Origin of the sequence: Agreia sp. Leaf283 (assembly GCF_001422485.1) — a bacterium.
In the GTDB taxonomy this organism is placed as follows: domain Bacteria; phylum Actinomycetota; class Actinomycetes; order Actinomycetales; family Microbacteriaceae; genus Agreia.
Window position 1 is genome coordinate 55,679 of sequence record NZ_LMNF01000002.1, and the last position, 57,671, is coordinate 113,349.

The window sequence follows — 57,671 nt, forward strand, 5'->3', positions numbered from 1 at the left end:
ACTGGCAGGCGGCAGCCACCCGGGCGGGCAATGCCGTGCTCGCGGTCAATCCCGGCCTGCTCATCGTCGTCGAGGGCGTCGAGACGTCCTCCGACGGCTCGAGCACCTGGTGGGGCGGCGGGCTGGCCGACGTCGCCGGGGCGCCGGTGATTCTGGATGTCGGTGATCGCGTCGTGTACTCGCCGCACGATTATCCGGCGAGCGTCTTCCGGCAGACGTGGTTCGATGCCGCCGGCTATCCGGCGAACCTCGATGAGGTGTGGACGACGAACTGGGGCTACATCGCGCAGCGCGGCATCGCCCCCGTTCTCGTCGGCGAGTTCGGCACGAAGCTCGAGACGACGTCCGATTCCGACTGGCTCGCCGGGCTGGTCGACTACATCGACTCGAACGACCTGAGTTTCTCGTACTGGTCGTTCAACCCGAACAGCGGAGACACGGGCGGACTCGTGCAGGACGACTGGGTGACGCCGCAGGCCTCCAAGCTCGCCGCCTTGGCACCCCTCCTGCCGAATGCATCGGCGCTGCCCTCCACCCCGCCGACGCCGTCCACCCCGCCGTCGCCCTCGATCGCACCGTCTCCCTCCACCCCGCCAGCGCCCGCGCCCCCGAAGCCGCTGCCTGGATCGGGCTCGAACACCCTGACCGCCGATCTGACCGTGCAGAGCCAGTGGGCCGACGGCTATGTGGCCGACGTGGTGCTCCGCTCGTCGACGACGGCGGGCGCATGGACGATCAGCTGGAGCGATCCGTCAGCGGCAGGCATCGAGAACGCTTGGGGCATGTCGTGCGTCGTCGGCGACGGCCGCGTGACCTGCTCCGGCGTCGACTGGGCAGTGCCTGTCGGTGCCTCTTCCGATGTGCGCGTCGGAGTGCATGTCAGGGCCCATGGCGCCCCGGCCCTGCCCATCGCCGTCGACGTGCGGAGCTCGTAGGCCCGCGTCCCGAAGATAGGCAATTCGCCCGATGCCCGTGCCCCTCCTTAGAGAGGAATCTCGAGTCATAGAGAGATTCCGATCGACGAGGAGCAGCACCGTGAACATCAGCGACTATTCGTACTACCGCCTGTACCGCGAGGCCGAGGCTCGCATGGAGAGAGAGCTCGAGGCGCGGCGCATCTCGCTCGAGCGTGCCCAACCACGCGAGGCACGCCGACCCCTGCAGCGGATGGCGGCGTGGATCGCCGCGCGGTTCGAGCGGGCCCCGCGGCACATCGCACGCCGGGCAGGATCGCACTCCTGAGGCCTCCGGTCGATGCGGGCCCGGCGGGCGCGGCGGACTGGCACCATAGGACGGTGACCACCAGCGCAGCCCGGGCCGACATCGTCGGCAGGGAGATCGAACTCGAGGCGCTCGGGCGCGCGCTCGACGACGTGATCGCCGGGGCGTTCCGCATCGTCGTGCTGAGCGGCGAGGCAGGCATCGGAAAGTCACGCCTCGTCGACGAGTTCAGCGATGCCGCGCCGTCTGCTGTACGTGTGGTTCGCGGTCAATGCGTCGACCTCGACCGCGATGCGCCGCCGTACGGTCCGATCGTCTCGGTTCTGCGCGGCCTGGTCGCCGAACTCGGCGTCGATGAGATCCGGCAGGCATCCGGCTCGGCCTTCGGTTCGCTGGGGCTGCTCCTACCGGAGCTGGCTCCGTCGGACGAGCAGCCGCGCGCCACGGCCGGGGGCGTCGCCGGCCTGTTCGACAGCGTCGCGACGCTCCTCGGCACGGTGTCCAGCAGGCATCCGGTCGTGATGATCGTCGAGGACGTGCAGTGGGCCGATCCGGCCACCCTCGAACTTCTCCGCTTCCTCGCCCGGCTCGACCGCCACAGCCGTGTCCTGATGCTTCTGACCTTCCGCACCGAAGACGCCAGCGCCCGCTCCGCGCTGCGCGCCTGGCTGCCAGAGCTCGACCGCAGCAGGGCGGTCGAGCGCATCGAGTTGACGAGGCTCACCCGCCGGCAGGCCCGGGTGCTCGTGCGGCAGCTGTCGGTCGACAGGCGTGCGTCGATCGACTTCGCGCTCCTCTACGAGCGCTCCGATGGCATTCCGTTCTTCATCGAGGAGCTGCTGTCGTGGCAGCAGACGCACGATGCCGATCGGCTGCCCGACACCCTTCGGGATATTCTGCTCGCCCGCTACGACGCCGTGGGCGACGAGACGCAGCAGGTACTCCGCCTTCTCGCCTCCGGCGGCGTCGGCGTCGAACACGAACTCCTCCTCGCCGTGTCGTCGATCGACGAGGAACCGCTCGAGGCCGCTCTACGCGACGCGGTGCGGGCGCACATCCTCGTGGTCGACGCGACCTCCTATCGGTTCCGTCACGCACTGGTCCGAGACGCCGTGCACGAGCAGTTGCTTCCGGGCGAGCGCATGCGGTATCACTCGAGGTACGCCGAAGAGCTCGGCTCGCGCGCGGCCTCGCACACCGACGCATCCGAGATCGCGTACCACTGGATGGCGGCGCACAATCTTCCCCAGGCGTTCGCATCCGCTCTCGCGGCGATGGATGCCGCCCGCGGGTCGTACGCGTTCGCGATCGCCGCGAGCATGGGGGAGCGCGCGATCGACCTGTGGCAGCACGTGCCCGACGCCGAAACAGTCGCCGGTCGAACTCTTCCGCAGCTGATGGCTCAGACGGCCTACATCCTCCGCAACGCGGGCAGGAGCGACCGAGCGATCTCGCTCATCGACGAGGCGATCGCATCATCGTCGACCTCAGACCCGGAGTTCTTCGCGCGGATGCTCCGCGACAAGGCGTCGTTCCTGGCGAACATCGGCCGCGAAGGGTCGATCGAGCATCTGCGGCGGGCCCTCGAGGTGCTCGAGGGACAGCCCCGCAGCGTGCTGCGGGCCAACGTGCTCGGAGAGCTGGCCGCCCGTCTGATGCTCGCCGCACGGTTCTCCGATGCGATCCCGGTCGCCGACTCGGCCTACGCGGAGGCCGAGTCCGTGGGATCGAGGGCGCGCATGTCGGTCGCGGCGAACATCCGGGGCATGTCGGCGCTCAGCGTCGGAGATATCGACAGCGGCCTCGCCGACCTCGAGCATGCCGGTGAGCTCGCCGAAGACGACGACTCGGCCATGATGCGGTTCTGCGTGAACTACTCCGACGCCCTCGCCATGCTCGGACGGTTCGACCGGGCGATCGAGGTCGCCGGCGCCGGGGCTGCTCGGGCCACTGCGCGTGGGGTCGAGCGCACCAGCGGCATCATGTTCGCCTCGAACACCATCGGCCCCCTTCTCTCGCTCGGTCGTGTGGCTGAGGCCGACGAGCTGCTCGATCGAGCGCTCGAGCTCGACGCGCCGATCGGATTCAGCTCCGACATCCGTCTGCTGAAGCTGAGATCGCTCGTGCTGCACGGGGATGCCGTGCTCGCCGAGACGCTCCTCGAGGAGTGGGCTCCCGGTCTCGAGCAGCAGTCCCGCATCGACGCACGCCTCGAACGCACGTGGGCGGCCATCGCCGGCGAGGTGCTCGTCGAGAGGGGTCGTCCGCTGGAGGCATGGCAGCGGTGTCGCACGGTGCTCGACGACGGCCATCTCGACTTCGCGGCCCTCGACCTTCCCGTTCTCGCGGTCGCCGCGCGGGCGTTCACGTCGGTCGAGGGCCGGCTCCCGGCCGACGATGTCGTGGTGATCCGCCGGCGCTTCGAGGATGTCCTGTTCGGAATGTCGGAGTGGCCGACCGCCCCGCAGTACGCGTCGGTCGTGCAGGCCGAGCTCGAGGACTCGACCGCAGCGTGGCGGCGGGCGGCGGACTCCGTCTCCTCCTCCCACATGCCGAGCCACCTCGAGCCCTACGCCCTGGCGCGTCTGGCCGAGGCCCTCGCCCGGCAGGCCGACCAGCAGTCCGCACTGCAGGTGGTCGTGGATGCCCGCCGTCGGGCAGACGAGACATCGAGCGGATTCGTGCTTCTGCGCCTCGACGCGCTCGAACGTCGACTCGGTCGCCCGGCAACCCGAGACGAGGTGAAGGGCGCGGCCGATGAGGCCGCAGGGCTCACCGCGCGGGAACGCCAGGTGCTCGATTTGATCGCAGAGGGGCTCAGCAACAGGCAGATCTCCGAGCGACTCTTCATCAGCGCGAAGACCGCCAGCGTGCACGTCTCGAACATCCTGCGCAAGCTCGGGGCCGCGAGCCGAACCGAGGCCGTGTTCCTCGATCGCTCCCACGACGGCTGACCGTCGCTCTCCGCGTCAGGAGGAGCGCTGGGCCAGCAGGCTCTCCATGTAGTCGATCTCGCCCGACTGGGCGAAGACGATCGCGCGTGCCAGGGTCGTGACCAGTGGATGGGTGCTGCGATCGAGCACGGCGTCGGCCATGTCGACGCCGCCGCGATGGTGCGCGAGCATCAGGGTGAGGAAGAGCACCTCCGCGTCGGTCCCGCTGGCATTCCGGAGCCGCTCGAGATCGGCGTCGCTCGCCATGCCGGGCATCGCCACGGCGGCGGCGTCGTCCGACGACCCCGTGGTGGGAGATCCATGCTCGTGGCCCTGGCCCGCGGAGCCGTCGAGCGTCGGCGCCGACATCCACTCCATCGTCGCTCCGGGGCGAGCCTGAGGCAGACCCCAGTCGTTGAGCCAGGCGTACATCTGGCCCGACTGCTGCGCCTGGCTCGTCGCGATGTCGTACGCGAGGCTCCGGATCTCCGGGTCGTCCGTGCGGTCGCGCACGATGAGGGCCATCTCGACGGCCTGGTCGTGATGCACCTGCATGTCCCGGGCGAATCCCGCCTCGACGCTCGTCGTCGACGGGTCTGCGGATCGTGCCGCGAGCATCCAGCCCCCGGCGAGACCGACGGCGAGAACGAGAGCCCCCGCGATGACGCCGGCGACCACGAGTCGCCAGCGGCTCGCGCCGGACGGGCGGCCGGACTCGGTCTCGACGTCGGGGTCGGTCACGCCACGCGACCGGGCGCGTCGAGCCCACCGGTGCACGCGGCGCCGGGTTCGGGTGCATCGTTGGAGCGCCAGAAGCGGTCGAGGAACAGCCCCAGCCGCTCGTCGTCGGGATCGTCGAGGGCGACCTGAGCTCCCCAGGCGCTGGCCACGATCGGGGAATCGAGGCCGTCGACCGGCGAGACCACGATGTACGAGTCGGGAAGCTTCGAACGGAGCGCCTCGACCCCGGCCTCGTCGAGCTGCGCGGGATCGTAGGCCAGCCACACGGCGCCGTGCTCGAGTGCGTGAACCGCGTTCTCATTGGGCACGGACTCCGTGTAGACGCCGCAGTTCAGCCAGACTCCGGCATGATCGCCGCCCACGGGCGGGGTCTGCGGGTAGTCGACGGTCGTGGTCACGTGATTGGCCGTGAGCCCCGGGTAGGTCTGCAACCCTTCTATTGCGATACTCGAGGGATCGGGCTTGGGCGTGGCAGACGTGACGACGAAACCGATGAGCAGCCCGATGACCGCGACGGCCGCGACGGACCCGGTGACGATGCCGATCAGGCGGTTGCGCTTCTGCTTCGCCTGCGCCTGCCTGAAGGCGGCGAGCTTCGCCTCCCTGTCGGCGGCGCGCTGCTGTTTGACCGTGAGCTTGCCGGGTCGGTCTGTCGGTCGGGCGTCTTCGGGTGGCGGGGTCACGTCTCTCGATTCGGTCGGATCTCTCGGTTGTAGCTACAACTTCTCATGGACGGGCTGGAGAAAGACTGGGAATGGCGCTCACCGGCCCGAGCCGTCGGCGAGCCGGGTGACATCGGCCCACGTCGGCGACGCGAAGGTCGTGTTCTTCTCGATGAGGGCGTCGATGACCTCGATGGCGTAGTCGAGCCGTGTCTCGTGGGGGCCGCGCAGCAGCACCCAGGGCAGACCGCGGGTGGTGAGTCCGTCGACGATCCAGTTCGTCATCTCCGGGCGGATGTGCTCGCCGTCGCGCCAGCCGTCCTGGTCGAAGGGCACACCGACGTGATCGGTGACGAGGTACAGGTCTCGGCGAGGCAGCCCGGTGGTCGCCGCCTCGTGCGCCGCCCTGCTGTGCGCGCCGACGTAGCGACGCTCCCACAGAGACGTGGCGAACGCATCGGTGTCGGCGATCACGAGGCACGAGACGAGGGCCGCGGCCTGCTCCATGGCGGTCTGGGTGCGGGCGATGTGCGCGAAATGCTCGGGCAGCCAGACGAGGTCGTCGATGGCGGGCTCGGGCGAACCGGATGCGTGCGACTCGGCCATCGCGCGGGCGTGCAGTTCGTAGGTGAACCGGCGGCCGTACTCGTCGACGTCGGCGATCGCCTCGTATCCGGGCCGAGCACGGTAGTGCGCCCGCAGGGCCTCGGAGAGTGTCGTGGTGCCGGTCGACTCGGCGCCGATCACGACGATGCGCGTCGCGAGGTCGAGCCGGGCCGGTTCGGCCAGCCGGTCCCATCGTTCGGCAAGCCCCTCCCGGGCGGCTGTTCCGCTCATGGGAATGCGGCGGCGCTCGAGGTCGTCGAGCACGTGCACGGCGCCCAGCCGCTCGGCTAGCTCGGCTCCATAGTTCTCCGAACTGAAGACCACGTCGATGGTTCGGATTCCGCCGCTGCGGAGCGCCGCCAGCGTGACCTCGTGGTGGGCGACCCAGGCGATCTCGCTGTCGTAGTGCACCGGCGCGTCGTCGAGGATTCCGAGCACGGTGACCGAGCCGAGCTTCGCCGTCGCAGTGGTCACCCAGGCGACGCGCCGCTCCAGTGGAATGGTCTCGAGCTGTGTCGCCATCACCAGCACGACCAGTCGATCGACCTCGCGCGCGGCCCGCTCGATCAGCGACACGTGTCCGGCGTGCAAGGGATAGAACTTGCCGATGATGAGGCCGGTGCGCGCGGTCATCGGATGCCGACCCGGCTTTCGTGGGCCGGCTGAGTCTCGCGTCGGGCGCGCGTGTGCCGCAGCTCGATCGTCCAGCGACGCAGGCCGTCGATGCAGAGGACGAGAAAACCCGTGTAGAGAACGGCCGTGAGCCAGAGTCCCTTCGTCGCGTAGAGCGGAATGGAGACGACATCGACCGCGATCCAGACCCACCACTGCTCGATGATCTTGCGCGCCTGACCCCACGTGGCGAGCAGCGAGCCGGCCAGCACGAAGGCGTCGGGGAGGGGAACGGTCGAGTCGGTGGCGCTGTGCAGCAGCACGGCGGCGGCGGCGGTGAGCAGCGCGGCAGCGGCCAGCCCGCCGAGGAGCTCGCGCCTCGTGGCCCGGCGCACTTCGACGACCAGGCCGCGATTGGCCGTGCCACGCCTCGACCACAGGACCCAGCCGTACACGGCCACCGCGGCGAAGATCACCTGGAGGACGGCGTCGGCGTACAGGCCCGCTCCGATGAAGAGGATGAGGAACGCCACGTTGTTCGCGATTCCCACGGGCCAGTTCCAGATGAACTGCCGCGTCACGGCCCAGACGCAGAGAGCGCCGGTCACGAAACCGATCACCTCGATCACGGACACGCTCTCGCCGAGCAGGGAGAAGGCGGTGGACTGGAGGAAGCCGAGGAGATCGAACACGGATCGATAGGGCCTTTCGAAAGGCGAAGGGGTGGCGAGAGGTCAAGCCTAACGATGCGCGGCATCGATTCGATTTGGCCTGCATGCCGAGAAGGGCGAGCATGGAGGCGGCCTCACCGGCCTTGCTTCGAAAGAATCCGCCGCATCACCGACTCTGGGAGCGCGAATGCTTGCCGACATCCTCCAGTCCGAACTCGTCACGAGTGTGCTCGGCGCGCTCATCGCCGTCGCGGCGGCGGTGGTCGTGGTGCTCGTCGTGGCGCTGGTCTTCCGCATAGCGGCCAAGCGCCGACACTGGGCGGGCCAGCTCATCGACACGGCCCGTCGACCGTTCCGTGCCGCGCTCGTCGTGTGCTTCGTCTGGGCGTCGCTGGGTATCACCGTGACCGATCCGCAGGCCTCGTCGGCGATCGGGCTCGTGATGAGGATCCTGGCCATCGTCACCATCGCGTGGCTCGTCGGCGCGGTCATCGTCTTCCTCGAGAACCTCGGGCTCGCGCGCTATCGCATAGACACGCCCGACAACCGGGTCGCCCGACGCGTGCGCACGCAGGTGCTGATCCTGAAGCGACTGAGCATCGTGGTGGTCGTGGTGGTGGCGCTCGGCGCGGTACTGCTGTCGTTCCCCGGAGCGCAGACCTTCGGGGCCAGCCTGCTCGCCTCTGCCGGACTGCTGTCGATCATCGCCGGTCTGGCGGTCCAGTCCAGCCTCTCGAACGTCTTCTCCGGAATGCAGCTCGCCTTCAGCGACGCCATCCGAGTCGACGATGTGGTCATCGTCGAAGAGGAATGGGGGAGGGTGGAGGAGATCACCCTGACCTACGTGGTCGTGCACATCTGGGACGACCGGCGCATGATCCTCCCGTCGACCTACTTCACGTCGCGGCCGTACCAGAACTGGACCCGTCGCAATTCCGAGCTGCTCGGATCGGTCGAGTTCGATCTCGACTGGCGCGTGACGCCCCAGCACATGAGGGAGGAGCTCGACCGGGTGCTGTCACGCACCCCGTTGTGGGACAAGCGTGTGAGTGTGCTGCAGGTGACCGACGCTGTCGGCGGCTACGTGCGGATCCGCATCCTGGTCAGCGCGGTGGACGCGCCGGCCCTCTTCGACCTGCGCTGTTTCGTGCGGGAGGAGCTCGTGACCTGGCTCCACGAGCAGAGCCCTGTGTCGCTGCCCCGTGTGCGCGTTCAGGACACGGCGGCGGCCGACATGCGCCGGCCCTCGCTCGATCCCGAGCCCAATCCGGGAACGGGCGGCCTCTTCTCCGGAGACCCCGAGGCCGAGAACAGGAAGAGCCTGTTCACGGGGCGCATCGATGTCGTGCGTCCCGCCGAACCGGAGTGACCGTCAGAGAGTCGGGGTCGACGCATCCGGCTGCCCGAGCAGCGATGTCGCGCCGCGACGCAGCTGGATGGCCGCCACGATGAACATGACACCGAAGATGATCGCGTAGATCCCCACGATCCAGATGAGGCTCAGCACGGTGGCGCCCGGCGTCACCAGCGTGAGAATGCCGAGCAGGATGCCGAAGGCGAGCGTGAGCACACCGGAGACGATCCCGATGGTGCGGCTTCGCCCGTCGCTCAGACCCGCGGCGGAGCCGATGCCCAGCGCTCCGTGCATCACGGCGTAGATCACGATCGTCCACAGCGCGAACAGTCCGCCGATGACGCCCGCGAGCGCCGGGAACACCAGCGCGACGAAACCCGCGAGGATCGAGACGACGCCCTGGAAGAGCAGCCAGCCCCATCCGCTGCCGGCGGTTCGGATGCGCAGCGCATGGATGACAGCGGTGACGCCGTCGATGATCGCGTAGACGCCGAACACGATCACGATGCCCGTCAGGGCTGCACCCGGCGCGGCGAGGGCGATGATGCCGAAGATGACGGCGAAGATTCCGCGCAGCAGCACGGCCCACCAGATCCCCTTGGCGACGGCTGCGAGTGGATTATTGGTCATGCTGCATACGGTAGCTCTGATCGCCCTCCGCGCGGAAGAGACTTTCGTCCTAGGGAGTCAGCACGACCTTCACGCAGCCGTCCTCCTTCTTCTGGAACACCTCGTACATGGCCGGGGCCTCCTCGAGCGAGACGCGGTGGGTCGTCAGGTCGAGCACGCCGAGCGGATCGCTCGAGTCCTCGACGAGGGGCATCAGGTCGTCGATCCAGTTGCGCACATTGCACTGGCCCATTCGCAGCGAGACCTGCTTGTCGAACATCGACTTCATGGGCATCACGTCGGCCTCGCCTCCGTAGACACCGCTCAGCGACACCGTTCCGCCGCGGCGAACCAGATCGAGGGCGGTGTGCAGCGCCGCGAGCCGGTCGATGCCCGCCTTGTCCATGGCGGGTCGTGCCAACGCGTCCGGGAGGATTCCGACGACGGCCTGGGCGAATCCGGCTCCGGGGGAGCCGTGGGCCTCCATGCCGACCGCGTCGACAACGGAGTCGGGCCCGCGCCCGTCGGTCTGATCGCGGAGCGCCTCCACGATGTCGTCGTCGAGATCCCACACCTCGGCGCCGTGCCGGGCGGCCATCTCCCGGCGCTCCGCCACCGGATCGACCGCGAGCACACGATAGCCGAGGTGCACGCCGACTCGGGCCACGAACTGGCCGACGGGCCCCAGTCCGAGCACGCCCAGGGTGCCGCCATCCGGTACGTTCGCGTACTTCACGCCCTGCCAGGCCGTCGGCAGGATGTCGCTGAGGAAGAGATAGCGGTCGTCGGGTCCGTCGGAGGAGACGGGGATGGCGTTGTAGTCGGCGAACGGAACACGCAGCAGCTCGGCCTGGCCGCCGGGGACCTGGCCGTAGAGCTTGGTGTAGCCGAACAATGAAGCTCCGGAGCCCTGGTCTCTCACCTGGGTCGTCTCGCACTGCGACTGCAGACCGCGTCGGCACATGTAGCAGTGGCCGCAGGCGATGTTGAACGTCACGACGACGCGATCACCCACCCTCAGGTTGCGCACCTCGGAACCGATCTCCTCGACGATGCCCATCGGTTCGTGGCCCAGGATGTCGCCTCGATCGAGGAAAGGCCCGAAGAGCTCGTAGAGGTGAAGGTCGGATCCGCAGATCGCCGTCGACGTGATGCGGATGATCGCATCCGTCGGGTCGACGATCACCGGGTCGGGGGTGGTCTCCACCTGAACGTTGCGCTTTCCCTGCCATGTCAGTGCTCTCATATCTCCATGGTGCGCGGTCGCGGCCGACTTCGCCCGATGGGTCGACAGGGGAGGAACAACGGTGTAGCAACCCGGATGCCGAGGGGCGAGACCTCAGGATCGGCCGGTATTGTCGTGCACGGGACCTGTGGGTCACACGTTGAGCAGGAAGGTTCACGCGCGGTATGTCTGACAGTCCGACATCGGCCACGCCGTACGAGGTTCTGGGAATCGCCCCGTCGGCGAGCAACGACGAACTGCGGCGCGCCTATCGACGGAGGCTCCGCGAGACGCATCCGGATACGGGCGGCACATCCGCCCGGTTCCACGCCGTACAGGCGGCCTGGCTCGTGGTGGGCGACCCGGAATCCCGGTCGGCATACGACCGAGGATCGTCGTCGGCATCCAGCCGCGTCGGATCGGCCCGGCCCACGGGGTCGTCGTCGTGGGCTGCCCGCAGTGCGCCGCCGTCGACCGCATCGTCGTTGAAGGCGCGATCCTACGGGCACCCGGGCGGGCAGGCCAGGGAGCGGTTCCTCACCCTGATCCGCGAATGGGCCGGCCGTGGCGCCGCCTTGGAGGATCCGTACGACCCCGCCCTGGTGAGAAGCGCCCCCCGCGAGATCCGCTGGCTGCTGGGCAAGGCCCTGGCCGAGGAGCAGACGGCCCGCACCCTCTCCGACCTGGGCATGGGATTCACGGTCTGGAACGACGTGGCGAGCCCGACGGGCCACAAGATCGACCACATCGTGCTCGGGCCTGCAGGGCTGCTCGCCGTGCGGTCGGAGGACTGGGGCGATCCGGTGCGCCTGCATCGAGGAGAGCTGTCGGGCGAGGCGATCCCCGATGGCGAGCAGCCCGTGCGCGACCTCGTGCGTTCGGCGCGCAAGCTCGGCAGGTCGCTCGGCGTGAGGTTCGACGGACAGGTCATCGTGCTGCCCGACGAGGCCCTCGTCGACGCGTCGTCGGAGTCCGTGGATCGCGGCCGCAATGCGGGCACCCTCGTCATCGCGCGCTCGCGGTTGTCCTCCGTGATGCGTTCGGGCGTGTCCGAGGGCGATGCCCGGCGGCGAGGCGACGTCTTCGAGGTGCGAACCCGGCTGCAGCAGGGACTGCAGTTCGTCTGACGATGATGGTGGCGGCTGCTGATGCCGGCTGCCCTCGGTCGCTAGTGCCCGCGGAGCTTCTCGATGTCTCGCCGTTCGCGTTTGGTCGGACGGCCTGCGCCTCGGTCGCGGATGGGTACGAAGGGCACGTCTTCGCGGGCCGGCGGCGGGGGAGTGTTGTCGGTGAGGCTCTCCGCGGCGACGACGGCGCTCACCCGCTTCGCGAGGATCCGCCGCACCACCACGATGCGCTCCGCGTCGCTCGTGCGAACACGCACCTCGTCGCCGATCCGAACCGCCTGGGCGGCCTTCACTTTCTCGCCGTTCACGCGCACGTGGCCCGCCCGGCACGCCGCCGTGGCGAGCGAGCGCGTCTTCACGAGTCGCACAGCCCAGATCCAGCTGTCGACCCTGATCGATGAACCGGCTTCCATTGTTCGACTCTACGAGAGTGTCGAGGCAAAGAAGTCGACTAGAACATATGTTCGAATCCGGCTATCGTCGAAGCATGACTCTCGCATATCAGGCCTCGCTCTTCGACGAACAGGGTGCGGCTCCCGTCGTCGGGCCCCTCGGTGGCCGGATGCGCCGTATTCCGCTCGAATCCGGAGCGTGGATCGACCTGTGCCCGGGCTGGGTCGCCAACTCCGACACGCTGTTCGAAGAGCTGGTCGGCGCCGTCGACTGGCAGGCGGACCGACGCGAGATGTACGACCGTGTGGTCGAGGTGCCGCGCCTCGTGAGCCGGTTCGGGGCAGACGACCTGCTGCCCCACCCTGCCCTCGACGACGCGATGCGGCGGCTCAACACGCACTACGCGCGCGTCGACGACGAGAGATTCGCCACGGCCGGCCTCTGCTTCTACCGCACGGGCGACGACAGCGTTGCCTGGCACGGAGACCGGGTCGGCCGCTCGGTGCAGCGCGACACGAGGGTCGCCATCCTCTCGGTCGGAGCAGAGCGTGTGCTCTCCGTGCGGCCGGTCGCGGGCGGCGAGGTCTCCCGGTTTCCTGTGGGGCACGGCGACCTCATCGTGATGGGCGGCAGCTGCCAGCGCACCTACGAGCACGCCATCCTGAAGTCGGCCAAGGCGGTCGGGCCCCGCATCAGCGTGCAGTTCCGGCGGGCCTGAGCGGCGATTAGGCCGAGACGGCGAGGTTCGCCAGCTGCTGCGCGAAGGGGATCACGGTCTCCTCGGCGGGGCGGGCGGTCGGGCGCCCCTCGACCAGCTCCGCCAGCTCGCCCGCCGCGCGCGTGATCCGCACGGCCAGGTCGCCGTGCGCGCCTCCTGTGCTGCCCCAGTCCTCTGACGCGGCGAACACCGAGGTCGGAACGATCATCGACTGCAGGTACGCGAAGAGCGGGCGCACCGAGTATTCGAGGGCGAGCGAGTGCCTGGCCGTGCCGCCCGTCGCTGCAAGGAGCACGGGCTTGCCGGCCAGGGTGCGCGGCTCGAGGATGTCGAAGAACGACTTGAACAGCCCGCTGTACGACGACGAGAAGATCGGGGTCACCGCGATCACGGCGTCGGCGTTCGCGAGGGTCTCGATCGCGGTCTTCAGAGCGCCGGCCGCGAAGCCGGTCAGCATCATGTTCGTGATGTCGTGGGCGAGGTCGCGCAGCTCGATGACGGTGATCGTCGCCTCGGAGCCCGCGTCCTCGAGCGACCGCGACGTCGCCTCGGCGAGCCGATCGGCCAGCAACCTGGTCGACGAGGGCTGGCTGAGTCCGGCCGAGATGACTGCGATCGACTTGTCCATGATGATCTCCACTCCACATTTCAATGCGTTTGCATCTATGTTCGGTCGAACGTCACTGTCTCGATGAATATTCCCGCGCCGATTCGGCTGAGCCACACGGTCGGCCGATGAGGCAGAATCGGGTGATGGACACCTTGGAGCCCGGCCCGTATGTTCACTTCAAAGGCGGTCACTACGACCTCGTGGGCGAGGCGAGGCACAGCGAGACCGAGGAGAGGCTGGCCGTCTACCGATCGGCCGACGGCTCCCTCTGGGTGAGGCCTCTTGAGATGTTCCTCGGCGAGGCGATCGTCGACGGCGTCGCGGTTCCCCGCTTCGTGAGGCTGTGACAGGGCTCGATCCGGCGGGCCCGCCTCGGCGTCCGCACGGCAGCGGAGACGCCTGGGTGACAGCGCCGGACGGCCGGAAGTTCTGGGGAACCTTCGGCGCCGCCGGCCTGCTGGTGCACGACGACCGCGGCGTTCTGCTGCAGCATCGGGTCGAGTGGAGCCACTTCGGCGGAACGTGGGGCCTTCCCGGAGGCGCTCGCCACGAAACGGAGTCCGCGGTGCGCGGCGCCCTCCGCGAGGCGGAGGAGGAGGCAGGAGTGCCCGCCGACGCCGTGGTGCTCGAGTTCACGAGCGTGCTCGACCTGGGGATCTGGAGCTACACGACGGTCGGCGTGCGCGCGACGCGGCACTTCGACGCCGAGATCGGAGACGCCGAAAGCGTCGAGCTCCGCTGGATCCCCTTCGACGAGGTCGAATCGCTTCGCCTGCACCCCGGCTTCGCTGCCCGCTGGCCCGCTCTTCGGGCCGTGGTCGAGCATCCGATCGCGGTCGTCGTCGACGCGGCGAATGTCGTCGGCTCTCGTCCGAACGGGTGGTGGAAGGATCGTGCGGCCGCAGCGTCGGTTCTCCTCGATGAGCTCGCAACCGTGTCCGAGACAGGGATCGCGGGAGCACTTCTCGATGCCGACGTCGACCGGTGCTGGCCCTCGATCGTCGTTGTGCTCGAGGGCCAGGCGCGAGGTGCTCGACCCCCACGGGAGCCCGACCTGTCCCGTACCGCCGCCGACGGCATCCGGTCGCCCGGGCTCGAGATCGACCGAGCCGAGGGCGAGGGCGACGAGCTGATCGTCGACATCGCACGGGCGCACCGCGACTCCGGTGCCGCTGTGGTCGTCGTGACCGCGGATGCGGCGCTCCGCGACCGCGTCGAGGCGCTCGGGTGCGCGACCAGGGGGCCCCGCTGGATACGGGGCATCATCGACGGCACGGCGGGAACGGCCGCCTGACGCCCGGCGAGCTGTGGATGCGCGCAGAGCACGATCCATGCGGCGCAATCCCTGCTCGCGAGCCCACCCGCATCGGCTACGCTTGAAGCTCTAGGAGGTCACGAACTTGGCTGATGACACGAACGCACACGAGTCCGCGAACCGCGTACGCAACGAGACAGACACCACCCTGCATTTCACCGCAGAATTCGCAGCCCAGCTTGCGGCTCTCGAGGGCGGCGTCACGGCAGAAGAACTCGAGGCGATCGCGGCACTGCCGTCGGGCTCCGCGCTGCTCATCGTTCGCCGGGGACCGAACAACGGCGCGCGGTTCCTCCTCGACTCCGACAACACCGTGGCCGGTCGTCACCCGGAGGCGGACATCTTCCTCGACGACGTCACCGTGTCACGACGCCACGCATCCTTCACCCGACACGGCACCGCTTTCGAGGTGACCGACCTCGGTTCTCTCAACGGCACCTACTTCGACGGGGTGCGGGTCGACAGAGCCCTCCTCAGCGACGGTGCAGAGGTGCAGGTTGGCAAGTTCCGACTCACGTTCTACCCGTCGCGGCTCGACGTCGCCACCGCTGCCGGCGAGTAGATGGCGGCCACACCCGCATCGGCCCGCGGCCAGGCTTCGCCCCAGCTGTTGAGCATCGGCCAGGTCCTGGCCCGATTGACCCCCGAGTTCCCCGATCTCACCCCGTCGAAGCTCCGCTTCCTCGAAGAGCGTGGGCTCGTTCGGCCCGCTCGAACGGAGTCGGGGTACCGCAAGTTCTGCCAACAGGACCTCGATCGACTCCGCCTCATCCTCACGATGCAGCGCGATCGCTACCTGCCCCTCGTCGTCATCAAGTCGTACCTCGACGACGTCGACGCAGGCCTCGGACCCCTTCTGCCCGGATCGACGACCGACCACGGGCCGTCGATGCTGCCCAGCGGCCGCAGACTCAGTCGCGACGAGCTCATCCGTGAGGCCGGTGCCACGCCGATGCTGCTGCAAGACGCCGTGTCGGCCTCTGTCATCGTGCCGGGCGAGACCTTCGGCGACGACACCCTGGCGGTACTCAAGGCCCTGGTCGAACTGCAGAGATGCGGCATCGAGCCTCGGCACCTCCGGGGCTTCCGGGTCGCCGCCGAGCGCGAGCTCGGTCTGATCGAGAGTGCGCTCGTTCCCGTCTCCCGGCGCAACGACGCGTCATCCCGTGCGCGTGCGGCCGAACTCGCGGTCGAGATAGCGGGTCAACTCGAGATCGTGCGGGGGAGCCTCATCAGATCGGCGCTCGGGCGACTCGTTCCCTGACCACGTCGCGCCGTAGACTGGGTGACAAGACGACCCGTGCCGCCGATGATCCGTCGCCGTCACGATTCTGCGCGACACGCCGACCGCTTCGTGCGGATGTCATTGCCGCCGACCGGTCGCCTCGATAGCGTGGACTGAGTAGACATATCCGGCTTTTTCACAGCCGACAATTTCTGGAAGAGGCGCGTTTCTTGAGCGAGAACATCGGGACCGGTGCCGGTCCAGGCACGAAGCGCAGCGACGACGCCCGCTTCGACGGGCTCCTCTTCACAGACGGCATGGCAGAGCTCGACGCCGACTCCGGCTACCGCGGGGCCGTTGCGGCCCGTGCAGCAGGCATCACCTACCGCCAGCTCGACTACTGGGCGCGCACCGGGCTCGTCGAGCCGACCGTGCGCGGCGCAGCCGGATCGGGATCGCAGCGGCTCTACGGTTTCCGCGACATCCTCGTGCTCAAGCTCGTGAAGCGTCTCCTCGACACCGGCATCTCGCTCCAGCAGATCCGCACCGCGATCGAGCAGCTCCGCGAAGCCGGCATCAACGACCTGGCCCAGACCACGCTCATGAGCGACGGGGCGAGCGTCTACCTCTGCACCTCGAACGACGAGGTCATCGACCTGGTCAGCCGTGGCCAGGGAGTCTTCGGCATCGCCGTGGGCAAGGTTCTGCGCGAGGTCGAGACGACGCTGGTGTCGATCGACTCGACGGTTCCCGACCCCATGGACGAGCTCGCGGCGCGTCGGGCCAACCGCAAGATCTCCTAGGCGGCAGGCGGGCGCTTCGACAGGCTCAGCGAACGACGCTGCGCTTCGACAGGCTCAGCGAACGACGCTGCGCTTCGACAGGCTGCGCGAACGACGCTGCGCTTCGACGGGCTCAGCGAACGACGGGGTCCGTTCCCTGAGCCTGTCGAAGGGCCGGTCTCTAGCCGCGGACGCTCTTCGCGTCGGCGTACTCGCCGAGTCTGCCCGTGCGCATCACGCGCTCCAGCAGCAGGTCGAAGTTTCGCGCCATCTCCTGGGCGCCCTCTCCGGGCCAGACGTGAAGCGGCTTCGCAGCTCCTTGGGCCTGCTGCAGCGAGGTGCGCTCGGGCAGCTGGGGGCTCAGAACCAGGGGGCCGAACATGTCGCGCAGCTCTTTGATGCGGAACTGGTGCTCGAGCGACTGCGAGCGCACGCGGTTGACGATGATTCCGAGGGGCTGCAGGCGCGGGCTGAGACCGCGACGGATCTCTTCGATCGCACGAAGCGCGCGGTCTGCGGCGGCGACGGAGAAGAGGCCGGGCTCGGTGACGACGCTGACGCGGTCGCTGGCAGCCCAGGCCGTGCGGGTGAGCGCGTTGAGCGAGGGGGCGCAGTCGATGAGAACGAGGTCGTAGTCGGCCTCGACCGTGGCGAGCGCCTCCTCGAGCTTCCAGATGTCGCGGATGCTGGGGTGCGGCCCGTCGAAATTGAGGGCTGACGGGCTGCCGATCAGCACATCGATCTTGCCGCCCCGGTCCTTGGTCCAGCCGCTGGGAGCGATAGCCGCGCGAACGACTTTCTCTTTCGGGCTGGCCAGAACATCGGCCACGTTGAGGTGTCCGGCGACACGGATGTCCATACCGGTGGACACATCGGATTGAGGATCGAGATCGACGACGAGCGTTCGCAGGCCCTTGGCAAAAGCGGCCGAGGCGAGCCCGAGCGTCACCGTGGTCTTTCCCACTCCTCCCTTGAGGGAGCTGACGCTGAGTACATGCACGGACACCACGTTACCTTTACTAGGCTGAGACAACCTAACCGTGCGCTGTATGCGCACGTATTTGTGAAAGGCCCCCATGTTCTCCAAGATTCTCGTCGCCAACCGTGGGGAGATCGCCATCAGGGCATTCCGCGCGGCGTATGAACTCGGTGCGAAGACGGTCGCAGTCTTTCCCTACGAAGACCGAAACAGCATGCATCGGCTCAAAGCCGACGAGGCCTACCAGATCGGCGAGGTCGGCCATCCGGTGCGCGCCTACCTCGACGTGGGCGAGATCATCCGTGTCGCGCTCGAGAGCGGCGCCGACGCGATCTACCCCGGCTACGGCTTCCTCTCCGAGAACCCCGAGCTGGCCGAGGCCGCCCGCGAGGCGGGAATCACGTTCATCGGACCGGGCTCCCACGTGCTCGAGATGGCGGGCAACAAGGTCACGGCCAAGGAGCATGCGATCGCGGCGGGCGTGCCGGTTCTCCGCTCCACTCCCGCATCCCGCGACCTCGACGTCCTACTCGCAGGCGCCGACGACGTGGGATTCCCCCTCTTCGCCAAGGCGGTAGCCGGCGGCGGCGGACGAGGCATGCGCCGGGTCGCGTCGCGCTCAGAGCTGCGCGAGGCGCTCGAGGCGGCGATGAGAGAGGCCGACAGCGCATTCGGCGACTCCACCATGTTCCTCGAGCAGGCCGTTCTCCGTCCCCGGCACATCGAGGTGCAGATCCTCGCGGACTCGACGGGCGAGACCCTGCACCTGTTCGAGCGGGACTGCTCGGTGCAGCGTCGAAACCAGAAGGTCATCGAGATCGCGCCGGCACCCAACATCAGCGACGAGCTGCGCGAGGCGCTGCACCGCGACGCGATCGCGTTCGCCCGGTCGATCGGCTACGTGAACGCCGGAACCGTCGAGTTCCTCGTCGACACGGTCGGAGAGCGTGCGGGCGAGCACGTCTTCATCGAGATGAACCCCCGCATCCAGGTCGAGCACACGGTCACAGAAGAGGTGACCGACGTCGACCTCGTGCAGTCGCAGATGCTGATCGCCGCCGGAGTCAGCCTCGCCGAGATGGGCCTGTCGCAGGACCGAATCGTTCTGCGCGGAGCAGCACTGCAGTGCCGCATCACCACGGAGGACCCCACGGCGGGCTTCCGGCCCGACACCGGCAAGATCACCACCTACCGGTCTCCGGGAGGCGCCGGCATCCGGCTCGACGGCGGAACGATCAACCCGGGCGCGCAGATCAGCCCTCACTTCGACTCGATGCTCGCAAAGCTCACCTGCCGGGGCCGGGACTTCTCGGCCGCGGTCCGCCGATCGAAGCGGGCCCTCGCCGAGTTCCGCATCCGCGGAGTCGCGACCAACATCCCGTTCCTGCAGGCCGTGCTCGAAGATCCCAGCTTCGAGGCGGGCGACCTGAGCACCTCGTTCATCGACGAGCGACCCGAACTGCTCCGCGGCCACGTGTCGAAAGACCGCGGAACGAAGATCCTCAACTGGCTGGCCGACGTCACCGTCAACCAGCCGAACGGCGCTCGCCTGTCGAGCGTGAACCCGCTCGACAAGCTGCCCGCGATCGACCTCGACGCCCCCGCGCCGGCGGGGTCGAGGCAGCGTCTGCTCGAGCTGGGGCCCCAGGGATTCGCGAGTGCCCTGCGCCAGCAGACGGCCCTCGCCGTGACCGAGACCACGTTCCGCGACGCGCACCAGTCTCTGCTGGCCACCCGCGTGCGCACCCGCGACCTGCTCGCGGTCGCACCCTACGTGGCGCGCATGACGCCGGAGCTGCTGTCGGTCGAGGCCTGGGGCGGGGCGACCTACGACGTGGCGCTGCGCTTCCTCGGCGAGGACCCGTGGGAGCGGCTCGCGTCGCTGCGCGAGGCCGTTCCGAACATCAACCTCCAGATGCTGCTGCGCGGTCGCAACACGGTGGGCTACACGCCCTACCCGACCGAGGTGACCGACGCGTTCGTTCGCGAGGCGGCCAGGACCGGCGTCGACATCTTCCGCATCTTCGACGCGCTCAACGACGTCGATCAGATGCGTCCCGCCATCGAGTCGGTGCTCGAGACGGGCCACGCACTCGCCGAGGTCGCCGTCTGCTACACGGGCGACCTGCTCGACCCGGCCGAGAACCTCTACACGCTCGACTACTACCTGAGGCTGGCCGAGCAGATCGTCGCCTCGGGAGCCCACGTGCTCGCGATCAAGGACATGGCCGGCCTGCTCCGTCCCGCCGCGGCCGAGAGGCTGGTCACGGCCTTCCGCGAGAACTTCGACCTGCCCGTGCACGTGCACACGCACGACACCCCGGGCGGCCAGCTCGCGACCCTGCTGGCCGCGAGCCGCGCGGGGGCCGACGCGGTCGACGTGGCGAGCGCACCGATGGCCGGCACGACCAGCCAGCCGTCGGCATCCAGTCTCGTCGCCGCCCTCGCGCACACCGACCGCGACACCGGCATCTCCCTGCAGTCCGTGCTCGACCTCGAGCCGTACTGGGAGGCCGTGCGCACGGTCTACCGCCCGTTCGAGTCGGGCCTGGCGGGCCCCACAGGCCGCGTCTACAGCCACGAGATCCCCGGAGGCCAGCTCTCCAACCTGCGCCAGCAGGCCATCGCCCTGGGCCTCGCGAACGACTTCGAGCGCATCGAGGATCTCTACGCCGCGGCAAACAAGATCCTCGGACGAGTGCCCAAGGTGACGCCGTCGTCGAAGGTCGTGGGCGACCTCGCACTCCACCTCGCTGCGGTGAAGGCCGATCCGAAGGACTTCGAGGAGAATCCTCAGAACTACGACATCCCCGACTCGGTGATCGGGTTCATGGCCGGCGAACTCGGCGAGCTGCCGGGCGGATGGCCGGAGCCGTTCCGCACCAAGGTGCTGGCGGGCCGTCACGTCGACATCGGGGTCACCCCGCTCGACGAGGCCGACGTCGACACCCTCTCGGGCGACGACAGCGCGGCCATCAGGTCGACGCTGAACAGGCTGCTGTTCGCCGGTCCGACGAAGACCTTCGAGCAGGTGCGCGAACAGTACGGCGACCTGTCTGTGGTCGACACGGTCGACTACCTCTACGGCCTGCGCCAGGGCGTCGAGAACGTCGTCGAGATCGACAAGGGCGTGAAGCTCTACGTCGGGCTCGAAGCCATCGGCACGGCCGACGACAAGGGGATGCGCACGGTCATGACGATCCTGAACGGCCAGTTGCGCCCGGTGTTCGTGCGCGATCGCAGCATCACCGTCGACACGAAGTCGGCGGAGAAGGCCGATGCCTCGAAGCCCGGTCAGATCGCCGCGCCCTTCTCGGGAGTCGTCACCCTCAAGGTGAGCGAGGGCTCGATCGTCGCGGCGGGGGAGTCGGTCGCCACGATCGAGGCCATGAAGATGGAGGCGGCCATCACGTCGCCGATCGCCGGAAGGGTGGGGCGCGTCGCCATCCCCTCGACCCAGCAGGTCGAAGCAGGAGACCTGCTCGTCGTGGTGGCCGCCCAGTGAGCGTCAGAGAGATCCGCCTGTTCGGCGACCCCGTGCTGAAGACCGTGTCCGAGCCCGTCGGCGTCATCGACGATCGCATCCGCGGACTCGTCGAGGACCTGCTCGACAGCGTCAGGCTGCCCGGCCGGGCGGGTGTGGCCGCGTCGCAGATCGGCGTCAACCTGCGCGCCTTCAGCTACAACGTCGACGGTCGCATCGGCTACATCCTCAACCCCGTGATCGTCGAGCTGTCGGGCGAGCCGGAGCTCGTCGACGAGGGATGCCTCTCGGTTCCCGGACTCTGGTTCCCCACCATGCGCTACCCGTTCGCACGGGCGACGGGCATCGACCTCGACGGCAACGAGATCGAGGTCTCGGGAACGGGCGTCATGGCGCAGGCGCTGCAGCACGAGACCGACCACCTCGACGGCCTGCTCTACCTCGATCGCCTCGACAAGCCCGCTCGGCGCGAGGCCATGAAGCAGGTGCGCGAGTCCGACTGGTTCTGACTCCGTCGTCTCAGAGGATGAGCGACTGGCCCTCCGTGGCCGGAGCCGCCTGGTAGATGCGCTCCACGTCGGGGGCGAAGTCCTTCATGATCACGTGCCGCTTGATCGTCAGCTTGGGCGTCAGGTGGCCGGAGTCCTCCGTGAGATCGTTGCTCAGCACCACGAACTTGCGGATGGACTCGGCCCTCGAGACCGTGCTGTTGGCCTCGTCGACCGCTCGCTGGATCTCCGCCAGTACGGCCGGGTTCTGGGCTGCCTCGGCGAGCGTGAGCTGCGCGGGCTGCCCGTTGTTGGCCAGCCAGACGGGCAGCATCTCCGGGTCGAGGGTGATCAGCGCAGAGATGAAGGGCTTCTGATCGCCGACGACGATGACCTGGCCGACGAGGGGATTCGCCCTGATAGGGTCCTCGAGAATGGCCGGGGCGACATTCTTGCCCGCCGCGGTGACGATGATCTCCTTCTTGCGGCCCGTGATCGTGAGGAACCCGTCGGAGTCGAACGCCCCGATGTCGCCGGTCCTGAACCATGAGCCGTCCATCGCCTCCCGGGTGGCGGCCTCGTTGTTCCAGTAACCGGCGAACACGTTGATGCCCGTGACCTGGATCTCGCCGTCGTCGGCGATGCGCACGCCGACTCCGGGGAGGGCCGGCCCCACGGTGCCGATCTTGAACTTCGATACGAGGTTGACCGTGGCGGGCGCGGTGGTCTCCGTGAGTCCGTAGCCCTCGAGGATCTTGATGCCGAGGCTCCTGTAGAAGTGCCCGAGGCGGTGGCCGAGCGGGGCGGATCCCGAGACGGCGTACTGCACGCGCCCGCCCATCGCGTGCCGGATCTTCGACAGCACGAGGCGGTCGAAGAGTGCGAACCGCAGTCGCAGGCCGAGGGGCACCTTTCCGGCGTCCAAGGCGACGGAGTGCTCGATGGCGGCGGCGGCGGCCTTGCGGAAGATCGCACCCTTTCCGCCTGTCTCCGCCTTCTGCTCAGAGGAGTTGTAGACCTTCTCGAACACACGGGGCACCGCGAGCAGGAAGGTCGGACGGAAGCTTCCGAGGGAGACCAGCAGCTTCTTCGTGTCGGGCTGGTGGCCCACCTTGACGCCGGCGTGCACGCAGAGCACGGAGATGAACCGGGCGAAGATGTGCGCGGTCGTGATGAACAGCAGGGTGGATGCGCCGGGCTCGAGCATCTCCTTCATCGCGACTCCGGCGTTGCGGCTCAGCTCGACGAAGTTGGAGTGCGTGAGCATGCAGCCCTTCGGCCGCCCCGTGGTTCCCGACGTGTAGATGAGCGTGGCCAGGTCGCTTCCGACAGCGCGTGAGCGAGCCGCCTCGAGAGTCTCGTCACTGACGGCGGCTCCCGCCGCGACGATCTTGTCGAGGTCGCCGAGATCGATCTGCCACACCTGTTCGATCGCAGGGAGGTCGGGGTGCACCTCGTCGAACTTCGCGAAATGGTCGGCGGTCTCGAGGATGACGGCGACCGCGCCGGAATCGCTGAGGTTCCACTGCACCTGGCTGGGCGAGGAGGTCTCGTAGATGGGAACGAGGATGGCGCCCGCGAACCAGGTCGCGAAGTCGACCACCGTCCACTCGTAGCGCGTCTTGCACATGAAGCCGATCTTGTCGCCCGGCTCGATGCCCAGGGCGATGAGACCCTTCGCGGTCGCGCGCACGCGGTGCAGGAACTCCGCGGCGGTGATCTCGTTCCAGGCCTCGTCGCCGTCGGGAAGCGCGAACAGGGGCGCATCGGGGGTGGCAGCGGCCCGCGCGAGCAGCAGATCGGTGACGTTCGCGTCGGGGTCAGCCTTCACAACGGCGGGTACAGAGAATTCTTCCACGTCAACTCCTTTGTCAACAGGTCAATGTGCTCGTCGGCGGGTGGGCCGATGATCCGGCCAAATGGTGCTCGATGGCGACGGATAACTACACTCTACTTGGCGCATTCGATCCTTTGTCGGAAGGCGCATCGCAAGCGACGTCCTTGCCTCACCCGGCCGGCGACGTGGAAGGACACGGGTTTCATGCACGCCATCGGCATCGACATCGGCGGAACCAAGATCGCCGGAGCGCTGGTCGACGACCTCGGGCAGATCGTGCGATTCGACCGACGGCCCACCCAGGCCGTCGACATCCAGAACATCGAGGATTCTGTCGTCGCGATGATCACGGAACTCGCCGAGGGCTACGACGTCGCCGCCGTCGGCGTGGCCGCTGCAGGATTCATCGATGCCGCGCAGTCGACCGTGTACTACGCGCCGAACATCAGCTATCGCAACGAGCCCTTCCGCGAGAAGCTCGAGCGTCGCGTGCCCTACCGCGTCATCATCGAGAACGACGCCAACGCGGCGGGCTGGGCCGAGTTCCGCTACGGGGCGGGTCGGCTCGTCAGCGACATGTGCATGCTCACGATCGGCACCGGGGTCGGGGGAGCGATCGTGTCGGGCGACCGCATGTTCCGGGGCGGCTTCGGCGCCGCGGCCGAGCTCGGGCACATGAGGGTCGTTCCCGACGGTCTTCCCTGCGGCTGCGGGGCACGGGGGTGCATCGAGCAGTACGGCTCCGGCCGGGCGCTGCTCCGCTATTCCAACGAGTTGGCGGATGCCGGCGGCATCGGCATCGGGCTGGCGGCCGCGCGGGCTCGCGTCGGCGTGCTCACCGGTCACGAGGTGAGCGATCTCATCCAGGCCGGAGATCCGGGCGCCCTGGCTGCACTGCGCGAGCTCGGCCACTGGATCGGACAGGCGAGCGCCAGCCTCGCCGCGGTCCTCGATCCCCAGCTCTTCGTGATCGGCGGGGGAGTCGCCCAGGCTGGCGACCTGCTGCTCGACCCCATCCGGCAGTCGTTTCTCGACAACCTGCCGGCCCGCGGATATCACCCCGAGCCCGAGTTCAGGATCGCCGAACTCGTCAACGACGCCGGGGTCGTCGGCGCCGCCGACCTCGCGCGCCTCTACGCAGCGCAGATCTGACCCGGGCGAGCAGGAGAAGGCACACGATGTTCTACTGGATCATGAAGAACCTGATCGCCGGGCCGATCGTGCTCACGATCTTCCGCCCCTGGATTCGCGGGCTCGAGAACGTGCCCCGCTCGGGCGGCGCCATACTCGCGAGCAACCACCTGTCATTCATCGACTCCGTGATCCTGCCGCTGGTGCTCTCGCGGCGCGTGTCGTTCCTGGCCAAGAGCGACTACTTCACCGGCAAGGGCATCAAGGGGTGGCTGGTGCGGGGCTTCTTCCTCGCCACGGGCCAGCTGCCGATCGATCGATCGGGCGGCAAGGCGTCGGAGGCCTCGCTGAACACCGGCCTCGGCGTTCTCGGCCGCGGCGACCTGCTGGGCATCTACCCCGAGGGCACCCGCAGCCCCGACGCCAAGATGTACCGGGGTCGCACCGGTGTCGCGCGCATGGTCCTCGAAGCCGGCGTGCCGGTGATCCCTGTGGCGATGATCGACACCCACAAGGTGATGGCCATCGGCACGAAGGTGCCGAAGATCAGGCGAGTTGGTGTGATCATTGGCGAGCCGCTAGATTTCTCTAGGTTCGAGGGATTGGAATCCGACCGATTCATCCTCCGAAGCGTCACCGATGAGATCATGTACGAACTGCAGCGGCTCTCGGGCCAGGAATACGCAGACGTCTACGCGACTTCGGTAAAGGAGAAACGGGCGAGCGTCGCCCGTTGACGCGACCGGCCCATAAGGGAATTCGGTTCGCGATCGCCGAACACAGAAACAGATACGGAACCCGCACGTGGTAGATCCAACCGAACTGGTCGTTCAAGCAGATGACTCTGTGATCGCCGGCTTGGACCATTGGCGCGGGCTTCCTGTGAAGCAGCAGCCGACGTGGCCCGACAGCGTGGCCGTGGAGGCTGCGTCGTCGGAGATCGCCGGACTGCCGCCCCTCGTGTTCGCCGGCGAGGTCGACAACCTGCGCGACCGGCTCGCCGTCGCGGCGCGAGGAGAGGCGTTCCTGCTCCAGGGAGGCGACTGCGCCGAGACCTTCTCGGGTGCGACCGCGGAGCAGATCCGCAACCGGGTCAAGACCGTGCTGCAGATGGCCGTCGTGCTCACCTACGGTGCCTCCATGCCCGTCATCAAGATGGGGCGCATGGCCGGGCAGTTCGCCAAGCCGAGGTCGAGCGACACCGAGACCCGCGGCTCCGTCACCCTGCCCGCCTACCGCGGCGACATCGTCAACGGCTACGACTTCACGCCCGAATCGCGCGAGGCCGACCCTCGCCGACTCGTGCAGGGTTACCACACGGCCGCGTCGACACTCAACCTCATCCGAGCCTTCACGCAGGGCGGCTTCGCCGACCTCCGCCAGGTGCACGACTGGAACAAGGGCTTCACGTCGAACCCGGCGAACGTCAGGTACGAGCATCTGGCTCGGGAGATCGACCGCGCCGTCAAGTTCATGATCGCGTGCGGCGCGGACTTCGAGGCGCTGAAGCGCACCGAGTTCTTCGTGAGCCACGAGGCGCTGCTCTTCGACTACGAGCGGCCCATGACGCGCATCGACTCACGAACGGGCACCCCGTACAACACGTCGAGCCACTTCCTCTGGATCGGCGAGCGCACCCGCGACCTCGACGGCGCCCACGTCGACTTCCTCAGCCGCGTGCGCAACCCGATCGGGGTGAAGCTCGGTCCGACGACGACGGGCGACGACATGCTCCGTCTCATCGACAAGCTCGACCCGAACCGCGAGCCCGGACGCCTCACCTTCATCACGCGCATGGGAGCGGGCAAGATCCGCGATGCCCTGCCGCCTCTGCTCGAAACGATCAAGTCGGCCGACGCTGTGCCCCTGTGGGTCACCGATCCCATGCATGGCAACGGCCTGACGACTCCGACCGGGTACAAGACGCGTCGCTTCGACGACGTCGTCGACGAGGTCAAGGGCTTCTTCGAGGCTCACCGTGCCGCGGGCACCCACCCGGGCGGCATCCACGTGGAGCTCACCGGTGACGACGTCACGGAGTGCCTCGGCGGCTCGGAGCACATCGACGAGGCCGACCTGGCGACCCGCTACGAGTCGCTGTGCGATCCCCGCCTCAACCACATGCAGTCGCTCGAACTGGCATTCCTGGTGGCCGAGGAGCTCGGAGAAGTGCGCCGGGCCTGACACGCGCCGCTGTCTGCCGAGAGAGCCCCGACCGCCTCGTGCGTTCGGGGCTCTCTCGTTGCTCGGGGTCAGAAGCGCTCGAGCTCAGAAGTGCCCGAGCTCAGAAGTGCTCGGCCTCAGAAGTGCATGGGCTCAGAAGCTGACGCTGACCGTGACCTTGGATCCGCGCGGCACGCTCGTTCCCGCGACAGGGTTGGTGGCCGTCACGGTCACGAGTCCGGGAACGATGTCGGCGCCGGCGGGGTAGCTGAGGTCGAATCCGGCCGCTTCGAGGATGGGTTTGGCCTCGGACCACGACAGCTTGACGACATCCGGCACGGTGACCGGTTCGGGGCCCCGCGAGACCTGCAACGACATCGTGTCACCTGGCCGCACGGTGTCGGCCGGGGCGATCGCCTGGATCACCAGGCCCTCCTCGACAGAATCGCTGTAGACCTCTTCGCCCGCCGCGGCCGACAGGCCGACGGCCTGCAGGGTGGCGGTCGCCTCGTCGACGCTCTGGCCTGAGACGTCGGGAATGGCGCCCGCGGAGACGAGGAACGAGACGGGCTGCGCCTCGCCGTAGAGCACGCCTTCAGTGGACCCATCGACGGCGAGGCTCGCGCCATCGGCGCCGTAGGCGTCGAGCACGGTTCCCGCGGCGGTATCGCTCGAGAACACCTGAGACGTGCTGCCGAGGGTGAATTTGGCCTGTTCGAGGGCCTGCTGCGCCGCCGCCTGGTCGGCGCCGATCAGCTGCGGGAGCGCCAGTTGCGCGGGGCCGGTCGACACGAACAGAGTGACGTTCGAATCGCGCGCGACGTGCGCCCCGGAAGTGGGGTCGGTTCCGACGACCGTTCCGACGGGCACGGTGACGCTCGACTGATCGGCCCGAGTGACCACGACGCCGAGCTCCTCGAGTGCCGCCTGCGCGGCATCCGGAGCCTGCCCGGCGACCTCGGGGATCGTGAGCTGGGCGCCCGGTCCGATGCCGAAGTACCAGCCGGTGCCTCCCGCGAGGGCCACAAGGAGGACGATGATGCCTGCAATCCAGAATCCGCGTCGGCGACGCACCGCGGCCGAGGCCTTCAGTCGATCGGACGGTGCGGAGGGTGCGACGCTGCGGGTCGCCGCGGGCGGCGCCTTCTGGGGAAGGGGTGCCCGCGTCGGGGCGGTCAACGCCGAGGTGAGCCCCGTGCTGCGGAAGGCCTGTGTCTGGGCGGATGCGACCTCGGGGCTGAGCGCGGCGGGCATGACCACGGTGCGCTGCACGCCCGTGGTCGCCGCCTGCGTGGCCGACATGGTCTGTTCGGTGAGTCGAAGCTGTTCGAGCATGGCGCGGCCATCGGTCGGCCGGTCGACGGGGTTCTTGGCCGTGGCCCAGAGCACGAGCTCGTCGAGGTCGCGAGGAACGGACGGGTTGACCGCACTCGGTCTCGGCACCTGGTCGTTCGCGTGCTGGAATGCGATCTGCATGGGCTGGTCGCCGACGAACGGCTGCGCCCCCGTGAGCATCTCGTACATCATGATTCCGGCCGCGTAGATGTCGCTGCGGGCGTCGGCCGTGCCGCGCGTGAGGAGTTCGGGGGAGAGGTACGCGATGGTGCCGAGCAGTGCCTGACCCGTGGCCGTGTTGGCCGACGTCGCCCTCGACAGCCCGAAGTCGCCGATCTTGATGCGGCCGTCGTCGGCGAGGAGCACGTTCTCGGGCTTCAGGTCGCGGTGCACGATGCCGGCCTTGTGAGCCGCGGCGAGGCCGCCGAGAACCGCGTCCATGATGTCGAGGGTCTGCTCGGTGGTGAGCGTTCCATAGTCTTTGAGCAGGTCGCGCAGTGTCATGCCCGGCAGGTACTCCATGACGAGATAGGCCATGTCGGAGTCCTGGCCCTGGTCGAACACGTTGACGACGTTGGGGTGGGCCAGTCGTGCCGCCGAGCGCGCCTCCTGGACGAAGCGCTCCTTGAAGTTGGATTCGTCGGCGAGGTGTCCGTGCATGATCTTGATCGCCACACGGCGTTCGAGCCGCAGGTCGGTCGCCAGGTAGACCGTGGCCATGCCGCCTCGGGCGATACGGGCCCGCACCTGGTACCGACCGTCGATGAGACGTCCGATCATAGGGTCAGAGGGCGCGGTGGTCACGAGTGAAGTTTAGAGAGCGTCGGCTGTGGAAGCCGGGATAGACACCGCGAAGATGCAGACCCGCCTGTTCGATCGTGCGGTCACTCCGACGGGGCGCGCCGACGATCGGCCGTCTCCGCGGTCGGCCATTCGAGATCATCGGGAATCGGGTCGAGTCGGATCAGCTGCCCGGGGAAGATCGGCGTCTTCCAGCTCAAGCCGTTCTGGGCCAGCACGTGCGCCGTGGGAAGCCCGTGGCGAATGGCGATCTCGCTCACCGTGTCGCCGAGTTCCACCCGGTATGAGGGCTCGTCGGCCCTGTCTGCGGGAGCCCTGTCTGCGGGAGCCCTGTCGCGCCGGCGGCTCGACGCCGCGGCGAGCTTGGATGCCAGTAGCCCGCCGAGCACGAAGGGTACGGCTATGAGGGCGAGGAGTGAACGAGGTCTGCCCGATCGCGCTGGACGGCCGCCGCGGCTCGGTGACCTGGTCATAGCGGCCGTGCACCTCGCAATTCTCGATCAATCCTCGTGTCAAGATTTCCACGGATGCCGGCGGTCGTCAACGGTCTGGAGCGGCGGCGGGACGCGCGTCGGATAACGATGCGATATCGACGGCGGGGTGCCGCGTCCGGCCCCGGCCATGGCAGGCTGGGAACGTGAGTGAAAACACCCCCGTAAGAACCTGGTTGACCATCCCCGACGTGGCCGAATTGTTCGGCTCCACTCCCGGTCGAGTGCGCAAGCAGATCGAGGAGCATGCGCTGCTCGCCATCCGTCGCGACAAGGTGCTCGTCGTGCCCGATGTCTTCCTGCGCGACGGCGAACCGCTGCCGGAGCTCAAGGGAACCATCATCGTGCTCCTCGACTCGGGGTTCACTCCCGACGAATCGATGCAGTGGCTGCTCGAGGAGGAGGAGTCGCTCGGAGTCGCGCCCATCGACGCGCTCCTCGCCGGCCGCAAGGCCGAGGTGCGCCGAGTGGCGCAGGCGCTCGCCTGATCGCGACGCCGGTCGGGCTGCTCAGGCCGACCGGTCGGTGAGCAGGCGCGCCAGTTCCTCGAGTTCGGCCACGGCCCGCGGCTCCAGTTCCGCGGAACGAAGGGCCCGGATGGCGTCGCTCGTGTACGACTCGATCGATCGCTCCGCGCTCTCGAGCGCGCCGCTGGACTCGATCTGCCGCTGAAGGTCGGCGATGGCGTGGTCGTCGAGACCCGGGTCGCCGAGCGCACGGTCGAAGGCGGCTCGCTGGCTCTCCGGCATGCCCTGGCGCGCCAGGGCCACCAGCACGGTGCGCTTTCCCTCGCGGAGATCGTCTCCGGCGGGCTTTCCGGTGACCGCCGCGTCGCCGAACACGCCGAGCACGTCGTCTCGCAGTTGGAAGGCGAGCCCGAGCGGCAGGCCGAAGCGGCGAAGCGCATCGACCTGGTCGGCTGACGCTCCTGCCACGAGAGCTCCGAGGGCAAGCGGCGCCTCGACGCTGTATTTCGCCGATTTGAAGGTCATCACCCGCTCCGCTCGTCGGAGGGTCTCCGACTCGGGGACGGTCGGCCAGGCGTTCTCCTCGAGGATGTCGAGGTACTGGCCGACGGTGACCTCCGTGCGCATGCGGTTGAATTCGGCCCGTGTCGACCGGGCGCGCTGCCTGTCGTCGAGCAGGTCGAGCGCCGAGTCGACGAGTTCGTCGCTCCAGCCCAGCAGCAGGTCTCCGTGGAGTATCGCCCCTGCGCGGCCGAAGGTGTCAGCCTGCCCGGCGAAGCCGCCCTCCGAGTGCACGGAGGCGAAGCGGATGTGCGTGGCGGGCATCCCCCGACGGGTGTCCGAATTGTCGATGATGTCGTCGTGCACGAGGGCCGCGGCGTGGAACACCTCGAGCGCCGCGGAGAGCGTGAGCACGGCCTGCTGCTCATTCGGTTCGGAGCCCGTCGAGGTCGCCTGCCACCCTGCGATGCAGAACCGGGCCCTGAAGCGCTTGCCGCCGCTGAGAAGATACCGGGAGAAATTCGCGAACACGGCCGCATCGTCTGCGATAGCAGCGAGAATGGGATCACGAGACGCGAGAAATTCGGCGATTTCGGTGTCGACCTGGCTGACCAGGTGCGGGCTTTGTGTCACGCGCCTAGCCTAGCCAGATGCAGCGCACTACAATCGCTTCAAGTACGACGCGTGTGACCGAGCCTGAGGTGAATTAGGATGCCGCTTTCCGAGCAGGAGCAGAAGCTTCTAGATGAGATGGAGCGCAGTCTCTATCACAACGATGCCGATTTCGTGTCGGCGGTCAATGCCGGCAGGGGCAAGCTGAATTACGGCGCCCTGGTTCTCGGCATCCTCCTCTCTGTCGTCGGGCTCGTCGTCGTGATCGTCGGTGTGATCACCCACCTCCTGATCGTCGGACTGCTCGGCTTCGTCGCCATGTTCGCCGGCGTTCTTCTGGCGCTCCGTCCCTCCAAGTCGGCTGTCGGCCGACCTGTCTCCGGGCCGCGAACCGCATCGTCGCCGAGCGGCGCCGCATCCAAGACCAACCTCATGGACCGACTCAACGAGCGCTGGGACAAGCGCCAGGATCGCGAGGAGTAGGCCGAGCGCCCACCCTCCTCCACCCACCTCCACTTCAGGGGCCGACCTTCGGGTCGGCCCCTTTTTTTGGCGTTTCCGGAGCGGTTTTCCTCCTCTCCGTGAAAAAACCCTCCATTTCCCTCCACCAAAAAAATCCGCGCAATTTGGCCTATCTGGGAATAAAAGAACCGACACAGTGCGCCAGAACCGTTGTCTGGTGGTGTGAAGTGGAGTAACGTGGAGGAACACCCAACACCAGGCCGGCTTCGAGGGGGAGAAAGGACGATGTTCCTTGGCACGTACGCTCCCAAACTCGACGACAAAGGTCGCATCATCCTTCCGGCGAAGTTCCGCGATGAACTCGAGGGCGGCGTCGTGCTGACCCGCGGGCAGGAGCACTGCGTCTACGTCTTCAGCTCCGCCGAGTTCGAAGAACTGCACAACAAGATCCGCCAGGCCCCTGTGACGAGCAAGCAGGCCCGCGACTACATGCGCGTCTTCCTCTCCGGGGCCGACGCATCGGTCCCCGACAAGCAGAACCGCGTCAGCATCCCTGCGCACCTGCGCAGCTACGCGGGCCTCGAGCGCGAGCTCGTCGTCATCGGCGCCGGCTCACGGGCCGAGATCTGGGACGCCGAAGCTTGGAACACCTATCTGGCCGCCCAGGAGGCCGCGTTCTCCGAGACCGACGAGGAGGTGATTCCCGGCCTCTTCTAGTCGTTCCGCGTGACTCCCACCCGTTCCTCGCCCTGGCACACTTCCCCGGTGCCAGGTCGGAATGGATGGGGATCAGGCAGAACGAACGGGTCGATACACCATGGACGACGTCACACGAATCCACACACCCGTCATGCTCGAGCGCTGCATCAGCGTGCTCGGGCCTGCGCTCGAACGGCCGGGAGCCGTTCTCGTCGACACGACCCTGGGGCTCGGTGGACATGCCGAGGCCTTCCTCACCCGCTTTCCGGAACTGACTCTGGTCGGGCTCGACCGCGACCTTCAGGCCCTCGCCCTCGCCGAGGGGCGTCTGAAGCCGTTCGGGGATCGCGTTCACCTCGTGCACTGCGTGTACGACGAGATCGGTGAGGCTCTGCACAGCCTCGACATCCCGTCTGTCGAAGGCGTGCTGTTCGACCTGGGTGTCTCGAGCATGCAGCTCGATCGCGCCGAGCGCGGATTCGCCTACTCGAAAGACGCGCCGCTCGACATGCGCATGGATCAGGACGCGCCCGTGACCGCCGAGATGATCCTCGCCGAATACTCCGAGTCCGACCTCAGGCGCATCTTCCGCGACTACGGCGAAGAGAAACTGGCCGACCGATATGCCCGTCGCATCGTGCAGCGGCGCGCCGAGCAGCCTCTCGTCCGTTCCGCCGATCTCGTCGACCTCCTCCAGCAGGCGACGCCCGCCGCTCTCTCGCGCGCCGGGCATCCGGCCAAGCGGGTGTTCCAGGCGCTCCGCATCGAGGTGAACCAGGAACTGAGTGTGCTCGAACGCGCGATCCCCGCAGCCATCGACGCGCTCCGCGTCGGGGGCCGCATCGTCGTGATGTCGTACCAGTCGCTCGAAGACCGCATCGTCAAACGCGCCCTCCAGGCGCTGACCGTGTCGACGGCTCCTCCCGGACTGCCCGTCGAACTGCCCCAGCACAAACCCGAGCTCGCTCTGCTCGTTCGCGGCGCCGAACTGGCGACCGACGAGGAGAAGGCCGAGAATCCCCGCGCCACCCCTGTCCGTTTCCGAGCCGCAGAGCGCATCAGGAGTGCATCATGACCAACCTGGCCACCGTCCCCATCGAGCGGCTCGGTGCGCCGGCGCCCGCGGGGGAGCCACGGCGCCGGTGGCTCTCGCCTGCCCCCGACCGCGTGGCACGACCGCGCCAGCGGCCTCGAATCGTCTATGCGGCCGTCGCCATCGGCGGCATCGCCATCATCGCGCTCGCCCAGCTCCTGCTGAGCATCGGCCTGTCGGACGGCGCATACCAGATCTCCTCCCTGCAGTCCGAGCAGAAGGACCTGGCCAGAACGAACCAGGCCCTCACCGAGCAGCTCACCGCCTTCTCGTCGCCGCAGAACCTCGTGCAGAACGCTCAGGCGCTCGGTATGGTCTCCAACGGAAACACGGTCTACCTCCGACTCTCCGACGGCGCGGTTCTGGGGTCGCCCACACCGGCATCCGCCGCGAATGCGCCGATTGCGGCCAACCAGGCTCTCGTTCCCAACTCGCTTCTGCAGCCCGAGCAGGTCGTCGCCGCACCGGTTCCCGATGCGTCGAGCGCGCCTCAGGCCGCCGCACCCGACCCGACAGTACCGTGGCAGGGTGCGCTTCCCTCTCCTCAGACGCACTGACCGACAGGTGACCCGCTCACCAGCCGAATGAAAGGCCGCATGTGACCTCGACGACCACCAGAACAACCCGAGGGCGCGTCGCCATCGCGGTGCTCCTCATCGTGGCCGTAGTCTCTGTGTTCGTCGTCCGGCTCGTCGACATCCAGGTCGTGCAGGCGGAGGGTCTGAACGCGGCCTCGCTCGCCAGCCGCTCCGACAGCACCGTCACGCTGGGCACGCGGGGCGACATCCTCGACGCGAACGGCGTCGTCCTGGCCACCAGCATCCTCCGCTACGCCATCGAGGCCGACCCGTCCGCTGTCGACGAGTTCGAACGGCCCGCGGCCGACGGCTCCGGTGAGGTGACCGTCACGGCCGACCAGGCGATCGGCGAGCTGGCCACGGCGATGGGGCTCGATCCTGCCGCGATCACGGCCATCCTCTCCGCGGATCCCTCGTCGCGCTACGCGCTCATCTCGAAGTCCGTCGACGTGGCCACCTACAACGCCATCCGGGCCCTCGACATCCCGTGGCTGTACTACAAGGCTGACCAGTCCCGCTCCTACCCCGACGGCAGCGTCGCCGGCAACCTGGTCGGCTTCGTCGGCGAAGACGGAACCGCCCTCGCCGGCACGGAGCTGACGCAGGACAAGTGCCTCGCAGGGTCCGACGGCACCGAGGTGACGGAGACCGGAGAGGACGGGGTGGCGATCCCCGGATCGACGGTGACCGTCACGGACGCCGTCGACGGCGGAGACGTTCAGCTCACGATCAACAGCGACCTCCAGTACTTCGCCCAGGAGGCGCTGGCCCAGCGGGTGACCGAGGTCGGCGCCGAATCGGGCACCGTCGTCGTCACCGAGGCGAAGACCGGCAAGATCCTCACCGCCGCGGAATACCCCACGGTCGACCCCAACAACATCGACGCGACCGACCCCGAGTATCGCGGTGCCAAGGTGTTCAGCGACCCGTTCGAGCCCGGGTCGACCTTCAAATCGATCACCGCCGCATCCCTCATCGATGCGGGAGCCGCGACGCCCGACAGCCAGGTGCTCGCGCCATACGAGTACACATCCGGCGACGCCGTCATCCACGATTCGTTCTACCACGCACCGATGCCCTGGACCCTCACCGGGGTCATCGAGCAGTCGTCCAACACCGGCATCTCGATGCTGAGCAACAACATGTCCGTCGATCAGCGCTGGGACTACATGAACAAGTTCCACCTGGGGCAGAAGACGGAGGTGGGCTTCGTCGGAGAGGACAGCGGCGACATCCTGCCCGGCGATGTGAGCGGACCGACGCAGCTCGACGACCAGACCATCTACAACACCACCTTCGGCCAGGGCCTCACGGTGACCGCGGTGCAGATGGCCAGCGCATACCAGGCGATCGCGAACAACGGCGTGCGGATGCCCGTGCAGCTCTTCGAGGGATGCCGACACGCAGACGGAACGGTCACCGACGCTCCGGCGGCATCGACCGGGGAGCAGGTCATCTCCGCCCAGGCGGCCCAGGACACCGTGCACATGATGGAGTCCGTCGCGACGACGGGCTACGCCGCCGATGCGATCAAGATCCCCGGGTACCGGGTCTCCGCCAAGACCGGAACGGCCGAGATGAGCGACGGTTCCGGAGCCTACGGCGGCGCGTATCTCACCTCCATGGCGGGCATGGCGCCGTCGGACGACCCGCAGTACGTCGTTTCGGTCACCATCAGGAAGCCCGTTACCATTACATCTGGACTGGCGGCAGCGCCGGTCTTCCAGAAGGTGCTGTCACAGGTGCTGAAGACCTATCGGGTGCAGCCGTCCACGGTTCCCGCGCCCGAGCTGCCCACCACTTACTGAATGAAGGAGTCATCTGTGCCGGATCGGGTTTCGCAGGGATTGCGCCCGGAACACCCGATCGCACGATCGCTCTCCCAGCTCGTCGTCGACTTCGGTCTCGAGCAGCGGGGAGAGTTCTCGCCCGACTCCGTCACCGGCATCAGCCTGACGTCGAACGACATCGTCCCGGGCGATCTCTACGTGGGCCTTCCCGGACGCAACGTGCACGGCGCGTCCTTCGCCAGAGCCGCAGCCGAGGGGGGAGCCGTCGCTGTGCTCACCGACCCCGAGGGGGCGGTGCTCGCTGAAGACAGCGGTCTGCCGGTGATCGTCACACCGCAGCCGCGCGAGGCTCTCGGAGCGGTCTCCGCGTGGATCTATCGCACACTCGACGATCCGCCCACCCTGTTCGGGGTCACGGGCACGAACGGCAAGACGAGTGTCACCTACATCCTCGACGCGATCCTGAGTCAACTCGGCATCGTCGCCGGATTCAGCACCACGGCCGAACGGGGCATCGGCGACCTCCGCATCACCAGCACGCTGACGACCCCCGAGGCGACCGAGGTTCATGCCCTGCTCGCCCGCATGCGCGAGGCGGAGGTGCGCTCCGTGATCATCGAGGTCTCCGCCCAGGCGCTGACCCGCCACCGCATCGACGGCATCGTCTTCGACGTGGTGGGCTTCACGAACCTCACCCACGACCACCTCGACGACTACGGCAGCATGCACGACTACTTCGAGGCCAAACGCGAGCTGTTCGAGCCCGATCGCGCCCGCAGGGGAGTCGTGCTGGTCGACGGCGAGTGGGGCGCGCGCCTCGCCGAGGAGTCGCGGATTCCCGTGGCCACCATTTCGACGAGGCCGGGAATCGAGGCCGATTGGCAGGTCGAGATCCTCGAGGAGACCGTCGACTTCACGAGATTCACCATCGAGGGCCCCGATCACCGATCCCTCACGACGAGCATCCCTATCCTGGGCCGCTTCATGGCCGAGAACGCCGCCCTGGCGATCGTGATGCTCGTCGAGTCGGGCTACGACCTCGAGGCGATCGCGCACGTACTCGAGCGAGACGGCGGGATCGATGCGTTCGTGCCCGGTCGCGCCGAACGGGTGTCGGCCGACACCGGCCCGCGGGTGTACATCGACTACGGCCACAGCCCGGATGCTTTCCAGAGCGCGCTCGAGGCGCTCCGGCGGGTCACGGATGGCCGGGTGATCATGGTGTTCGGCGCCGACGGCGACAGAGACACGACGAAACGGGTCGACATGGCGTCGATCGCCGCGCGCCTCGCCGATGTGGTGGTCATCACCGACTACAACCCGCGCACCGAAGACCCGGCCTCGATCAGGGCCGTGCTCCTCGATGCCGCGCGTGCGGCCCGCGACGACGTCGAACTCTACGAGGTTCCCGATCCTCGACTCGCGTTCCGCAAGGCTCTCTCGGTTGCCGGAGAGCACGATGTGATTCTTCACGCCGGACCGGGCCACGAGGACTACCAGGAAGTCGGGGGCGAGAAGATCCCCTACTCCGCGCGCGACGAGGCACGGCTCGCCCTGCAGGAATACGGATGGCTCTGACTCATGCTCCAACTCACACTTGACGACATCGCCGGCATCATCGGCGGCAGACTCGTCCTTCCCGACACGGTCGTGGCGGCCGGAACATCGCCGCAGACGGTCGTCGCCGGAACGGTCGACACCGACTCGCGCGAGATCCGTGACGGCGGCATCTTCGTCGCGAAGCCCGGGGAGTTCAGCGACGGGTTCCTCTTCATCGACAAGGCGGTCTCGGCCGGCGCCGCGCTGGTGATCGCCGAAAGGCCGTCAGACGCGTCCGTCGCCCAGATCATCGTCGACGACGCCGTGCTCGCCCTGGGCGCCTTCGCGACCGAGGTCGTGCGGCGGGTCCGCGAGCACGGGCTGCTGCGCATCGTCGGCATCACGGGCTCGAACGGCAAGACGACCACGAAGAACCTCCTCCGCTCGATCCTCGAGACCGAGGGCGAGACGGTGGCGCCGCGCGACTCGTTCAACAACGAGGTGGGCGCACCGCTCACCATGCTGAAGCTGACGCCGTCGAGCCGGTACCTCGTCGCCGAGATGGGCGCATCCGGCCCGGGCGAGATCACGCGCCTCATCCGCATGGCCAAGCCCGACGTCGGCGTCGTCCTGACCGTCGGACTGGCGCACGCCGGCGAATTCGGCGGCATCGCCACCACCCTGGCGACGAAGACCGAGATGGTGTCCGACCTCGAGGCCACCGACGTCGCCGTGCTGAACATCGACGACCCCCGGGTCGCGGGCATGGCCGACAAGACCGCCGCACGCGTCGTCTGGTTCGGCCTCGACGAGCGCGCGGCCGTGCGCGCCCACGACGTCGTCGCCCACGCGTCCGGCACCGACTTCGTCCTGACGCTGGCGTCCGGCGACAGCCGCCCGGTGCGGTTCCGTGTGCTCGGCGAGCACCACGTGATGAACGCGCTGGCCGCGGCCGCCGCGGCGGAGGGCCTCGGCGTCGGCATCGATCGCATCGTCGACGCTCTCCAGACAGTGACCAGGGCCGAACGGTGGCGCATGGAGGTGCTCGGCGGCCGTGACGACGTCACGATCATCAACGACGCCTACAACGCGAGCCCCGACTCGATGGTCGCCGGCCTCAAGACGCTGGCCCAGATCGCGACGCCGTCGTCGCGCAAGGTCGCGGTGCTCGGCGAGATGAGCGAGCTCGGCGAGTTCTCGCTCGAAGAGCACGACCGCATCGGCCGCATGATCGTGCGGCTCGGCATCGAGAAGCTGGTCGTCGTGGGGGAGGGGGCCAGGGCCCTGCACCTCGCCGCGACCCACGAGGGGTCCTGGGACGGCGAGTCCGTGTTCGTCGACACCGCCGACGAGGCCTACGACGTGCTCGCACCCGATCTGCGCGCGGGCGACATCGTGTTCGTCAAGTCGTCGAACTCCGCGGGCCTCCGGTTCCTCGGCGATCGTCTGGGGGAGCTGTTCGCATGATCACCCTTCTCGCCGCAGGCTCCCTCTCGATGGTCTTCACGCTCTTCATGACGCCCGTCTTCATCCGACTCTTCAAACGCCTGGCCTGGGGCCAGTTCATCAACATGGACGGCCCCGAGTCTCACCATGTGAAGCGGGGAACGCCCACGATGGGCGGTATCGTCATCGTCCTCGCCACACTGTTCGGATACTTCGTGGCGCTGCTCTTCACGCACCGGGGCATCTCGATCTCGGCTCTCCTCGTCCTGTTCCTCATGGTCGGACTCGGCATCGTCGGGTTCATCGACGACTTCATCAAGACCCATCGCAAACGCAGCCTGGGCCTCGGCCCCATCGCCAAGCTCGTCGGCCAGATCGTCGTCGGAGTCGTGTTCGCGCTGCTCGCGCTGAACTTCCGCGACGAAAACGGACTGACGCCGGCATCGACGGCGATCTCGATCGTGCGCGACACCCACATCAACTTCACGATGCTGGTCGTGCCCGCCATCGTGGTGATCGCGTTCGTCGTGTGGGTCTGCGTGATCGTCATGGGCACGTCCAACGGGGTCAACCTCACCGACGGCCTCGACGGCCTCGCGCCCGGGTCGAGCATCCTCGCGATCGGCGCCTTCGTCTTCATCGGCTTCTGGCAGGACAGCCAGAACTGCTTCAACCCGCAGCTCGACCCCGACGTGCTCGGCAAGTGCTACGAGGTGCGAGACCCGATGGACCTGGCGATCGTCGCCGCCGCGATCGTCGGCGCACTGATCGGCTTCCTGTGGTGGAACACCAACCCGGCGAAGATCTTCCTCGGCGACACCGGATCGCTCGCCCTCGGCGGAGCCCTCGCGGCCCTCGCCATCCTGAGCCGCACCGAGCTGCTGCTGATCGTCATCGGCGGAATCTTCGTGATCGTCGCCGGGCAGGTCGTCATCCAGCTCACCTACTTCAAGCTCACCCGGGGCAAGCGCATCTGGCTTGCGAGCCCGCTGCATCACCACTTCGAGGTCAAGGGGTGGGCCGAGGTCACGATCGTCGTGCGATTCTGGATCATCGCCGGCCTCCTCGTGGCCGCGGGCGTGGGGTCGTTCTACCTCGAATGGATCTCCCGATGACCGAGCCCGCCGACGGCAGGGCGCTCGGACTCACCAGCTGGAACGACGACTGGTCGGGCCTCCGGGTCGGCGTTCTCGGGCTCGGGATCACCGGTTTCTCCGTAGCCGACACGCTGGCGGAGCTCGGCTCGCGCGTGCTCGTCGTCGCAGAGAAGGTCGACGACCGCTATCGGCTCATGCTCGACGTCATCGGCGCCGAGCTGGTGCAGGCGACCCCCCTGGCCTCGGTTCCGCAGGAGCTCGAGACCCTCGATCCCGAACTCCTGGTCGTGTCTCCGGGATTCCACCCGGATCATCCGGTCATCACCTGGGCGATCGAGAAGGGCATCCCCGTCTGGGGCGACGTTGAACTCGCCTGGCGGCTGCGCGACAAGGTCGGCACAGCCGGTGCGGGCAGTGCGCCCGCCGAGTGGATCGCCGTCACCGGAACCAATGGAAAGACGACCACCGTGCAGCTGACGGCCGCCATGCTGGCGGCCGGAGGGCTGAGGGCAGCGCCCTGCGGCAACATCGGTGTCCCGGTGCTCGACGCGGTCCGCGATCCGCAGGGATTCGATGTCTTCGTCGTCGAGCTGTCGAGCTACCAGCTGCACTCCACGTCGAGCATGTCTCCGTGGGCGGCCGTCTGCCTCAACGTCGCGGAGGACCATCTCGACTGGCACGGCTCGATGGACGCGTACGTCGCGGCGAAGGCTCGCGTGTACACGAACACCCGCGCCGCCTGCGTCTACAACCGGGCCGACGCGCTCACCCTGAAGATGGTCGAAGACGCGGAGGTCGTCGAGGGAGCCCGAGCCATAGGATTCGACCTCGGAGTGCCCGGGCCCAGCGACCTCGGAATCGTCGACGGCATCCTCGTCGACCGTGCATTCCACGACGACAGGCACAGCTCCGCCCTCGAGATCACGACGGTGTCCCGCCTGGCCGGGCTCGGCCTCGGCGCCCCCCACACCGTTGCCGATGTGCTGGCGGCCACCGCTCTCGCCCGCAGCGTCGGAGTCTCGATCCCGGACATCAGGACCGCGCTCGAGACGTTCCGCCTCGACCGCCACCGCATCGAGGTGGTCGGGATGAGCGACAAGATCACCTGGATCGACGACTCGAAGGCGACCAACCCGCATGCCGCGGCCGCGTCGCTCTCCGCCTATCCGTCGGTGGTCTGGATCGCCGGGGGACTGCTGAAGGGCGTCGACATCGAGCCGCTGGTCCGCGCCCGCGCCGCGCAGCTGCGCGGCGTCGTTCTCCTCGGCGAGGACCGCACGGCACTGCGAGAGGCATTCGAGCGACACGCCCCCCACCTTCCGGTGCGAGAGGTGACCGGCACGGAGACTAGAAGTGTCATGTCGGTCGCTGTCGAACTGGCTGCCGCCCTCGCGGTGCCCGGTGACGTGGTGCTTCTGGCACCGGCCGCCGCGTCGATGGATCAATTCACCGACTACTCCGACCGTGGCGACCGCTTTGCACGCGCCGTGCGACATTACCTGGGAGGCGATCCGGCTGACGACGACACGACCGACAGTGCGGACCCGACCAGTGCGGCCCCACACGCTGACGACGCAGACGCAGACGCAGACGCAAACGCAGACGCTGCCGCCGCAGACGGCGGGCACCCGGATGCCGGGCGCGAGCACGGCGACTCCGCCCTCGACGACTGACCGCACCCGCGGGGGCAGAAGCGCCCGCATCTCGTTGGGGCGCGCGTTCCAGCCAGAATCGCGAAGCTACTTCCTCCTTCTCGGCACGACGCTCTTCCTCCTGCTCTTCGGCCTCGTGATGGTTCTCTCGTCGAGCTCGATCTCGTCGTACGCGGGATCGCAGGGCTCTTTCGGCGTCTTCTGGCGCCAGGCCGTTTTCGCCATCGTCGGCGTGCCGCTGATGCTGGTCATCTCGCAGCTGCCCGTGCGCTTCTGGCGGCGCTGGGCCTGGCTTCCCCTGGTCACCGGAATCGCGCTGCAGCTCCTGGTGCTCACGACGCCCTTGGGCATCGAGGTGGGCGGCAACCGCAACTGGATCGGAATCGGCGGCTTCAACGCGCAGCCGTCCGAGCTGATCAAGGTGGGGCTCGTCGCCTGGCTCGGCGTGATCCTCGCGAAGAAGGAGCCGTACCTCGGTCGGTGGGGCCACGTGCTCATCCCGGCTCTTCCGGTCGCGGGCCTCGGCATCTTCGTCGTGATGCTGGGCGGCGACCTCGGAACGGTGATGATCATGACCGCCCTCGTCTTCGGGGCCCTGTTCTTCGCCGGCGTCAGGCTGCGCATGCTGGTGATCCCCGTTCTCATCGGCCTCGTGCTGACGGTGATCATCGCCCTGTCGAGCTCGTCTCGGCTCTCACGCATCGAGAACTTCCTCGGCATCGGGTCGGGCGACCAGTCGGGTCTGTCGTACCAGAACCAGCACGCCGACTGGGCCATGGCCGCCGGCGGGGTGTTCGGAGTGGGCCTCGGCAACAGCAAGGCCAAGTGGCTCTGGCTGCCGGCCGCCGACAACGACTTCATCTTCGCGATCATCGGCGAGGAGCTCGGTCTCGTGGGCGCCATCGTGGTGCTCGCTCTCTTCGTTGTGCTGGCGGTCTCGTTCCTCAGGATCGTGCGGTCCTCCACCGATCTCTTCTCGCGGGTCGTCACGGGGTCGGCGATGGTCTGGATCATCGGGCAGGCCTTCGTCAACATCGCCGTGGTGCTGCAGGTCATCCCCGTCCTCGGCGTGCCCCTGCCGCTCATCTCCTCGGGAGGCTCGGCCCTCGTGACCACCCTCGTCGGCATCGGGCTCGTCCTCTCCATCGCGCGGCAGCGCGACCTGACGCCCGAGGCGCCCGCCGAGAAGGCGACCCGATGACCACTTACCTCCTTGCGGGAGGGGGCACGGCGGGCCACGTGAACCCCCTGCTCGCCACCGCCGACGAGGTGAGGCGTCGCGAGCCCGAGGCGACGATCATCGTCGTCGGCACGGCCGAAGGCCTCGAGGCGAGGCTGGTGCCGCTCCGCGGCTACGAGCTCGTCACCATTCCGCGACTTCCGTTCCCTCGCAGGCCGAGCGCGGCTGCCCTGACCTTCGTCCCCCGCCTCCTCGGTGTCGTCGAGCAGCTTCGCTCACTCATCGTGGAGCGGTCGGTCGACGTGGTCGTGGGATTCGGCGGCTACGCGGCCGCACCCGCCTATCTCGCCGCCCGACGCGCACACGTTCCCGTCGTCATCCACGAGGCCAATGCCCGACCCGGCCTGGCGAACAGGCTCGGTGCGCGGTTCACGCCCTATGTCGGCGTGGTCTTCGCCGGCACGCCCCTGCCGCATGCCACGCTCACCGGGCTGCCGCTCCGGCGTGAGATCTCACGGCTCGACACGGCCGCGATGTCCGCCACCGCGCGCGACACCTTCGGTCTGGCGCGCGACGTTCCGGTGCTTCTCGTCACCGGAGGGTCGCTCGGCGCGCAGAGGCTCAACCACACGATCCGGGATGCCTACGGCTCGGTCCTCGACGCCGGGTGGCAGATCCTGCACATCTGGGGAGACAAGCCCGATCTGGTCGATCCGGGTGTCGACGGGTACAGGGTCGTGCGGTACTCCGACCGCATGGACCTCGCCTTCGCCGCCGCCGACCTGGTCGTGGCGAGGGCCGGGGCGGCCACCGTGTCGGAGCTGGCCGTGCTCGGCCTGCCCAGTGTTCTCGTGCCATATCCCGTAGGAAACGGCGAGCAGAAGGTCAACGCGCACGATCTCGTCGAGGCGCAGGCGGCGATCCTGGTCGACGACGCGCGCTTCACGCCGCAGTTCGTCGACGGCGAACTGCTCGCCCTGCTCGCCGACCGGGCGCGGATCACGGGGATGGCCGATGCGGCCCGCACCGTCGGCATCGCCGACGGCGACGCGCGGCTGGTCGAGCTGATCCGTCGCGCGCTGGCGAGAGCGTAACCTTGTCATCTGAACCGGCTGCACGCCGTGTCCGGTTCCGTTCGAAGAGATGAGCCCCAGCACCGTGATCAAGCCAGACCTCAACCAGCAGATACCCGCCGAACTCGGTTCGGTGCACTTCGTGGGAATCGGCGGGTCGGGCATGAGCGGCATCGCGCGACTGATGATCGAGGCGGGCCTCCGGGTCTCGGGTTCCGACGCGAAGGAGTCGAAGGGCACTCGCGCCCTCCGCGATCTCGGCGCCACGATCAGCATCGGGCACGCCGCCGAGAACCTGGGCGATGCAGACACGCTCGTGGTCACGAGCGCCCTCTGGCCCGACAACCCGGAGTATCTCCTCGCGAAGGAGCGGGGCATTCCGGTGCTGCACCGCTCCCAGGCCCTCGCTTGGCTCGCGGGCCGTCACCGCCTCGTCGCCGTCGCCGGAGCCCACGGAAAGACCACGTCGACGGGAATGATCGTGACCGGCCTGATCGAGCTCGGCCAAGAGCCCAGCTTCGTCAACGGGGGAGTCATCTCCGCGCTCGGCACCAGCTCCGCGAGCGGAGCAGGCGACATCTTCGTGCTCGAGGCCGACGAGTCCGACGGCTCCTTCCTGCTGTACGACAAGGCCGTCGCGCTCATCACCAACGTCGATCCCGACCACCTCGATCACTACGGTTCCGTTCAGGCGGTCGAGGACGCGTTCGTGCGGTTCGCCGACGAGGCATCCGAGCTCGTCGTGATCTCGGCCGACGACGCCGGCGCGGTCCGCGTCTCCGAACGACTCGACGCCCGTAGGGTGCTCACCTTCGGCGAGAGCGACGGCGCCGACGTGCGGCTGCACTCGGTCGAGACGGGCGACCTGGTCACCTTCCGCATCAGCTACCTCGGCGAGGACTACGCGGGCACGCTGCTCGTGCCGGGGAGGCACAACGCGCTGAACGCCGCCGGCGCCTTCGCCGTTCTTGTGGGCATGGGCTTCGAGGCCTCTCAGATTCTGGATGCCGTGGGCCGGTTCGGCGGAACAGGTCGCCGGTTCGAGCTGCACGACACGGTGCGGGGCGTCAGCGTCTACGACGACTATGCGCACCACCCGACCGAGGTCGCTGCTGCTCTGACGGCGGCGCGCACGGTCGTGGGCGGCGGACGGATCATCGCCGTGCACCAGCCGCACCTCTACTCGCGTACGCAGCTGATGGCCGCAGAGTTCGCGGAGACGCTCGAGCGCACGGCCGACTTCACGGTCGTGCTCGACGTGTGCGGCGCCCGCGAAGACCCCGTTCCCGGTGTCACGGGCGCACTCGTCTCCGAGAGGTTCGCGGATCCCGCCGCCGTGCGCTACATCGCCGACTGGCAGCAGGCCGCCGATTTCACGGCGTCGATCGCGCGAGAAGGCGACTACGTCGTCACGCTCGGCTGCGGTGACGTCAACCTCATCGTGCCGCAGCTGCTCGAGGCCCTGGCCCGCGAGACCCAGGCGCCGCCCGCGGCATGAAACGACCTCCTGGCGTGACCCCGCCGCCCGCCGGGCCCCCTCCCGCCGAGACGCCGCCCGCCTCGAACGATGGGCGTTCCACGCGGCGTCGGCCCCCCGTGGTCCGGCGTCCGAAGCGCGAGAACGCGTCGGACGTCGACGCGATCACCGAGCCCATCCCCGTGATTCCGTCGGCGACCTCAGCAGCGACGATCACGGAAAAGCCTCTCCGCGACCTGCCTGCGCTGCCCGACGTGTCGACAGACCCGCTCGGCGAGGCGCCCGCCGGCAGCGGGGGAGGAGACGGCGACGACGACCCGGCGTCGAAGCCGTGGTGGCTCACCCGTCGCACCGACCCGACCGTCGAGTCGGCGCACGAGGCGCAGAAGAACCTCGCCCATGCCGAGAGGCGCCGGCGGAGGTACGAACGTGCCGAGGCCCGACGCTTCACGCAGGGCACCCGCACCCGCCGTCGCAAGTACCTGATCGCCCTCGCCGGCACGGTCGCCCTCGTGCTGCTCGTCGTGCTCACGGCGTATTCGCCCCTGCTCGCCGTGCGCACGATCACGGTGGAGGGCGCATCCCGCGTCGATGCGGCCGCCGTGTCGGCCGCCCTCGACGATCAGCTGGGGCGCCCCCTGACACTCGTGGACTTCGGCGAGGTGAAACGCACGCTCGAGACCTTCCCGTTGATCCAGAGCTATGTCACCGAGGCCAGGCCGCCCGACACACTCGTCGTGCGGATCGTCGAGAGGCGGCCCGTGGTCACCGTCGCCGTCGACGGCGCCTTCACCCTGGTGGATGCCGCCGGCGTGGTCGTCGAGACCACCCCGGAACGGGCTGCGGGCTACCCGATCATCGACACGGCCGCCACGCCTGTCGACTCGCCCGGCTTCGCCGCGGCGAGCTCTGTCCTGCTCGCCCTCACTCCCGAGTTCCTCGCCCAGGTCGACTCGGTGAGCGCCCCGACCCCCGACTCCGTGACCCTGGCGCTGACGAGCGGCCAGCGTGTGGTGTGGGGCAGCGCCGAGGACTCGGCTCTCAAGGCACGTATCGTGGCGAGCATGATCTCGAATCCGGGCATTCCGAACGTCACCGAATACGACGTCTCATCGCCCGAGGCCCCGATCACCCACTGATCGCGAACGATTCACCCGGCACGCGTCGCTTTCGTCCGGCAGTTCGCGACACGCGGGGCCTGTGGAGAGGCAGGACACGGCGATCCCCTTAGGTTCGAAACAAGAAATGCATACTCGATATAACTTTAAGTCTCAGCTAGAGGTTTAGGGTTCCAGCGGAGGCCGGACGTGACAACCAACCAGAACTATCTCGCAGTCATCAAAGTTGTCGGAATCGGCGGCGGTGGAGTCAACGCCGTCAACCGCATGATCGAGCTCGGACTGCGCGGTGTCGAGTTCATCGCCATCAACACCGACGCCCAGGCGCTGCTGATGAGCGACGCCGACGTCAAGCTCGACGTCGGCCGTGAGCTCACGCGCGGCCTCGGCGCCGGTGCCGACCCCGAGGTGGGTCGACGAGCCGCAGAAGACCACGCGGAGGAGATCGAGGAGGCCCTGTCCGGCGCCGACATGGTCTTCGTCACCGCGGGCGAGGGCGGCGGAACGGGAACGGGTGGAGCGCCGGTCGTCGCGCGCATCGCCAAGTCCATCGGCGCGCTCACGATCGGTGTCGTCACGAAGCCCTTCGGCTTCGAGGGCAAGCGTCGCGCGTCGCAGGCCGAAGACGGCGTCGCGACCCTCAAGAATGAGGTCGACACCCTCATCGTCGTTCCCAACGACCGGCTTCTCGAGATCAGCGATCGCGGCATCAGCATGCTCGAGGCGTTCTCCACGGCAGACCAGGTTCTGCTCGCGGGCGTGCAGGGCATCACCGACCTCATCACCACCCCCGGCCTCATCAACCTCGACTTCGCCGACGTGAAGAGCGTTATGCAGGGCGCCGGATCCGCCCTCATGGGCATCGGCTCCTCCCGTGGCGCTGACAGGGCCATCAAGGCCGCCGAGCTCGCCGTCGCATCGCCGCTTCTGGAGGCCAGCATCGAGGGCGCCCACGGTGTGCTGCTGTCGATCCAGGGCGGATCGAACCTCGGAATCTTCGAGATCAACGACGCCGCCAAGCTCGTTCAGGATGCCGTGCACCCCGAGGCGAACATCATCTTCGGTGCGGTCATCGACGACACCCTCGGCGACGAGGTGCGCGTCACGGTCATCGCCGCGGGCTTCGACGGGGGAGACGCCACCGAGCAGAGGCGGGGCAGCTTCGTGGCTTCGGCAGACGAGAAAGACCCGTACGGCCCCGGCGGAACCGCCATCTCCACCCTGGCGCCGGTGCGCCACGCCGAGGAGCCTGCAGAGACTCCGGCTCCGGCATGGTCGCAGACGGGCGAGCACCACCTGACGGGCGCCGTCGCCTTCGATCCCGCGTCGGAGGACGACGACACCGACCTGGACGTCCCCGACTTCCTCAAGTGACCCTCTCGTCGAGGCTCTCCGAGGTCACCGATCGGGTCGCGCAGGCCGCGACCCGATCGGGCAGGAGTGCGCACGACCTCACGATCATTCCCGTCACGAAGTTTCATCCTTCGACGCTCATCCGGGAGCTGCACGGCCTCGGCATCAGGGATTTCGCCGAGAACCGGCATCAGGAGGCTCGCGACAAGGCGGCCGAACTCGCCGACCTCCCAGACCTGCGATGGCACTTCGTCGGGCAGCTGCAGGGCAAGAAGGCCCGCCAGGTGCGCGCCTATGCCCACATGATCCATTCCGTCGATCGGGCTTCGCTGATCGACGCCCTCGCCTCCGACGACGCCGAGACCCGGGTGTTCCTCCAGGTCAACCTCACCGACGATCCCGCACGCGGGGGAGTCGCTGCGGGCGCCCTCGACGAACTCGTCGAGCACGCCCTGGCCGCCCCGGGCATCCGGCTCGAGGGCCTGATGGCGGTCGCACCCATCGGAGCCGACCCCCGCACGGCCTTCGCGCGCGTGCGTGAGCTGTCCGATCGCATCCGGCGCGTCGCGCCCGAAGCCGTCTTGCTCTCCATGGGCATGTCCGCGGATTTCGAGGAGGCCATCGCCGAAGGTGCGACACACCTACGAATTGGTACCGCAATCACCGGAAATCGGCCGACGGACGGTTAATCTTTCGACTAGGCACCTGAACCACATACCGGAGGAACACAATGGCCAACCCGCTTCGCAAGACGATGGTGTACCTGGGCCTGGCGGACGAAGAGCTGGAGTACGAAACTCCTGCCCCCGGTCCCGTCGCCCCGGTTCCCGCCCCCCAATCCCACTCAGCTCAGACGCACGCCGCACCTGCCGCAACGCGAGCACCGGTGACTCCGTTGCGCAAGACGCACATCCAGAAGAACGTGGCACCCACTGAAATGAACGAGATCCTCACTGTTCACCCCAAGCAGTACAAAGATGCCCAGGTCATCGCCGAGAACTTCCGCGAGGGCATTCCGGTCATCATCAACCTGTCGCAGATGACGGATGCCGATGCGCGACGCCTGATCGACTTCGCCGGCGGCCTCTCGCAGGGTCTGTACGGCAAGATCGAGCGCGTCACGAGCAAGGTCTTCCTGCTCTCGCCGTCGCATGTCTCGGTCTCGGGCGACACCACGACCGACTCTCGTGCGGAGTCTTCCTTCTTCGTCCAGTCATAATTGACGAGTGGGTTCACTCGTCATCATCATCGCGTCGGTCGCGTATTACGCGCTGCTCGTCTACTTCTTCCTCATGTGGGGGCGCTTCGTCCTCGATCTCGTGCAGAGTTTCCAGCGATCCTGGCGTCCGGCGGGGTTCGTTCTGTTCGTCGCCGAGGTCGCGTATACAGTCACTGATCCGCCGATCAAGTTCTTCCGGCGCATCATCCCGCCCCTCAGGCTCGGCCCGGTCGCCTTCGACTTCGGCTGGAGCATCGTGATGCTGCTCGTCATCATCGCCATGTCGATCCTGAACTTCGTCAGGTATTCGGTGTAGCTCGTTGTAGGGTGTGTCATGCACAATCGAGACACGTGCGACGAGGGCCTTCCTGCCCAGCGCCGTGTTTATTGCTAGCGTTGGTTAGCGATATCCCGTTCGTCAAAAGTAATAAAGGTGGAAGAACATGGCGTTAACTCCAGAAGACGTTGTTAACAAGCGCTTCGCGCAGACCAAGTTCCGCGAGGGCTACGACCAGGACGAGGTCGATGACTTCCTGGACGAGGTCGTCGTAGAACTCCGTCGACTGACCCAGGAGAACGAGGAGCTTCGCGCTCAGCTCTCCTCCGGCGGATCCGCCCCCTCGGCGGCCGTCGACGCGCCCGTCGTGGCCGAGCCCGTTGCCGACGAGCCCGTCGTCGCCGACGAGGTCGTGCCCGAGCCCGTGGCCGCCGCACCGGCCCCCGTCGCCGCTCAGCCGACCTCGGTCGAAGACGACGCAGCCTCGACCACCAACCTGCTCCAGCTCGCGCGCCGTCTTCACGACGAGCACGTCAAAGAGGGTGCCGACAAGCGCGATGCACTCATCGCCGAGGGCCACGCGACGGCAGCACGCATCGTCGCCGAAGCCGAGACGAAGCAGCGCAACGACCTCGCCCGCCTCAACCAGGAGAAGGCCGGCATCGAGCACCGCATCGACGAGCTGCGTTCGTTCGAGAAGGACTACCGCGTGAAGCTCAAGAGCTACATCGAGGGCCAGCTCCGCGAGCTCGACTCCTCAGGCACCGAGGGCGGATCCAACTCCGCCGCACCGAGCTACACCGGCTTTGGAGGCTAGGACTGCCGCGAAAGCCAGTCCCAGGGTCCTGATCGTCCTGGTTCTCGTTGCAATCGCTGCGTTAATCCTCGATCAAGGCTCCAAGTACCTCGTTGTCACAACGCTGAAACCGGATGAGGTCGTCCCTGTGCTGGGCGACCTCCTCCAGTTCCAGTTCGTCAAGAACCCGGGCGCTGCCTTCTCCATCGGCAACGCCTACACCTGGATCTTCTCGATCCTCGCCTCTGCGGTCACCGTCTTCATCGTGTGGTTCGCACGGCGCATCCGCTCTCTCGGCTGGGCCATCGTGTTCGGCCTGCTGCTCGGCGGAGTGCTCGGCAATCTGACCGACCGCCTGTTCCGCGAGCCGGGCTTCGGAGTCGGCCATGTCGTCGACTTCCTCCGCATCCCCCTGCTGCCCGCGATCTTCAACATCGCCGACACGGCCATCGTCGTCAGCATGGGGCTCTTCCTCATCCTGACCCTTCGCGGGGTCGGTCTCGACGGGTCACGGCCCGTTCGCGCCGACGACGACGGCGCCGAGCTCGAGGAGTCGCCCGCGACTCGACCGGGCGAGAACTCCTGATGGCGGAGAGCCGTTCATTCCCGGTTCCGGATGGTCTCGACGGCTCCCGAGTCGACGCCGCACTGGCCAAGATGCTCGGATTCTCGCGCACCTTCGCGGCCGAGATCCTCGACGCGGGCGGAGTGACCGTCGACGGTGCAGCCGTCGGCAAGTCCGACCGTCTGCGGGCCGATTCATGGCTCGAGGTCACGTGGAGCCCGAAGACCGAAGTGCAGATCGTTCCGATCGACGTGCCAGACCTCGGGATCGTCTATGACGACGACGACATCGTGGTGATCGACAAGCCGGTCGGCGTCGCCGCCCACCCCTCCGTCGGCTGGACCGGACCGACCGTTCTCGGCGCGCTTGCCGGTGCAGGCTTCCGCATCTCCACGAGCGGCGCCTCCGAGCGCGCGGGCATCGTTCATCGTCTCGACGCCGGCACGAGCGGCCTGATGGTCGTCGCGAAGAGCGAAGACGCCTACACATGGCTCAAGAAGGCCTTCCACGACCGTGAGGTCGACAAGATCTACCACGCCGTCGTGCAGGGCCATCCCGATCCGCTGGCGGGCACCATCGACGCTCCCATCGGGCGCCACCCGCGCTCCGACTGGAAATTCGCGGTGACCGCGGCCGGCAAGCCGAGCGTCACCCACTACGAGACCCTCGAGGCCTTCCCATCGGCGTCGCTTCTCGAGGTCCACCTCGAGACCGGCCGCACTCACCAGATCCGCGTGCACATGGCCGCGCAGAGGCACCCCTGCGTCGGCGACTCCATGTACGGCGCCGATCCGACGATCTCTGCACGCCTGGGGCTGACCCGGCAGTGGCTTCATGCCAAGCGGCTCGGATTCGTGCATCCGCGAACCCGCGAGTACGTCTCGTTCGAGTCGCAGTACCCGCTCGACCTGCAGCACGCGCTCGACATTCTCCGAGCCGACTGAGGTCCTCCGTCGGGGGAGCCGTCGTAAACTTGAGTCCTCTCACCCAGCTGTAGTCGGAGTTATCTGTGCCTTCCCACGATTCATTCGTTCACCTCCACGTGCACAGCGAGTACTCGATGCTCGATGGTGCGGCGCGGGTGAAACCGCTGATCGAGGCGGCCGTCGAACAGGGCATGCCGGCTGTCGCGGTGACCGACCACGGAAACGTGTTCGGCGCCTTCGACTTCTGGAAGACGGCGACCGAGGCCGGCATCAAGCCGATCATCGGAACCGAGGCCTACATCACGCCGGGCACGGCTCGCGGTGACAAGACCCGAGTCAAGTGGGGCGGTCCCAATTCCGGTCGTGACGACGTGTCCGGCTCGGGTGCGTACACCCATATGACGCTGCTCTCCGAGACGACGCAGGGCATGCACAACCTGTTCCGCCTGTCGTCGCGGGCGTCGATCGAGGGCTACTACTTCAAGCCGCGCATGGACCGCGAGCTGTTGAGCATGTATTCCACGGGACTCATCGCGACCACCGGATGCCCGAGCGGCGAGATCCAGACGCGCCTGCGCCTGGGTCAGTACGACGAGGCGCGCAAGGCCGCGAGCGACTACCGCGATATCTTCGGCAAAGAGAACTACTTCGCCGAGATCATGGATCACGGCCTCGGCATCGAACGCCAGATCATGCCCGACCTGCTCCGCCTGGCGAAGGAGCTCGACCTGCCTCTCGTCGCAACCAACGACCTGCACTACACGCACGCCCACGATGCGACGAGCCACGCCGCCCTGCTCTGCGTGCAGTCCGGGTCGACGCTGTCAGACCCCAACCGCTTCAAGTTCGATGCCGACGAGTTCTACCTCAAGTCGGCGGCGGAGATGCGGCATCTGTTCCGCGATCACCCCGAGGCCTGCGACAACACGCTGCTCATCGCCGAGCGCTGCGAGACCGTCTTCAACACCAGTGCCAACTACATGCCGCGGTTCCCGGTGCCCGAGGGCGAGACCGAAGACACCTGGCTGGTCAAAGAGGTCGAGACGGGTCTCGCCGCGCGCTACCCGAACGGCATCCCCGCCGACGTGCGCGAACGTGCCGAGTACGAGACCGGCGTCATCCTGCAGATGGGGTTCCCCGGCTACTTCCTCGTCGTCGCCGACTTCATCAACTGGTCGAAGAAGAACGGCATCCGTGTCGGCCCCGGCCGTGGATCCGGCGCCGGATCCATGGTGGCGTACGCGATGAACATCACCGACCTCGACCCGATCCGCCACGGGCTGATCTTCGAGCGGTTCCTCAACCCCGACCGCGTCTCCATGCCCGACTTCGACGTCGACTTCGACGACCGTCGCCGCGGCGAGGTCATCAGATACGTCACCGAGAAGTACGGCGACGAGCGGGTCGCCCAGATCGTGACCTACGGAACCATCAAGGCGAAGCAGGCCCTCAAGGACTCCTCCCGCGTGCTCGGCTTCCCCTTCGGCATGGGCGACAAGCTCACGAAGGCGATGCCGCCGCCCATCATGGGAAAGGACATCCCCCTCTCGGGCATCTTCGATTCGAAGCACCCCCGCTACAAAGAGGCCTCGGACATCCGCGCGGTCATCGAGAGCGACCCGGAAGCCAGGACCGTGTTCGACACGGCCGTCGGCATCGAGAACCTCAAGAGGCAGTGGGGTGTGCACGCCGCCGGCGTCATCATGTCGAGCGAGCCCCTGATCGACATCATCCCGATCATGAAGCGGGAGCAGGACGGCCAGATCGTCACCCAGTTCGACTACCCGGCGGCCGAGGCCCTCGGCCTCATCAAGATGGACTTCCTGGGGCTTCGGAACCTCACGATCATCGACGACGCGCTCGACAACATCCAGTCGAACCGGGGTCACCGTCCCGTCCTCGAGGATCTCGAGCTCGACGACGTGCCCTCCTACGAGCTCCTGGCCCGCGGCGACACCCTCGGAGTCTTCCAGCTCGACGGTGGCGCGATGCGCTCCCTCCTCAGGCTCATGAAGCCCGACAACTTCGAAGACATCTCGGCCGTGCTCGCGCTCTACCGGCCCGGCCCCATGGGCGCCGACTCCCACACCAACTACGCGCTCCGCAAGAACGCGCTGCAGCCGATCACGCCCATCCATCCCGAGCTCGAAGAGCCTCTCTTCGAGGTCCTCGGAACCACCTACGGCCTGATCGTCTATCAGGAGCAGGTCATGTCGATCGCCCAGAAGCTCGCCGGCTTCACACTGGCCCAGGCCGACCTCCTGCGCCGCGCGATGGGCAAGAAGAAGAAGTCCGAGCTAGACAAGCAGTTCGAGGGCTTCTCCGCGGGCATGAAGGCGAACGGCTACTCGATGGCCGCCGTCCAGACGCTCTGGGACATCCTGCTGCCCTTCTCCGACTACGCGTTCAACAAGGCGCACTCCGCCGCGTACGGCGTGGTCTCCTACTGGACCGCCTACCTCAAGGCCCACTATCCCGCCGAGTACATGGCCGCGCTCCTCACGAGCGTCGGCGACTCGAAAGACAAGATGGCCATCTATCTCAACGAATGCCGTCGCATGAACATCAAGGTGCTTCCGCCGGACGTCAACGAGTCGATCGGATTCTTCGCGGCCGTGGGGGAGGACATCCGCTTCGGTCTCGGCGCGGTGCGCAACGTCGGGTTCAACGTGGTCGACGGAATCAAGGGTGCCCGGGAGCAGAAGGGCCGCTTCGAGTCGTTCCACGATTTTCTGCGCAAGGTTCCCCTGCCCGTCACGAACAAGCGGGCGATCGAGTCGCTGATCAAGGCCGGCGCCTTCGATTCGCTCGGATCGTCGCGCCGCGCGCTCATGGAGATCCACGAGGATGCGGTCGAGAGCGCGGTCAGCGACAAGAGGGCCGAGGCCAACGGCCAGGTCGGATTCGACTTCGACAGCCTCTGGGACGAACCGCAGACCGAGAGCCAGGTGCCCGAGCGTCCCGAGTGGACGAAGCGCGACAAACTCGCATTCGAGCGGGAGATGCTCGGTCTCTATGTGTCCGACCACCCCCTCGCCGGCCTCGAGATCCCTCTGGCGAAGCACGCCTCGACCTCGATCACCGATCTGCTCGCGAGCGAGCACACTCAAGACGGCGACCAGGTGACGGTCGCGGGACTGATCACGAACGTTCAGCACCGCACGGCCCGCAACAGCGGCAACCAGTACGGCATGATCCAGATCGAGGACTTCGGTGGCGAGGTCACGGCCATGTTCATGGGCAAGTCCTATCAGGAGTTCGCGCCGGCGCTGACGAACGACTCCATCGTCGTCGTACGGGGGCGCGTGAGCATGCGCGACGACGGACTGAACCTGCACGCCTTCAGCCTGTTCTCGCCCGACCTCGGCCAGGCGGGCGGTTTCGGCCCGGTCGAGATCTCCCTCACCGAGGCGCGAGCGACCACAGACACGGTCAAGGCGCTGAACGACGTGCTCATCCGTCACTCGGGCGACACCGAGGTCAGGCTCAAGCTGGTCAAAGGCCAGACGGCTCGTGTGTTCGAGATCCCCTACCCGGTGCGCGTCTCGGCCGACCTCTACGGAGAGCTCAAGTCCCTTCTCGGGCCGAACTGCCTCGCCTGACGGCTACGCGTGATCGCCGAGCAGCCGGTAGGAGCGCTCGTGATACAGCAGGGCCTCGTCGTCGTCGCCGAGGCCGCCCTGCTCGATCTGCACGGCGACGACCGCGTTGTTGTGCAGCGGCAGGCGCCCGATGATCCGGCCCACCATCCACGCGGTCACGTCATTGAGAACCGGCAGGCCGTGCGGTCCCCGGTGCCAGTGATCGCCCGCGAAGCGCAGTGAGTGGTCGCCCGACATGATCTCCGCCACCGGACGGTTGCGCGAACCGAGCATGTGGATGGCGACGAACTCGGTCTCGGAGATCGCGCGCCAGGCGCTGGCCGAGCGGGCCATGTTGAAGGTCGCCATGGGCGGCACCGCTGAGAGCGACGACAGCGACGTGGCGGTGAAGCCGACGGGATCGCCCTCGGGGGAGAGTGCCGTCACCACGGCCACACCGGCGGCGTGGCGACGGAACGCCTGCTTGAAGGCCAGGAGGTCGTCTGGAGTCTGCGGCTGGCTGGGTGTCGCCTCAGGGGCGTCGGGCTTGGAGGTATCGGTCACGCATTCCTCCAACGCGGCACAGAGTGCGGGCTATTCCCCGAGGAGAGGACACCGGGGAACGGCTAATACAATGAACAGGCCATGATTCAGACGATCGACCTCCGAGGTCACAAGCCTAGCCCTTCCGAACTCAGCGACCTGGTGCCCCGTTCGCTGACCGATGTGTCGGTCGCGCAGCTCGCCGCGCAGGAGTTGATCGACGATGTGGTCGCCCGGGGAGAGCTGGCGATCCTCGACCAGGCCGCGCGGTTCGACGGCGTCGCCCCGACGTCCATCCGTGTCTCCCAGAGTGAGATCGACGATGCCGTCGAACACCTCGACCCGGCGGTGCGCACGGCTCTCGAGTCGGCCATCGACAGGGTTCGCCAGGCCACGCGCGCCCAGGTTCCCCCGCCCACGACCACGACCCTCGGTCCTGGAGCGCTCGTCGAGCAGCGGTGGCAGCCCGTCGACAGGGTCGGTCTCTACGTGCCCGGCGGCAAGGCCGTGTACCCCTCGAGCGTCGTGATGAACGTGGTTCCCGCGCAGGTGGCGGGGGTCTCCTCCATCGCCCTCGTCTCGCCCCCGCAGAAGCAGTTCGGCGGCTCGGTGCACCCGACCATCCTCGGCGCCGCGGGTCTCCTCGGCATCACGGAGGTCTACGCCATGGGCGGTGCCGGCGCGATCGGCGCACTGGCCCACGGCATCCCCTCGCTCGGTCTCGACCCCGTTCAGGTCATCACCGGGCCCGGCAACGTCTACGTCGCCGCGGCCAAGCGCATCGTGCACGGGCGCGCGGGCATCGACTCCGAGGCCGGTCCCACCGAGATCCTGATCATCGCCGACGACACTGCCGACGCCTCGTTCGTCGTGGCGGACCTGGTGAGCCAGGCCGAGCACGACGAACTCGCCGCTGCCGTGCTCGTGACCGACTCGGCACGGCTCGCCGACTCTGTTCGGTCGCTCCTCGACGGGGCCGCCCAGTCCACGCGTCACGCCGACAGGGTGGCCGTGGCGCTCGACGGCGTGCAGTCGGCCATCGTGCTCGTCGACGACCTCGCGGCGGCGGCCGACTTCAGCAACGCGTACGGTCCCGAGCACCTCGAGATCCAGACGAGCGATCCCGACGCACTCCTTCCCTCGATCCACAGTGCCGGGGCGATCTTCCTGGGTGCGTACTCGCCCGTGAGCCTCGGCGACTACCTCGCCGGTTCGAACCACGTGCTCCCGACCGGAGGCCAGTCCCGGTTCTCCTCGGGGCTCGGCGCCTACACGTTCCTTCGTCCGCAGCAGGTCATCCGCTACGACAGCGCCGCCCTCCGTGACGTCAGCGGCCGCATCCACGCCCTCGCCGAGTCGGAGAACCTGCCGGCGCACGCCGAGGCCGTGGCCGCCCGTTTCTCATCCACAGACAGGTAGGCCTTCCCCCATGTTCTGCCCCTACTGCCGATACCCCGACTCCCGAGTCGTCGATTCGCGAACCACCGACGACGGACTCGCGATCCGGCGTCGGCGCCAATGCCCGGAATGCGGCCGACGCTTCAGCACCGCCGAGACCGCGAGCCTCAACGTGATCAAGCGCAGCGGCGTCGTCGTGCCCTTCAGCCGCGACAAGATCGTGAGCGGAGTGCGCAAGGCCTGCCAGGGTCGACCCGTCACCGACTCCGACCTGGCGATCCTCGCCCAGCGCGTGGAGGAGACCGTGCGCCTCTCAGGGGCCGCGCAGATCGAGGCGAACGACATCGGTCTCGCCATCCTCCAGCCTCTTCGAGAACTCGACGAGGTGGCCTACCTGCGCTTCGCAAGCGTCTACCAGGGCTTCGATTCGCTGGAGGACTTCGAGGAGGCCATCACCCTGCTGCGCGTCGAGCACGCGGCGTCGCGCTCCTCCGATGAGAAGCAGACGACGGTCGAGTGATGTATGCGCTCCTCTTCTCCCTTGTTCTGACCCGCCTCGACCCCGAACGTGCGCACCACCTCGCATTCACGGTGATCCGCCTCATTCCGCGCCTCGGCATCGGCTGCATCGTGCGACGATTCACCTCATCGAGGTCGTCGCACTCGGTGAAGACCCTCGGCCTCGACTTCGCCACCCCGTTCGGACTCGCGGCCGG

General features: G+C 67.8%; 55 protein-coding genes (2 of these 55 running past the window's edge). 41 read left to right on the forward strand and 14 right to left on the reverse strand.

All coding sequences use genetic code 11. The features are described 5' to 3' along the window. From ASF51_RS09175 to ASF51_RS19675, 3 genes are all read left to right on the forward strand, one after another. A protein-coding gene (locus ASF51_RS09175; protein ID WP_055928353.1) for a cellulase family glycosylhydrolase crosses the window boundary here: on the forward strand, window positions 1–935 show its 3' portion. Its footprint begins 697 nt before the window's first position; the window shows 935 of its 1,632 coding nt (coding positions 698–1,632); the start codon falls outside the window, past its left edge; its stop codon occupies window positions 933–935. Window positions 936–1,035: 100 nt separating this feature from the next. Continuing rightward, entirely contained in the window at window positions 1,036–1,242 is a 207-nt protein-coding gene (locus ASF51_RS09180) for a hypothetical protein (protein WP_055928355.1), read from the forward strand. Window positions 1,243–1,295: 53 nt separating this feature from the next. Then, window positions 1,296–4,175: a LuxR family transcriptional regulator gene (locus ASF51_RS19675; protein WP_055928358.1), complete on the forward strand. Its 2,880-nt coding sequence runs from the start codon at window positions 1,296–1,298 to the stop codon at window positions 4,173–4,175. A 15-nt stretch (window positions 4,176–4,190) separates the two neighbouring features. Here ASF51_RS19675 and ASF51_RS09190 read toward each other — a convergent pair whose 3' ends face one another. The 4 genes from ASF51_RS09190 to pnuC all read right to left on the reverse strand — a co-directional run bounded on the left by ASF51_RS09190 (window position 4,191) and on the right by pnuC (window position 7,467). Next, the gene (locus ASF51_RS09190) at window positions 4,191–4,895 is read right to left on the reverse strand and encodes a DUF305 domain-containing protein (protein WP_055928361.1); all 705 of its coding nucleotides are present in this window, start codon (window positions 4,893–4,895) and stop codon (window positions 4,191–4,193) included. After that, window positions 4,892–5,578, reverse strand: a complete 687-nt coding sequence (locus tag ASF51_RS09195; protein WP_055928364.1) for a DUF3105 domain-containing protein — start codon at window positions 5,576–5,578, stop codon at window positions 4,892–4,894. The genes ASF51_RS09190 and ASF51_RS09195 overlap by 4 nt, the downstream gene beginning before the upstream one ends. Before the next feature lie 78 nt (window positions 5,579–5,656). Continuing rightward, window positions 5,657–6,796 carry an AAA family ATPase gene (locus ASF51_RS09200; RefSeq protein ID WP_055928368.1) on the reverse strand — a complete coding sequence of 380 codons (1,140 nt, stop codon included), beginning with the start codon at window positions 6,794–6,796 and terminating at the stop codon, window positions 5,657–5,659. Next, the gene (pnuC, locus tag ASF51_RS09205; RefSeq protein ID WP_055928371.1) at window positions 6,793–7,467 is read right to left on the reverse strand and encodes a nicotinamide riboside transporter PnuC; all 675 of its coding nucleotides are present in this window, start codon (window positions 7,465–7,467) and stop codon (window positions 6,793–6,795) included. Before pnuC ends, ASF51_RS09200 begins: the two co-directional genes overlap by 4 nt. 166 nt (window positions 7,468–7,633) lie before the next feature. Here pnuC and ASF51_RS09210 point away from each other — a divergent pair, with 166 nt between their 5' ends. Further along, window positions 7,634–8,815, forward strand: coding sequence for a mechanosensitive ion channel family protein (locus tag ASF51_RS09210; protein ID WP_055928373.1), 1,182 nt, complete (start codon window positions 7,634–7,636; stop codon window positions 8,813–8,815). A gap of 3 nt (window positions 8,816–8,818) precedes the next feature. On the opposite strand, the gene ASF51_RS09215 is transcribed toward ASF51_RS09210, so the two are convergent. Beyond that, a complete protein-coding gene (locus ASF51_RS09215; RefSeq protein WP_055928376.1) occupies window positions 8,819–9,430 on the reverse strand; it encodes an HdeD family acid-resistance protein in 612 nt (203 codons plus the stop codon). 49 nt (window positions 9,431–9,479) lie between these two features. Then, window positions 9,480–10,655, reverse strand: a complete 1,176-nt coding sequence (locus ASF51_RS09220; protein ID WP_055928379.1) for an alcohol dehydrogenase catalytic domain-containing protein — start codon at window positions 10,653–10,655, stop codon at window positions 9,480–9,482. 164 nt (window positions 10,656–10,819) lie between these two features. On the opposite strand from ASF51_RS09220, the gene ASF51_RS09225 reads away from it, so the two are divergent. Beyond that, window positions 10,820–11,761 (forward strand): DnaJ domain-containing protein, encoded by a 942-nt coding sequence (locus ASF51_RS09225; RefSeq protein ID WP_055928382.1) that lies wholly within the window; start codon window positions 10,820–10,822, stop codon window positions 11,759–11,761. A gap of 41 nt (window positions 11,762–11,802) precedes the next feature. On the opposite strand, the gene ASF51_RS09230 is transcribed toward ASF51_RS09225, so the two are convergent. Next, entirely contained in the window at window positions 11,803–12,174 is a 372-nt protein-coding gene (locus tag ASF51_RS09230) for an RNA-binding S4 domain-containing protein (protein ID WP_055928385.1), read from the reverse strand. A gap of 74 nt (window positions 12,175–12,248) precedes the next feature. On the opposite strand from ASF51_RS09230, the gene ASF51_RS09235 reads away from it, so the two are divergent. After that, window positions 12,249–12,872, forward strand: coding sequence for an alpha-ketoglutarate-dependent dioxygenase AlkB (locus ASF51_RS09235; RefSeq protein WP_055930639.1), 624 nt, complete (start codon window positions 12,249–12,251; stop codon window positions 12,870–12,872). 7 nt (window positions 12,873–12,879) lie between these two features. Here ASF51_RS09235 and ASF51_RS09240 read toward each other — a convergent pair whose 3' ends face one another. Continuing rightward, window positions 12,880–13,500 (reverse strand): FMN reductase, encoded by a 621-nt coding sequence (locus ASF51_RS09240; RefSeq protein WP_369797306.1) that lies wholly within the window; start codon window positions 13,498–13,500, stop codon window positions 12,880–12,882. Between the two features lie 125 nt (window positions 13,501–13,625). Here ASF51_RS09240 and ASF51_RS09245 point away from each other — a divergent pair, with 125 nt between their 5' ends. From ASF51_RS09245 to ASF51_RS09265, 5 genes are all read left to right on the forward strand, one after another. Then, the gene (locus ASF51_RS09245) at window positions 13,626–13,829 is read left to right on the forward strand and encodes a DUF1653 domain-containing protein (protein ID WP_162236939.1); all 204 of its coding nucleotides are present in this window, start codon (window positions 13,626–13,628) and stop codon (window positions 13,827–13,829) included. Window positions 13,830–13,885: 56 nt separating this feature from the next. After that, window positions 13,886–14,776: an NUDIX domain-containing protein gene (locus ASF51_RS09250; protein WP_235497204.1), complete on the forward strand. Its 891-nt coding sequence runs from the start codon at window positions 13,886–13,888 to the stop codon at window positions 14,774–14,776. A gap of 106 nt (window positions 14,777–14,882) precedes the next feature. Then, complete coding sequence (locus ASF51_RS09255; protein ID WP_055928394.1) at window positions 14,883–15,359, forward strand: FHA domain-containing protein; 477 nt, start codon at window positions 14,883–14,885, stop codon at window positions 15,357–15,359. After that, window positions 15,360–16,061 (forward strand): MerR family transcriptional regulator, encoded by a 702-nt coding sequence (locus ASF51_RS09260; RefSeq protein ID WP_055928397.1) that lies wholly within the window; start codon window positions 15,360–15,362, stop codon window positions 16,059–16,061. It abuts the gene before it with no gap. 278 nt (window positions 16,062–16,339) lie between these two features. Beyond that, window positions 16,340–16,825 (forward strand): MerR family transcriptional regulator, encoded by a 486-nt coding sequence (locus tag ASF51_RS09265; RefSeq protein WP_055930645.1) that lies wholly within the window; start codon window positions 16,340–16,342, stop codon window positions 16,823–16,825. A gap of 160 nt (window positions 16,826–16,985) precedes the next feature. Here the strand turns inward: ASF51_RS09265 and ASF51_RS09270 are convergent, their stop codons facing one another. Next, window positions 16,986–17,804, reverse strand: coding sequence for a ParA family protein (locus ASF51_RS09270; RefSeq protein WP_055930647.1), 819 nt, complete (start codon window positions 17,802–17,804; stop codon window positions 16,986–16,988). 76 nt (window positions 17,805–17,880) lie between these two features. Between ASF51_RS09270 and ASF51_RS09275 the strand changes: the two genes are divergently transcribed. Both ASF51_RS09275 and ASF51_RS09280 read left to right on the forward strand, forming a co-directional pair. Next, complete coding sequence (locus ASF51_RS09275; protein WP_055928401.1) at window positions 17,881–21,288, forward strand: pyruvate carboxylase; 3,408 nt, start codon at window positions 17,881–17,883, stop codon at window positions 21,286–21,288. Then, window positions 21,285–21,776: a peptide deformylase gene (locus ASF51_RS09280; protein ID WP_055928404.1), complete on the forward strand. Its 492-nt coding sequence runs from the start codon at window positions 21,285–21,287 to the stop codon at window positions 21,774–21,776. The genes ASF51_RS09275 and ASF51_RS09280 overlap by 4 nt, the downstream gene beginning before the upstream one ends. Window positions 21,777–21,786: 10 nt before the next feature. On the opposite strand, the gene ASF51_RS09285 is transcribed toward ASF51_RS09280, so the two are convergent. After that, the gene (locus tag ASF51_RS09285; RefSeq protein ID WP_055928406.1) at window positions 21,787–23,613 is read right to left on the reverse strand and encodes a long-chain fatty acid--CoA ligase; all 1,827 of its coding nucleotides are present in this window, start codon (window positions 23,611–23,613) and stop codon (window positions 21,787–21,789) included. Between the two features lie 183 nt (window positions 23,614–23,796). On the opposite strand from ASF51_RS09285, the gene ASF51_RS09290 reads away from it, so the two are divergent. From ASF51_RS09290 to ASF51_RS09300, 3 genes are all read left to right on the forward strand, one after another. Further along, window positions 23,797–24,744 (forward strand): ROK family glucokinase, encoded by a 948-nt coding sequence (locus ASF51_RS09290; RefSeq protein ID WP_055928409.1) that lies wholly within the window; start codon window positions 23,797–23,799, stop codon window positions 24,742–24,744. A 26-nt stretch (window positions 24,745–24,770) separates the two neighbouring features. Beyond that, window positions 24,771–25,460 carry a 1-acyl-sn-glycerol-3-phosphate acyltransferase gene (locus tag ASF51_RS09295; protein ID WP_055928412.1) on the forward strand — a complete coding sequence of 230 codons (690 nt, stop codon included), beginning with the start codon at window positions 24,771–24,773 and terminating at the stop codon, window positions 25,458–25,460. A gap of 109 nt (window positions 25,461–25,569) precedes the next feature. Further along, entirely contained in the window at window positions 25,570–26,907 is a 1,338-nt protein-coding gene (locus ASF51_RS09300) for a class II 3-deoxy-7-phosphoheptulonate synthase (RefSeq protein ID WP_157412097.1), read from the forward strand. Window positions 26,908–27,039: 132 nt separating this feature from the next. Here ASF51_RS09300 and pknB read toward each other — a convergent pair whose 3' ends face one another. Both pknB and ASF51_RS19070 read right to left on the reverse strand, forming a co-directional pair. Beyond that, complete coding sequence (gene pknB / locus ASF51_RS09305; protein WP_055928419.1) at window positions 27,040–29,025, reverse strand: Stk1 family PASTA domain-containing Ser/Thr kinase; 1,986 nt, start codon at window positions 29,023–29,025, stop codon at window positions 27,040–27,042. An 80-nt stretch (window positions 29,026–29,105) separates the two neighbouring features. Then, complete coding sequence (locus tag ASF51_RS19070) at window positions 29,106–29,495, reverse strand: LysM domain-containing protein (RefSeq protein WP_157412098.1); 390 nt, start codon at window positions 29,493–29,495, stop codon at window positions 29,106–29,108. A gap of 164 nt (window positions 29,496–29,659) precedes the next feature. Here ASF51_RS19070 and ASF51_RS09315 point away from each other — a divergent pair, with 164 nt between their 5' ends. Further along, window positions 29,660–30,001, forward strand: coding sequence for an Rv2175c family DNA-binding protein (locus ASF51_RS09315; RefSeq protein WP_055928425.1), 342 nt, complete (start codon window positions 29,660–29,662; stop codon window positions 29,999–30,001). 21 nt (window positions 30,002–30,022) lie between these two features. Here ASF51_RS09315 and ASF51_RS09320 read toward each other — a convergent pair whose 3' ends face one another. Continuing rightward, complete coding sequence (locus ASF51_RS09320; protein WP_055928428.1) at window positions 30,023–31,114, reverse strand: polyprenyl synthetase family protein; 1,092 nt, start codon at window positions 31,112–31,114, stop codon at window positions 30,023–30,025. 78 nt (window positions 31,115–31,192) lie between these two features. Here ASF51_RS09320 and ASF51_RS09325 point away from each other — a divergent pair, with 78 nt between their 5' ends. The 21 genes from ASF51_RS09325 (at window position 31,193) to dnaE (ending at window position 55,035) form a co-directional block, all read left to right on the forward strand. Then, on the forward strand, window positions 31,193–31,576 hold the full coding sequence (locus ASF51_RS09325) for a DUF3040 domain-containing protein (RefSeq protein WP_055928431.1): 384 nt from the start codon (window positions 31,193–31,195) through the stop codon (window positions 31,574–31,576). A 264-nt stretch (window positions 31,577–31,840) separates the two neighbouring features. After that, entirely contained in the window at window positions 31,841–32,272 is a 432-nt protein-coding gene (mraZ, locus tag ASF51_RS09330) for a division/cell wall cluster transcriptional repressor MraZ (protein ID WP_055928434.1), read from the forward strand. A 100-nt stretch (window positions 32,273–32,372) separates the two neighbouring features. Continuing rightward, window positions 32,373–33,329, forward strand: coding sequence for a 16S rRNA (cytosine(1402)-N(4))-methyltransferase RsmH (rsmH, locus tag ASF51_RS09335; protein ID WP_055928437.1), 957 nt, complete (start codon window positions 32,373–32,375; stop codon window positions 33,327–33,329). Further along, complete coding sequence (locus ASF51_RS09340) at window positions 33,326–33,904, forward strand: hypothetical protein (protein ID WP_055928440.1); 579 nt, start codon at window positions 33,326–33,328, stop codon at window positions 33,902–33,904. The genes rsmH and ASF51_RS09340 overlap by 4 nt, the downstream gene beginning before the upstream one ends. Window positions 33,905–33,945: 41 nt before the next feature. Beyond that, window positions 33,946–35,733 (forward strand): penicillin-binding protein 2, encoded by a 1,788-nt coding sequence (locus ASF51_RS09345; RefSeq protein ID WP_082479713.1) that lies wholly within the window; start codon window positions 33,946–33,948, stop codon window positions 35,731–35,733. Window positions 35,734–35,748: 15 nt separating this feature from the next. Further along, complete coding sequence (locus ASF51_RS09350) at window positions 35,749–37,293, forward strand: Mur ligase family protein (RefSeq protein ID WP_235497205.1); 1,545 nt, start codon at window positions 35,749–35,751, stop codon at window positions 37,291–37,293. Window positions 37,294–37,296: 3 nt separating this feature from the next. Then, complete coding sequence (gene murF / locus ASF51_RS09355) at window positions 37,297–38,721, forward strand: UDP-N-acetylmuramoyl-tripeptide--D-alanyl-D-alanine ligase (protein WP_055928445.1); 1,425 nt, start codon at window positions 37,297–37,299, stop codon at window positions 38,719–38,721. Beyond that, window positions 38,718–39,815 (forward strand): phospho-N-acetylmuramoyl-pentapeptide-transferase, encoded by a 1,098-nt coding sequence (gene mraY, locus ASF51_RS09360; protein WP_055928448.1) that lies wholly within the window; start codon window positions 38,718–38,720, stop codon window positions 39,813–39,815. The genes murF and mraY overlap by 4 nt, the downstream gene beginning before the upstream one ends. After that, on the forward strand, window positions 39,812–41,470 hold the full coding sequence (gene murD, locus ASF51_RS09365; protein WP_082479714.1) for a UDP-N-acetylmuramoyl-L-alanine--D-glutamate ligase: 1,659 nt from the start codon (window positions 39,812–39,814) through the stop codon (window positions 41,468–41,470). Before mraY ends, murD begins: the two co-directional genes overlap by 4 nt. Continuing rightward, window positions 41,430–42,650, forward strand: coding sequence for a putative lipid II flippase FtsW (gene ftsW, locus ASF51_RS09370; protein ID WP_055928450.1), 1,221 nt, complete (start codon window positions 41,430–41,432; stop codon window positions 42,648–42,650). Before murD ends, ftsW begins: the two co-directional genes overlap by 41 nt. Then, window positions 42,647–43,723 carry a glycosyltransferase gene (locus tag ASF51_RS09375; protein ID WP_055928453.1) on the forward strand — a complete coding sequence of 359 codons (1,077 nt, stop codon included), beginning with the start codon at window positions 42,647–42,649 and terminating at the stop codon, window positions 43,721–43,723. Before ftsW ends, ASF51_RS09375 begins: the two co-directional genes overlap by 4 nt. Window positions 43,724–43,787: 64 nt before the next feature. Next, complete coding sequence (gene murC, locus ASF51_RS09380; protein WP_055930652.1) at window positions 43,788–45,200, forward strand: UDP-N-acetylmuramate--L-alanine ligase; 1,413 nt, start codon at window positions 43,788–43,790, stop codon at window positions 45,198–45,200. After that, a complete protein-coding gene (locus tag ASF51_RS18705; RefSeq protein WP_082479716.1) occupies window positions 45,197–46,318 on the forward strand; it encodes an FtsQ-type POTRA domain-containing protein in 1,122 nt (373 codons plus the stop codon). The genes murC and ASF51_RS18705 overlap by 4 nt, the downstream gene beginning before the upstream one ends. A gap of 168 nt (window positions 46,319–46,486) precedes the next feature. Continuing rightward, on the forward strand, window positions 46,487–47,671 hold the full coding sequence (ftsZ, locus tag ASF51_RS09390) for a cell division protein FtsZ (protein ID WP_055928456.1): 1,185 nt from the start codon (window positions 46,487–46,489) through the stop codon (window positions 47,669–47,671). Beyond that, complete coding sequence (locus ASF51_RS09395) at window positions 47,668–48,339, forward strand: YggS family pyridoxal phosphate-dependent enzyme (RefSeq protein WP_055928458.1); 672 nt, start codon at window positions 47,668–47,670, stop codon at window positions 48,337–48,339. Before ftsZ ends, ASF51_RS09395 begins: the two co-directional genes overlap by 4 nt. A gap of 41 nt (window positions 48,340–48,380) precedes the next feature. Beyond that, window positions 48,381–48,869 (forward strand): cell division protein SepF, encoded by a 489-nt coding sequence (locus ASF51_RS09400; RefSeq protein ID WP_055928461.1) that lies wholly within the window; start codon window positions 48,381–48,383, stop codon window positions 48,867–48,869. A gap of 7 nt (window positions 48,870–48,876) precedes the next feature. Then, window positions 48,877–49,185, forward strand: a complete 309-nt coding sequence (locus ASF51_RS09405; protein ID WP_055928464.1) for a YggT family protein — start codon at window positions 48,877–48,879, stop codon at window positions 49,183–49,185. A gap of 127 nt (window positions 49,186–49,312) precedes the next feature. Beyond that, on the forward strand, window positions 49,313–49,963 hold the full coding sequence (locus tag ASF51_RS09410) for a DivIVA domain-containing protein (RefSeq protein ID WP_055928467.1): 651 nt from the start codon (window positions 49,313–49,315) through the stop codon (window positions 49,961–49,963). Continuing rightward, a complete protein-coding gene (lspA, locus tag ASF51_RS09415; RefSeq protein ID WP_055928470.1) occupies window positions 49,953–50,528 on the forward strand; it encodes a signal peptidase II in 576 nt (191 codons plus the stop codon). Before ASF51_RS09410 ends, lspA begins: the two co-directional genes overlap by 11 nt. Further along, a complete protein-coding gene (locus ASF51_RS09420; RefSeq protein ID WP_055928472.1) occupies window positions 50,528–51,451 on the forward strand; it encodes an RluA family pseudouridine synthase in 924 nt (307 codons plus the stop codon). Before lspA ends, ASF51_RS09420 begins: the two co-directional genes overlap by 1 nt. Before the next feature lie 116 nt (window positions 51,452–51,567). After that, window positions 51,568–55,035 carry a DNA polymerase III subunit alpha gene (dnaE, locus tag ASF51_RS09425; RefSeq protein ID WP_055930659.1) on the forward strand — a complete coding sequence of 1,156 codons (3,468 nt, stop codon included), beginning with the start codon at window positions 51,568–51,570 and terminating at the stop codon, window positions 55,033–55,035. A gap of 3 nt (window positions 55,036–55,038) precedes the next feature. Here the strand turns inward: dnaE and ASF51_RS09430 are convergent, their stop codons facing one another. Continuing rightward, window positions 55,039–55,509, reverse strand: coding sequence for a flavin reductase family protein (locus tag ASF51_RS09430; protein ID WP_055930663.1), 471 nt, complete (start codon window positions 55,507–55,509; stop codon window positions 55,039–55,041). 150 nt (window positions 55,510–55,659) lie between these two features. On the opposite strand from ASF51_RS09430, the gene hisD reads away from it, so the two are divergent. The 3 genes in view from hisD to ASF51_RS09445 are tightly spaced (at most 10 nt apart) and all read left to right on the forward strand, a layout consistent with a single transcriptional unit that may run on beyond the window. Further along, window positions 55,660–56,976: a histidinol dehydrogenase gene (gene hisD / locus ASF51_RS09435; protein WP_055928474.1), complete on the forward strand. Its 1,317-nt coding sequence runs from the start codon at window positions 55,660–55,662 to the stop codon at window positions 56,974–56,976. Between the two features lie 10 nt (window positions 56,977–56,986). Further along, window positions 56,987–57,475, forward strand: a complete 489-nt coding sequence (gene nrdR, locus ASF51_RS09440; protein WP_055928477.1) for a transcriptional regulator NrdR — start codon at window positions 56,987–56,989, stop codon at window positions 57,473–57,475. Continuing rightward, a protein-coding gene (locus ASF51_RS09445; RefSeq protein WP_055928480.1) for a quinone-dependent dihydroorotate dehydrogenase crosses the window boundary here: on the forward strand, window positions 57,475–57,671 show its start. 844 nt of this gene lie beyond the right edge of the window; 197 of the gene's 1,041 nt are visible here — the first part of the coding sequence; it begins with the start codon at window positions 57,475–57,477; its stop codon lies beyond the right edge, outside the window. The genes nrdR and ASF51_RS09445 overlap by 1 nt, the downstream gene beginning before the upstream one ends.

Coding starts and splice junctions, on each gene's coding strand:
- ASF51_RS09200 (WP_055928368.1), bottom strand. CDS start 6,796: ATGACCGCGCGCACCGGCCTCATCATCGGCAAGTTCTATCCCTTGCAC.
- ASF51_RS09210 (WP_055928373.1), top strand. CDS start 7,634: ATGCTTGCCGACATCCTCCAGTCCGAACTCGTCACGAGTGTGCTCGGC.
- ASF51_RS09215 (WP_055928376.1), bottom strand. CDS start 9,430: ATGACCAATAATCCACTCGCAGCCGTCGCCAAGGGGATCTGGTGGGCC.
- ASF51_RS09220 (WP_055928379.1), bottom strand. CDS start 10,655: ATGAGAGCACTGACATGGCAGGGAAAGCGCAACGTTCAGGTGGAGACC.
- ASF51_RS09225 (WP_055928382.1), top strand. CDS start 10,820: ATGTCTGACAGTCCGACATCGGCCACGCCGTACGAGGTTCTGGGAATC.
- ASF51_RS09230 (WP_055928385.1), bottom strand. CDS start 12,174: ATGGAAGCCGGTTCATCGATCAGGGTCGACAGCTGGATCTGGGCTGTG.
- ASF51_RS09235 (WP_055930639.1), top strand. CDS start 12,249: ATGACTCTCGCATATCAGGCCTCGCTCTTCGACGAACAGGGTGCGGCT.
- ASF51_RS09240 (WP_369797306.1), bottom strand. CDS start 13,500: ATGGACAAGTCGATCGCAGTCATCTCGGCCGGACTCAGCCAGCCCTCG.
- ASF51_RS09245 (WP_162236939.1), top strand. CDS start 13,626: ATGGACACCTTGGAGCCCGGCCCGTATGTTCACTTCAAAGGCGGTCAC.
- ASF51_RS09260 (WP_055928397.1), top strand. CDS start 15,360: ATGGCGGCCACACCCGCATCGGCCCGCGGCCAGGCTTCGCCCCAGCTG.
- ASF51_RS09265 (WP_055930645.1), top strand. CDS start 16,340: ATGGCAGAGCTCGACGCCGACTCCGGCTACCGCGGGGCCGTTGCGGCC.
- ASF51_RS09275 (WP_055928401.1), top strand. CDS start 17,881: ATGTTCTCCAAGATTCTCGTCGCCAACCGTGGGGAGATCGCCATCAGG.
- ASF51_RS09290 (WP_055928409.1), top strand. CDS start 23,797: ATGCACGCCATCGGCATCGACATCGGCGGAACCAAGATCGCCGGAGCG.
- ASF51_RS09295 (WP_055928412.1), top strand. CDS start 24,771: ATGTTCTACTGGATCATGAAGAACCTGATCGCCGGGCCGATCGTGCTC.
- ASF51_RS19070 (WP_157412098.1), bottom strand. CDS start 29,495: ATGACCAGGTCACCGAGCCGCGGCGGCCGTCCAGCGCGATCGGGCAGA.
- ASF51_RS09325 (WP_055928431.1), top strand. CDS start 31,193: ATGCCGCTTTCCGAGCAGGAGCAGAAGCTTCTAGATGAGATGGAGCGC.
- mraZ (WP_055928434.1), top strand. CDS start 31,841: ATGTTCCTTGGCACGTACGCTCCCAAACTCGACGACAAAGGTCGCATC.
- rsmH (WP_055928437.1), top strand. CDS start 32,373: ATGGACGACGTCACACGAATCCACACACCCGTCATGCTCGAGCGCTGC.
- ASF51_RS09340 (WP_055928440.1), top strand. CDS start 33,326: ATGACCAACCTGGCCACCGTCCCCATCGAGCGGCTCGGTGCGCCGGCG.
- murF (WP_055928445.1), top strand. CDS start 37,297: ATGCTCCAACTCACACTTGACGACATCGCCGGCATCATCGGCGGCAGA.
- mraY (WP_055928448.1), top strand. CDS start 38,718: ATGATCACCCTTCTCGCCGCAGGCTCCCTCTCGATGGTCTTCACGCTC.
- murD (WP_082479714.1), top strand. CDS start 39,812: ATGACCGAGCCCGCCGACGGCAGGGCGCTCGGACTCACCAGCTGGAAC.
- ftsW (WP_055928450.1), top strand. CDS start 41,430: ATGCCGGGCGCGAGCACGGCGACTCCGCCCTCGACGACTGACCGCACC.
- ASF51_RS09375 (WP_055928453.1), top strand. CDS start 42,647: ATGACCACTTACCTCCTTGCGGGAGGGGGCACGGCGGGCCACGTGAAC.
- ASF51_RS18705 (WP_082479716.1), top strand. CDS start 45,197: ATGAAACGACCTCCTGGCGTGACCCCGCCGCCCGCCGGGCCCCCTCCC.
- ASF51_RS09400 (WP_055928461.1), top strand. CDS start 48,381: ATGGCCAACCCGCTTCGCAAGACGATGGTGTACCTGGGCCTGGCGGAC.
- ASF51_RS09410 (WP_055928467.1), top strand. CDS start 49,313: ATGGCGTTAACTCCAGAAGACGTTGTTAACAAGCGCTTCGCGCAGACC.
- ASF51_RS09420 (WP_055928472.1), top strand. CDS start 50,528: ATGGCGGAGAGCCGTTCATTCCCGGTTCCGGATGGTCTCGACGGCTCC.
- dnaE (WP_055930659.1), top strand. CDS start 51,568: ATGCTCGATGGTGCGGCGCGGGTGAAACCGCTGATCGAGGCGGCCGTC.
- hisD (WP_055928474.1), top strand. CDS start 55,660: ATGATTCAGACGATCGACCTCCGAGGTCACAAGCCTAGCCCTTCCGAA.
- nrdR (WP_055928477.1), top strand. CDS start 56,987: ATGTTCTGCCCCTACTGCCGATACCCCGACTCCCGAGTCGTCGATTCG.